The sequence below is a fragment of the Myroides sp. LJL115 genome (genome assembly GCF_054871665.1).
Window position 1 is genome coordinate 1 of the sequence record NZ_JBTXLS010000018.1, and the last position, 52,865, is coordinate 52,865.

Here is a 52,865-nt window from a genome sequence, read left to right on the forward strand (position 1 = left end):
AACCTGTGAATTTTAAAAAACAGGTAAATATAAACAGAAAGAGGTAAACTATAAAAGCGATTGCTTTTAATAGTTTACCTCTTTACTTTAAGCTTCTATTTTAAAAAGGGACTTTTTCAGTGCCCTCCTCAATGAGTGCTCCATTTTTTTATGTTGTTTATATTGGTAGGTATTATTCTTTTTTCTCAGAGTATTTTGTTACCATTAAACTTAATGCCCCATCACCTGCTATATTACAAGCTGTTCCAAAACTATCTTGTAATGCAAAAATGGTTAATGTTAATGCAATTCCAGCGTCATCAAAACCAAGAACTGATGCAATAATACCTAATGATGCCATAACTGTACCTCCAGGAACACCAGGTGCTCCAATTGCGAAAATTCCTAAAAGGATAATAAAGACAATCATAGTTGCTAAAGTTGGTAGGGTACCATATAATACTAAAGAAACTGTCATTACAAAGAAAACTTCTGTTAATACAGATCCACAAAGATGGATGTTAGAGAAGAACGGAATGGTAAAGTTTGTAATTTCTGGTTTTAAAACTTTGCTTTTATGTGCTGATTGTAATGCTACCCCTAATGAAGCGGCTGAGGACATTGTTCCTACTGCAGTAAGATAGGCAGATGGATAATGACGAATTACCTCCCAAGGGTTTTTCTTAGAATATACACCAGCCATTGTATATAAAAATGCTAACCATACAAAATGTGCTGCAATTACAATAAGAATCACCGTTAAGAATACTGGTAATTGAGATTGTATAGAACCCTCATAACTTAATAGTGCAAAGTTTGCCATAATATAAATAGGCAGAATTGGTACAAGTACGCGGTTTACTAAAAGTAGTACGATATCTTTGAATTGATCAAAAATTCTCTCTAGTTCTTTAGACTGTATCCAAAGGATACCTACTCCTATCATTAAAGCTAGGGTCAAAGCAGTCATTACACCAAATACAGGTGGAATGTCTAATTTGAATAACATCTCAGGTAGCTCTTTTAAGGAATGTACATTATTTTCAATTTCTAAATTTGGTAATATAGAATAACCTAGGAAAGAAGAGAAGAATCCTGCTCCAACACTTGATAAGTATGCAATTGCAATAGAAAAGCCAATGATTTTAGTGGAGCCCCTATCTAATTTTGTAATCGAGGATACTACAAAACCTAAAATAATTAGTGGTACTAAAAATAAAATAATTTGCCCTAATACATGTCGTACAGATAAAGTAACTTGAAGAGCAAAGTCTCCTAACAAAGGCCCTATTATTAATCCAATTACTACACCTAGTAAAAGACGGACAATTGTGTTGTTGAATATTTTTAACATTTGAAATAAGTGTTTATTTATTTTAAAGATAATTAAAATTTTCACCAAAATTAAGGTTATTTATTTTTTGCGTCCTTGTGAAAGTAGGTAAATACCACAAATATGGTATAGCTGTGTTTTTGGCTTATTTGTAAGTTAAGTCATTTAATAGAGGATAAATTTTAGTAAGCTGTAGATGCTCAGAAACTTAGTGTTTTTTTGGCTTTAGTCTGTTATTTTCTATTTATTTTTAAAAAAATATATATTTTTTCTTGTAGAGTGTAGAAAATGTACTACTTTTGCACCAACAAATGAGAGGAGGTGTATGAAAACATGTTAATCATTCCAATTAAAGACGGAGAAAATATCGATAGAGCACTTAAGCGCTACAAAAGAAAATTTGACAGAACAGGAACTTTACGTCAGTTAAGATCTCGTCAATACTTCTCGAAACCTTCTGTACTTAAAAGAGACAAAATGCAAAAAGCTGAATACATTCAGCATTTAAGAGATGCTGTAGAATTCTAAGCAATCTTTTAAAAAATAAATTAACCGTTGTAATAAAGTAGTAACTTTGTTACAACGGTTTTTTTATGGAAAAAAATATTTCAAAATTTTTAGATTTTATTGCTAAAGAGAAAGGGTATTCTACTCTTACATTAAAAGCCTATGGGGATGACTTAAGTGCTTTTGATAGTTTTAGTACTACCTTGGGTTTTTCTTTGGTAGAGGTGAATTATGATATTGTTCGAGCGTGGATCGTTTCTTTATCGGAGCAAGGATTTGCTAATCGTTCCATTAATAGGAAAATTAGTACTCTGCGTAGTTTTTATAAATTTATGCAGCAAGTTGGGCAGGTCAGAGTTCATCCTTTGCAATTGCATCGATCTTTAAAGGTGGAAAAGAAATTACATTTGCCTTTTTCGCAAAATGAAATAGATAAAGTTCGTTCAAGCCTAAAGGAGAATTCGGATTTAGAATCTCAAAGGGATTTATTAGTTATCGATTTACTTTATATGTTAGGGTTGCGTAGAGCTGAACTTGTAGCTTTGAGGGTGGAGGATTTTGATTTTTACTCTAAGCAAGTAAAAATTCATGGTAAAGGTGATAAAGTACGCTATTTGCCTGTTTTGCCAGAACTCTGTCAAAGTATTTTCTCTTACTTGGAAGTGGTAAGTGAATTATGGGGAGTTTCCAAGACCAAGGGATGGCTTTTATATAGAGACAGGGCAAATAAAGTGAATGAAATGTTTGTTTATCGGTTAATAAATCGCTATTTTAGTGTTGTTACTACAAAGGAGAAGAAGAGTCCTCATGTGCTAAGGCATTCTTTCGCATCTCATTTAATAGAAGGGGGGGCGGATATTAATTCAGTAAAAGAATTAATGGGACATGAGAGTCTTTCTACTACACAGATTTATACTCAAGTAAATTTGAAGGAATTAAAGAGGGTTTATCAAAGTGCGCATCCTAGAGTAGATAAAGAGGATAATTAACCATTAAATTTATTATTTATGAAAGTAAACATTCAGGCTACAAATTTTAATGTTGACCGTAAATTGGTTGATTTTATAAACGAGCGTTTAGGGAAAGTTGCTAAGTTTTATGACAAAGTTATTGCAATTGAAGTTTTTTTAAAGCTTGAAAATAATAATGAAAAGGAGAATAAAACGGCTGAAATTAAGATGCTGGTTCCAGGAGATGAGCTAGTGGTTAAGAAGACTAGTAAGTCTTTTGAAGAAAGTTCTGATCTAGGTGCAGACGCTATAGAACGTTTGTTGATGAAATATAAAGAGAAAACTAAAGCATATTAATTGAAAAAAATAGTGAAATTGTTTTTTTTAATCAATAAAATATATACATTTGCAGTCCGTTAGAAATAGCGGACTTTTTCTATTGAGTAAAAAAATGCCGGTGTAGCTCAGTTGGCTAGAGCAGCTGATTTGTAATCAGCAGGTCGTGGGTTCGAGTCCCTCCATCGGCTCAAAGTAGAAATGAAGTAAAGATATTGGGGAGATACTCAAGCGGCCAACGAGGACGGACTGTAAATCCGTTGGGTAACCTTCGCAGGTTCGAATCCTGCTCTCCCCACTACTAAATATAAGGAGAATAGAATAAGCCGGTGTAGCTCAGGGGTAGAGTGCTTCCTTGGTAAGGAAGAGGTCACGGGTTCAAATCCCGTCATTGGCTCAGGTTTTTTTATTATATTTGAACACTAATTATATAACTAAGATTAAATTATTAAATCATGGCAAAGGAAACTTTTGATCGTTCAAAGCCGCACTTAAACATCGGTACTATTGGACACGTGGATCACGGAAAAACAACTACTACTGCAGCAATTTCTAAAGTATTGTCAGATGCTGGATATTCAGAAGCTAGATCTTTCGATCAAATTGATAACGCTCCAGAAGAAAAAGAACGTGGAATTACAATTAACACTTCTCACGTAGAATATGCTACAGCTAACCGTCACTACGCTCACGTTGACTGTCCAGGTCACGCGGATTACGTTAAGAACATGGTTACTGGAGCTGCACAAATGGATGGTGCTATTCTTGTTGTTGCTGCAACAGATGGTCCAATGCCACAAACTCGTGAGCACATCTTATTAGGTCGCCAAGTAGGTATTCCTAGAATTGTTGTTTTCATGAACAAAGTTGACTTAGTAGACGATGCTGAGTTATTAGAACTTGTTGAAATGGAAATTAGAGATTTATTATCTTTCTACCAATATGATGGAGATAATGGTCCAGTAGTTCAAGGTTCTGCTTTAGGAGCTTTAAACGGTGAGCAACAATGGGTTGACAAATTATTGGAATTAATGGAAGCTGTTGATAACTGGATCGAAGAGCCAGTACGTGATACAGAAAAACCATTCTTAATGCCAGTAGAAGACGTATTTACAATTACAGGACGTGGAACTGTTGCTACAGGTCGTATCGAAACTGGAATTGCTAATACTGGAGATGCTGTTGAAATTATCGGTATGGGAGCTGATAAATTAACTTCTACAATTACAGGAGTTGAGATGTTCCGTAAGATCCTTGATAGAGGTGAAGCTGGAGATAACGTTGGTCTATTATTAAGAGGTATTGACAAAACTGATATCCGTCGTGGAATGGTTATTGTTAAGCCAGGATCTGTTAAGCCACACGCTAAATTCAAAGCAGAGGTTTATATCCTTAAGAAAGAAGAAGGTGGACGTCACACTCCATTCCATAACAACTACCGTCCTCAGTTCTACGTACGTACAACTGACGTAACTGGAACTATCCAATTACCAGAAGGAGTAGAAATGGTTATGCCTGGAGATAACTTAACTATCACTGTTGAGTTATTAAACCCAATCGCTTTATCAGTAGGTTTACGTTTCGCTATCCGTGAAGGAGGTAGAACAGTAGGTGCTGGTCAGGTAACTGAAATTTTAGACTAATTTATTAGTATAAATAAAAACTTAAAGTCAGCGATTTATCGCTGACTTTAAACAAACGGGTGTAGTTCAAGGGTAGAATAGCGGTCTCCAAAACCGTTGATGGGGGTTCGAATCCCTCCACCCGTGCAAATAAGATATCATATGGCAAAGATTTTTAATTATATATCGGAGTCGTTTACGGAATTAAAAACTAATATGACATGGTCTCCATGGGCTGAAGTGCAACGTAAAACGATTATTGTAGCAGTGTTTGCAATAGTGTTTTCATTAGCAACTTGGGGTGTGGATTCTTTGTTTGGAGAGTTTTTAGGTGTGTTCTATAAATGGGCTAAAGCATAAAGAAATTATATTATGGCTGATACAAGCGTGAAAAAATGGTATGTAGTTCGTGCAGTTAGTGGACAAGAAAACAAAGTGAAGAATTATATCGAATCTGAGATTTCTAGACTAGGGCTTTCTGACTACTTATCGCAGGTTTTAGTACCTACAGAAAAGTTCGTTACTCATGATAAAAACGGAAAAAAGAAAACTACAGAGCGTGTTTATTTTCCTGGTTATGTGATGATCGAAGCAAATCTTACAGGTGAAGTTCCTCACGCAATTAAATCAATTACTGGTGTAATTGGTTTCTTAGGGGAAACAAGAGGTGGTGAGCCTGTGCCTTTGAGAGAAGCTGAAGTAAATCGTATGCTAGGACGAGTAGACGAATTGTCTGTGAAGATAGACACTGGAGTTATTCCTTATGAAGTTGGTGAAAGTGTTAAGGTTGTTGACGGACCATTTAATGGTTTCGATGGAGTAGTAGAAAACATCAACGAAGAAAAGCGCAAGCTTGAAGTAATGGTAAAAATCTTCGGAAGAAAGACACCTTTAGAATTGAATTTTACTCAAGTAGAAAAATTATAATGTTACATACATACGCATCTTGCTTCCAATTGAGATGTGCTAAATTTTTAAGAAATGGCAAAAGAAATTAGTAAAGTAGTTAAACTACAAGTTAAGGGAGGTGCTGCGAATCCTTCGCCACCGGTTGGACCTGCTTTGGGGGCTGCTGGAGTTAACATCATGGAGTTCTGTAAGCAATTTAACGCTAGAACACAAGATAAAGCCGGCAAAATTTTACCAGTACAAATTACTGTGTATAAAGACAAATCTTTTGAATTTGTTGTTAAAACGCCACCTGCTGCTGTTCAATTATTAGAGGCTGCGAAAGTGAAATCTGGATCTGGAGAGCCTAACAGAAAAAAAGTTGCTAGCGTAACTTGGGATCAAGTACGTGCAATTGCAGAAGATAAAATGCCTGATTTAAATGCATTTACTGTTGAAGCAGCTATGACTATGGTAGCTGGTACTGCAAGAAGTATGGGTATATCAGTAACAGGAACAGCTCCTTTTTAATTGTAAAAGACAGAAGAAATGGCAAAATTGACAAAAAAGCAAAAAGAAGCAGCTGCTAAGATTGAGAAAAACAGATTGTATTCTTTAACTGATGCTTCTGCATTAATTAAAGATGTTGCAACTGCAAAATTTGATGAATCTGTAGATATCGCTGTGCGTTTAGGAGTAGATCCTCGTAAAGCTAACCAAATGGTTCGTGGTGTTGTAACTTTACCTCACGGTACTGGAAAAGACGTTAGAGTTTTAGCATTAGTTACTCCAGATAAGGAGGCTGAAGCTAAAGAAGCTGGAGCTGACTATGTTGGATTAGATGAGTACTTACAGAAGATTAAAGACGGTTGGACAGATGTTGATGTTATCATCACTATGCCTGCTGTTATGGGTAAATTGGGTCCTTTAGGAAGAATTTTAGGACCAAGAGGTTTAATGCCTAACCCTAAAACTGGTACAGTTACTATGGACGTAGCGAAAGCTGTTCAAGAAGTAAAAGCTGGTAAAATCGATTTTAAAGTTGATAAAACTGGAATTGTTCACGCGGGAATCGGAAAAGTATCTTTTGATGCTGAGAAAATCGCTGAGAACGCGTCTGAATTAATTCAAACATTATTAAAATTAAAACCAACTGCAGCTAAAGGTACTTATATCAAGTCTATTCATATATCTAGTACAATGAGCCCAGCTATTGCTTTAGATCCTAAAGCGGTATAATTGGTAAATAAAAATTATAAGTATGACTAGAGAACAAAAAGCAGTTGCGATAGAGGACTTAAAAGCTAAGTTAGCTGATAATAATGTTATCTACATCGCTGATATTTCGGGATTAAATGCAGAAGTAACTTCTAACTTAAGAAAAGCTTGTTATAAAGCAGGTGTATCTTTAGAAGTAGTTAAAAATACATTGCTTGTAAAAGCTATGGAAGCTTCTGATAGAAACTACGAGGAGTTACCATCTACTTTAAAAGGAAACAGTGCTATTATGTTTGCTGAGACAGCTAATGCTCCAGCAAAAATTATCAAGGAATTCAGCAAGAAAGCTGAGAAGCCATCTGTTAAAGGTGCTTTCATCATGGATGAAGTTTACACAGGTGAGAACTTACTTGATACATTAGTAAGCATCAAATCTAAAGAAGAGGTTATTGGAGAAATCATTGGATTACTTCAGTCTCCAGCTCAAAGAGTTATTTCGGCTCTTAAAAACCAATTTAAAGACGAAGAGTAGTAGATACTTCTCCTTGGATTTAAATGTTCAGAATGAACGCACATTAATAAAACATATTTTTTTTACAAATCATTAAAAGATAGAAAAATGGCAGATTTGAAACAATTCGCAGAACAATTAGTTAACTTAACAGTAAAAGAAGTTAACGAATTAGCAACTATATTAAAAGACGAATACGGAATCGAACCAGCTGCTGCTGCTGTAGTAGTTGCAGGTGGAGCTGACGGTGCAGGAGCTGAAGAGCAAACTGAATTCACTGTAGTATTAAAAGAAGCAGGAGCTTCTAAATTAGCTGTAGTTAAAGCTGTTAAAGAATTAACAGGTTTAGGATTAAAAGAAGCTAAGGATATCGTAGATTCAGTACCTGCTAACATCAAAGAAGGAATTTCTAAAGATGAGGCAGAAGGTCTTAAGAAAGCATTAGAAGAAGCTGGAGCTGTAGTAGAGCTTAAATAAGCATTCTTTCTAAAATATACTCGGTTTAGGTCTTGGGAGCACATCCAAAGGCCTAAACCATTTTGCGTATAATTCTGTTTGTACGTAAAATTCTATTCAAATTCTAATCAAAATTTTTTGTCCATTGATGATTACAAATCAGACTGAAAGATTAAATTTTGCTTCTACGAAGAACATTCCTGCGTATCCAGATTTTCTAGATATTCAGGTTAAGTCTTTTAAGGATTTCTTTCAATTAGAAACGAAGTCCGATGAGAGAGGCAAGGAAGGTTTGTACAATACCTTCATGGAGAACTTCCCGATTACTGATACAAGAAACCAGTTCGTGTTGGAGTTCCTTGATTACTTTGTTGACCCTCCGCGTTATTCTATTGAAGAATGTATCGATAGAGGACTAACTTATAGCGTTCCGCTTAAGGCTCGCTTGAAGCTTTACTGTACTGATCCTGAACACGAAGATTTTGAAACAATCGTTCAAGATGTTTATTTAGGAACAATACCGTACATGACTCCAAGTGGTACTTTCGTAATCAATGGTGCTGAGAGAGTTGTGGTTTCACAATTACACCGTTCACCTGGTGTTTTCTTTGGTCAGTCATTTCACGCAAATGGTACAAAGTTATATTCAGCAAGAGTTATCCCATTTAAGGGTTCTTGGATTGAGTTTGCTACCGATATTAATAGCGTTATGTACGCTTATATCGATAGAAAGAAAAAGTTACCTGTTACAACCTTATTCCGTGCAATTGGATTTGAGAGAGACAAGGATATCCTAGAGATTTTCGATCTTGCAGAAGAGGTAAAAGTATCAAAAACAGGTTTAAAAAAATATATAGGACGAAGACTTGCTGCGCGTGTTTTAAACACTTGGCACGAGGACTTCGTTGATGAGGATACTGGAGAGGTTGTTTCAATTGAAAGAAATGAGATTATCTTAGACCGTGATACAGTCCTAGATAAAGATAATGTCGAAGAAATCATTGATGCTAACGTTAAAACTATCCTTTTACATAAAGACGATAATAATCAGGCAGATTATGCCATCATACATAATACCTTGCAAAAGGACCCTACTAACTCCGAAAAGGAAGCAGTAGAGCACATTTACCGTCAATTGCGTAATGCAGAACCGCCTGATGAGGAAACTGCACGTGGTATTATCGATAAATTATTCTTCTCTGATCAACGTTACAATCTAGGTGAAGTTGGTCGTTACAGAATGAATAAGAAACTTAATCTTGATACCCCTATTGACAAACAAGTTTTAACAAAAGAAGATATTATTACTATTGTTAAGTACTTAATTGAATTAATTAACTCTAAAGCAGAGATTGATGATATTGACCACTTATCTAACCGTCGTGTTAGAACTGTTGGTGAACAACTTTCAGCTCAATTTGGAGTAGGTTTAGCTCGTATGGCTAGAACAATTCGTGAGCGTATGAACGTACGTGATAATGAAGTGTTCACGCCAATTGACTTAATTAACGCTAAGACATTGTCTTCTGTTATTAATTCTTTTTTCGGGACTAACCAGTTATCTCAATTTATGGATCAAACCAATCCATTAGCAGAGATTACGCACAAACGTCGTTTATCAGCTTTAGGACCTGGTGGTTTATCAAGGGAAAGAGCAGGTTTCGAGGTACGTGACGTTCACTATACTCATTACGGACGTTTATGTCCTATTGAGACACCAGAGGGTCCGAACATTGGATTAATTTCTTCTTTAGCTGTATATGCTAAAGTTAACAATATGGGGTTCATCGAAACTCCATACCGCAAGGTTAACGAAGGAGTAGTAGATATCACTGGAGAACCTGTGTATTTAAGTGCAGAGGAAGAGGAGGGAATGTTAATTGCGCAAGCGAACGTTCCACAAGATGACAATGGAAAAATTACTGAAGAGCGTGTTGTTGTTAAAGAAGAGGGGGATTTCCCGGTTGTAGAACCAAAAGATCTTCACTTTACAGACGTAGCACCAAATCAGATTGCTTCTATTTCGGCTTCTTTAATTCCTTTCTTAGAGCATGATGATGCCAACCGTGCTTTGATGGGATCAAACATGATGCGTCAAGCTGTACCTTTATTACGTCCAGAGTCACCAATTGTTGGAACTGGATTAGAAAGACAAGTTGCTTCTGATTCTAGAGTGTTAATAAACGCTGAAGGAAATGGAACGGTGGAATACGTAGATGCACAGAAGATTATTATTAAGTATGATCGTACGGATGAAGAACGTTTAATTAGCTTCGATACGGACGAAAAGACATATAATCTAATTAAGTTTAGAAAAACCAACCAAAGTACAAGTATCAACCTTAAGCCTATCGTAAGAAGAGGTGATAGAGTTGAAAAAGGACAAGTACTTTGTGATGGATATGCTACACAAGACGGAGAATTAGCTCTTGGACGTAACTTACAAGTGGCATTTATGCCATGGAAAGGTTACAACTTCGAGGATGCTATTGTAATTTCTGAAAAAGTAGTAAGAGAGGATATTTTTACATCTATTCACATTGATGATTATACTTTAGAAGTTAGAGATACTAAATTAGGGAATGAAGAGTTAACAAACGATATTCCTAACGTTAGTGAAGAAGCTACTAAAGATCTAGATGAGAACGGTATGATCCGTATCGGTGCTGAAGTAAAACCTGGTGATATTTTAATTGGTAAGATTACTCCAAAAGGAGAGTCAGATCCAACACCAGAAGAAAAATTACTTCGTGCTATTTTCGGTGATAAAGCTGGAGATGTTAAGGATGCTTCACTAAAAGCGTCTCCTTCATTAAGAGGAGTTGTTTTAGATAAAAAACTATTTGCTCGTGCAGTAAAAGATAAACGTAAGCGTTCAAAAGATAAAGACGAATTGGCTTTATTAGAGACGAAATTTGAAGTTAAATTCAATGAGTTAAAAGAGCGTCTTGTGGATAAACTTTTCTTTATTGTTAATGGTAAAACATCTCAAGGTGTTCTTAACGATTTAGGAGAAGAAGTATTACCAAAAGGTAAGAAATTTACTCAAAAAATGCTTCATGCTGTTGAGGATTTCGCACACTTAACAAAAGGTCAATGGACTACTGATGAAGAGGCAAACCGTATGATTACTGATTTAATCCATAATTACAAGATTAAATTAAATGATCTACAGGGAGTTCTTAGAAGAGAGAAGTTCATGATTACTGTTGGAGATGAATTACCTTCTGGAATTCTTAAATTAGCAAAAGTTTATATTGCTAAAAAGAGAAAACTACGCGTTGGAGATAAGATGGCTGGTCGTCACGGAAATAAAGGTATTGTTGCTAGAATCGTAAGAGACGAAGATATGCCTTTCTTAGAAGATGGTACACCAGTTGATATTGTGTTAAACCCGTTAGGGGTACCTTCACGTATGAACATTGGGCAGATTTACGAAACTGTTCTTGGATGGGCTGGATTAAACTTAGGTAAGAAATTTGCTACACCTATTTTTGACGGAGCTAATTTAGATCAGATCAACGCACTTACAGATGAAGCTGGTATTCCTAGATTTGGACATACTTACCTTTATGATGGAGGTACGGGAGAAAGATTCCACCAAAGAGCAACAGTGGGTGTAATTTACATGTTGAAATTAGGACACATGGTAGATGATAAAATGCACGCACGTTCAATCGGTCCTTATTCACTTATTACGCAACAGCCTTTAGGAGGTAAAGCGCAATTCGGAGGACAGCGTTTTGGAGAGATGGAGGTATGGGCTTTAGAGGCTTATGGTGCATCTAGTACTTTACGTGAGATTTTGACGGTGAAGTCGGATGACGTTATTGGTAGAGCGAAAACTTACGAAGCAATCGTTAAAGGAGAAACTATGCCAGAACCAGGATTACCTGAATCATTCAATGTATTAATGCATGAATTGAAAGGGCTTGGATTAGACATCAGATTAGAAGAATAAACTAAGATTATAGAGTAAGTGACTTTTTTGTCACTTACTCTTTATATCAACACTTTAACAAGTAAGTTTACCATGAATAAAAATAAAGAGAAAAATACCGTTAAAAGGTTTAATAAAATCTCAATTGGTTTAGCTTCACCAGAATCTATTCTTGCAGAATCTAGAGGTGAGGTTTTAAAGCCAGAAACTATTAACTATCGTACTCATAAACCAGAAAGAGATGGTCTTTTCTGTGAGCGTATTTTCGGTCCTGTAAAAGATTATGAGTGTGCTTGTGGTAAGTATAAAAGAATCCGTTACAAGGGTATCGTTTGTGATCGTTGTGGAGTAGAAGTAACTGAGAAAAAAGTACGTAGAGATAGAGTAGGACATATTAACTTAGTTGTGCCTATCGCTCATATTTGGTATTTCCGTTCGCTTCCAAACAAGATTGGATATATTTTAGGGCTTCCTTCTAAGAAGCTAGATATGATTATTTACTATGAACGTTATGTTGTAATCCAACCAGGTATTGCAAAAAATGTTGATGGAGAAGAATTAAAACGTCTAGATTTCTTAACTGAAGAGGAGTACTTGAATATCTGTGATACTCTTCCGATGGAGAACCAATACTTAGATGATACTGATCCAAATAAATTCATCGCTAAAATGGGTGCTGAGTGTATTATGGATTTATTAGCTACTACAGATTTAGATCAATTGTCGTATACTTTACGTCACGCAGCTAATAATGAAACATCTAAACAAAGAAAAACAGAAGCGTTAAAACGTCTACAAGTAGTAGAGTCTTTCCGTGAATCTAATTTAAACCGTGAGAACAAACCAGAGTGGATGATCTTAAAAGTGATCCCAGTTATTCCACCTGAGTTACGTCCTTTAGTTCCATTAGATGGTGGTAGATTTGCTACTTCGGATTTAAATGATTTATACCGTCGTGTGATCATTAGAAACAACCGTTTAAAACGCTTGATGGAAATTAAGGCTCCTGAAGTTATTTTACGTAACGAAAAACGTATGCTTCAAGAGGCTGTTGACTCTTTATTTGATAACACTAGAAAATCTTCTGCAGTTAAAACTGAGTCAAACCGTCCTTTAAAATCCCTTTCTGATTCTCTTAAAGGTAAACAAGGTCGTTTCCGTCAAAACTTATTAGGAAAACGTGTGGACTATTCTGCTCGTTCAGTTATTGTCGTAGGACCTGAGCTGAAATTATACGAGTGTGGTATTCCTAAAGATATGGCTGCTGAGCTTTACAAACCTTTCGTTATTCGTAAGTTGATCGAAAGAGGAATTGTTAAGACAGTTAAATCTGCCAAAAAGATTATAGATAAGAAAGAACCAGTAGTATGGGACATCTTAGAAAACGTAATTAAAGGTCACCCAGTTTTATTAAACCGTGCTCCTACATTACACCGTTTAGGTATTCAGGCTTTCCAACCTAAGTTAATTGAGGGGAAAGCAATTCAGTTACACCCATTAGTGTGTACTGCCTTTAACGCGGATTTCGATGGTGACCAGATGGCTGTTCACTTACCTTTAGGTCCAGAAGCGATTTTAGAATCTCAATTGTTGATGCTTGCATCTCACAATATTCTTAACCCAGCTAATGGTGCTCCAATTACGGTACCATCTCAAGATATGGTACTTGGTCTTTATTATATGACTAAGTTACGTAAGAGCACTCCAGAGGAAATAGTAAAAGGAGAAGGATTAATTTTCTACTCTGTGGAAGAAGTTCACATTGCTATTAACGAAGGTAAGTTAGATCTTAATGCTGGTGTTAAAGTACGTGCAAGAGATTTTAATGCAAATGGTGAATTAGAATATCAAATCATTGAAACAACTGCAGGAAGAATTTTATTTAATGAAGTTGTTCCAGAAGTTGCAGGATTTATAAATGAAGTATTGACTAAAAAATCTTTAAGAGATATTATTGGTCGTATTTTAAACATCACTGACGTTCCAACTACTGCTAAGTTCCTAGATGATATCAAGGACATGGGGTATGGATATGCGTTCCGTGGGGGATTGTCTTTCTCTTTAGGAGATATTATCATCCCTGGACGTAAACAAGAGTTAATAGATGAGGCTAATACACAAGTAGATCATATTTCTATGAACTATAATATGGGTCTTATTACAAATAACGAACGTTACAACCAAGTTATTGATGTTTGGACTTCTACAAATGCTATGTTAACGGAATTAGCGATGAAGAATATTCGTGAAGACAAGCAAGGTTTCAACTCAGTTTATATGATGTTGGATTCTGGAGCTAGGGGATCGAAAGAACAGATTCGTCAGTTAACAGGTATGCGTGGTTTAATGGCTAAACCTAAAAAGTCAACTATAGGTGGTGGTGAAATTATTGAAAACCCGATTCTTTCTAACTTTAAAGAGGGTCTATCGATTTTAGAGTATTTCATTTCTACTCACGGTGCTCGTAAAGGTCTTGCCGATACGGCGTTAAAAACAGCTGATGCTGGATATTTAACACGTCGTTTACATGACGTAGCTCAAGATGTTATTGTTAATACAGTAGATTGTGGTACGTTACGTGGAATTGAAGTAAAAGCACTTAAGAAAAACGAGGAAGTAATCGAAAGTTTAGGGGAGCGCGTTTTAGGGCGTGTTGCGTTAAACGATATTATCAATCCTTTAAATTCTGAGGTGATTGTTAGTGCAGGAGAAGAAGTAATTGAAGCTCATTCAAAAGCTATTAATGCCGCGCCGATTGAGTCTATCGAGGTTCGTTCACCATTAACATGTGAAGCTAAAACTGGTATTTGTGCTAAATGTTACGGACGTAACTTAGCAACAGCTGGGATGGTTCAAAGAGGAGAAGCTGTTGGAGTTATTGCTGCACAGTCGATCGGAGAGCCTGGTACACAGTTAACATTAAGAACGTTCCACGTGGGAGGAACAGCAGGAAACATTTCTGAAACTTCAAGTATTAACGCTAAGTTTAAGGGTCGTCTAGAGATGGAAGACCTGAAGACAGTTAAAGGTGAAGACAACGAAGGAAATGCTATTGATATTGTAATTTCTCGTTCAACAGAGGCTAAGTTATATGATGTAAACACTGGAATTTTATTAACAACTAATAACATTCCTTATGGTTCAACGATTTATGTAGCTGATGGAGATGTAGTAGAAGAAGATACAACAATCTGTAAATGGGATCCATATAACGGAGTAATTGTTTCTGAGTTTACTGGTAAAATTGCTTACGAAGATATCGAGCAAGGTCAAACTTTCATGGTTGAGATCGATGAGCAAACAGGTTTCCAAGAAAAAGTTATTACAGAAAGTAGAAACAAGAAGTTAATTCCAACTTTATTAATCTACGGAAAAGATGGTGAACTTATTCGTTCATACAACTTACCAGTAGGTTCTCACTTAATGGTTAATGATGGAGAAAAAATTAAAGCTGGTAAAGTTTTAGTTAAGATTCCTCGTCATACATCTAAAGCGGGAGATATTACAGGAGGTTTACCAAGGATTACTGAGTTATTAGAAGCTCGTAATCCTTCGAATCCAGCTGTAGTATCTGAAATTGATGGAGTTGTTTCTTTTGGAAAAATCAAAAGAGGTAACCGTGAGATTATCGTAGAGTCTAAAACTGGTGATATTAGAAAATATTTGGTTAAATTATCTAACCAGATTCTAGTTCAAGAGAATGACTTCGTTAAAGCAGGTTTACCTTTATCAGACGGTGCAATTACACCAGAAGATATCTTGAGAATCCAAGGACCTTCAGCGGTTCAACAATACTTAGTAAACGAAATTCAAGAAGTTTACCGTTTACAAGGTGTAAAAATTAGTGATAAGCACTTTGAGGTTGTAATTCGTCAAATGATGCGTAAAGTAAGAATCCAAGATCCTGGAGATACTTTATTCTTAGAAGACCAATTAGTTCATGCTAGTGACTTTATTTACGAAAATGATCGTCTATTTGCAATGAAAGTTGTAGAGGATGCTGGAGAATCAGAGCACTTAAAAGAAGGACAAATCGTTTCTATGCGTGAGCTAAGAGATGAGAATTCTTTATTAAGACGTGAAGATAAAAATCTAGTTGTGGCTAGAGACGTAATGCCAGCTACTGGTACCCCTGTTTTACAAGGTATTACCCGTGCTTCGTTACAGACTAAGTCATTTATCTCTGCTGCTTCATTCCAGGAAACTACTAAAGTGTTAAACGAGGCTGCAGTAGCAGGTAAGGTAGATACACTTTCAGGATTGAAAGAAAACGTAATTGTTGGACACAGAATTCCTGCAGGTACTGGTATGAGAAGCTACGAGAATATCGTGGTTAGTTCATTAGAAGAAGATGGAATAATTTAATATTTTAAACTTTAACTATGTCAGAGCAAGAAAAAGGATTCAACATTGAAATCGACGAAAGTGTCTCAGAGGGGGTTTTTTCAAATTTGGCTATTATTAATCATTCTAGCACTGAATTTGTTGTAGACTTTGTCAGTATTATGCCTGGTATGCCAAAGCCAAGAGTTAAGTCTCGTATAATTATGACACCTCAACATGCCAAACGTCTATTAGTAGCTTTGCAAGAGAATATAGATAATTTTGAACAGGACAATGGTAAAATTCTTGATCAAAATAAAGCTCCTAACTTAGCTAGCCTTAATTTTGGCAATAAAGGGGAGGCATAGTAAATAGTTTTTAAGATAATACAAGGGCTCTACAGTTGTAGGGCCCTTTTTTATTTAATAGCATTGGGTGGTGGAGTTGTTTTAGTTTGCTAGGTGATATTTGTTGTTTTTAATAATTTAAGTTTTTTTCGTGTTCCACTTGAATATCTTCTTTTTAATGAGTTATATCATAAGTTGTTATGGATTTTAGTTGTTTTATCAAGGGGATTTGTTAAGTTGTAGTTGTTCTATCTATGTAGTTTCTCTATTATTTCTACTAGATGCTCAATTAAGTATAAATAAATTTTTCATTGTAAAGTAGATGTGCTATTTTTGCTAATCCACAGTAGTGTGGAGTATTGAACAAAGTCTGTATTTTTAAGGGACCTAGTCACTTAATTAAAGTAAAGTCATATGAAAGAAATTACAAAAGAAGTTTATCTTAAATGGTATGAAGAAATGCTATTTTGGAGAAAGTTTGAAGACAAGCTTGCCGCTTTATATATCCAACAAAAAGTAAGAGGGTTCTTACATTTATACAATGGGCAAGAAGCTGTTTTGGCAGGAGCTTTACACGCAATGGATTTGTCGAAAGACAAAATGATTACAGCATACAGAAACCACGTGCAACCTATTGGTTTAGGTGTTGATCCACGTAGAGTTATGGCTGAGTTATTAGGGAAGGCAACTGGTACATCTCAAGGTTTGGGAGGATCAATGCATATTTTCTCTAAAGAGCATAATTTCTATGGAGGACACGGTATTGTAGGTGGACAAATACCTTTAGGAGCAGGTTTAGCATTTGCAGACAAATACTTTGACCGTAAAGCAGTAACTATGTGCTATTTTGGAGATGGTGCTGCACGTCAAGGATCTTTACACGAAACTTTTAATATGGCCATGAACTGGAAATTACCAGTTGTATTTATTGTAGAAAACAACGGATACGCTATGGGTACTTCAGTTGAGCGTACTGCTAACCACTCTGATTTATGGAAATTAGGTTTAGGTTATGAGATGCCAAGCCAACCAGTAGATGGAATGAATCCTGTTAAGGTTGCTGAGGCTATGTATGAAGCTATTGAAAGAGCTCGTCGTGGAGATGGACCAACTTTCTTAGAAATGAAAACTTACCGTTATAGAGGACACTCTATGTCGGATGCACAACATTATCGTACTAAAGAGGAAGTTGAAGAGTATAAGAAAATTGACCCGATTACTCAAGTATTAGACGTAATCAAGGCAAATAATTATGCTAGTGAACAAGAAATTCAAGCTATAGATCAACGTGTGAAAGAGTTGGTTTTAGAGTGTGAAAAGTTCGCTGAGGAATCGGATTACCCAGATACCAACGTTATGTATGACGTAGTATATGATCAAGATGATTATCCTTTTTTATCACATAGATTATAATTAATATTATGGCAGATATAATTACAATGCCTCGCTTAAGCGATACCATGACAGAAGGTGTTGTTGCAGCTTGGTTAAAAAAAGTAGGAGATAAAATTTCAGAAGGGGATATTCTAGCTGAAATTGAAACAGATAAAGCAACAATGGAATTTGAGTCTTTTTACTCAGGGACTTTGTTGTACGTAGGTTTAAAAGAGGGAGAAACTGCAGATGTAGATACACTATTGGCAATTATTGGTCAAGAAGGTGAAGATATTTCTGCTATTATTCAAAATGGCGGAGTTGCTCCACAAGAGCAAGCTGCTCCTAATGTCGAAGCAGCGCCAGCTGCTGAAGTAGTAACTACAAAAGAGGCAGTTATGCCAGAAGGTGTGAAAGTGATCACAATGCCTCGTTTGAGTGATACTATGACAGATGGAACAGTTGCTTCATGGCTTAAGCATGTAGGTGATGTTGTTGAGGAAGGAGATATCCTTGCAGAGATTGAGACCGACAAAGCTACTATGGAGTTCGAAGCGTTCGAATCAGGACACTTACTATACATTGGTGTTAAAGAGGGTGAAACTGCTCCAGTGGATACAATATTGGCTATTTTAGGTCCTAACGGAACAGATGTTAGTGCTATTGTTGCAAACGGTGGAGTTGTAGCTCCTAAGGAAGAGACTACTGTAAAGGCTACTGCTGAAGCAACGACTCAAGAGCCTGTGGCTGTTGTTGGATCTGCGACAGAACAAACAGGACGTGTTTTTATTTCTCCATTAGCTCGTAAAATTGCCTTAGATAAAGGAATTACTTTATCTCAAGTTAAAGGTTCGGGTGAGAATGGTAGAATTATCAAGCGTGACGTTGAAAACTTCGTAGCTCCAGTTGCTCCAGTAGCAACAAAAGCTGCAGTTACTACGCCTGTAACGTCTACTTCAACTAGTGATGTTAAACCTTTTGCTATTGCAGGAGAAGTTAATATTGAGGAAATTAAAAACTCTCAAATGCGTAAGACTATTGCTCGTCGTTTAGCGGAGAGTAAATTTACTGCGCCTCATTACTATTTAACTATTGAAATTGCAATGGATAATGCAATGGAAAGTAGAAAGATTATCAATGCATTACCTGACACTAGAGTATCTTTCAATGATATGGTAGTAAAGGCTTGTGCAATGGCTCTTAAGAAACACCCACAAGTAAACAGCCAGTGGAGAGATGATGCAACAGTAATTAACCACCATGTAAATATTGGTGTAGCTGTAGCTGTAGAGGATGGTTTAGTGGTACCTGTATTACCATTTACCGATCAAATGTCTCTTACAAGTATTGGTACTAACGTAAAAGATTTAGCTGGTAAAGCAAAGTCTAAGAAGTTAACTCCAGCTCAAATGGACGGAAGTACTTTCACTGTATCTAACTTAGGTATGTTTGGAATTCAATCTTTTACTTCTATTATTAATCAACCAAACTCTGCGATTTTATCTGTAGGAGCTATTGTAGAAAAACCAGTAGTTAGAGATGGTCAAATAGTAGTAGGTAATACAATGACAGTAACTTTAGCTTGTGATCATAGAACAGTAGATGGAGCTACAGGAGCTCAATTCTTACAAACTTTAAAGAGTTTCATTGAAAATCCAGTGACAATGTTAGCTTAATTTTAATTAGCTTTATAATATTAAAAAGCCCGTTTACAAAACGGGCTTTTTTTATGGGATCTCTACCAAGACTTATGTTGTTATAATTTGGTAGATTTTTGTATTTTTGAACTAAATTTATGGACTATGAGAATTATTATTGTATTAGTGTTTTTTATGAGTTTGCTTAGTTGTGGTACTAAGAAGGGCATGTACCTTTCGACTAGTATTTCTAGTGAGGAATTGATAAGTAAAGATTTATACTATCTTACTAGTGACGAGTTATTAGGGCGTGAAGCAGGTACTCAGGGGGCTGATCAAGCTAGTAATTACCTTATTAAGGAGTTAGAGGCCAATCACATTAAACCGCTATTTAAAAGTTATAAAGATACGTTGAGCAATTATGCCAATTCTTGGAATGTAGTTGGTGTTCAACCAGGTAAGGATAATAGCCTAAAAAATGAAATTATCGTTTTAGGTGCACATTTTGATCATATAGGGATTGTTAAACCTATAGAGAATGATTCTATTGCCAATGGAGCTAATGACAATGCTAGTGGTAGTGTTATTTTGTTAGACCTAGTAAGACGTTTAAGCGGTATGGATAATAAAAGAACTATTGTTTATGCTTTTTTTAATGCAGAAGAAAAGGGGCTTTTAGGAAGTGAGCACTTGGCCTTGAAGATGAAAGAAAACGGCTTAAACGTTGTCCTAATGCTAAACTTTGAGATGTTAGGTGTACCTATGGACCGTGAATACATTACCTATGGTACGGGTTTAGAATTAAGTAATTTATCTGAGTTAATCAATGATATTGCTCAAGAGCAATTAGTGGGAGAATTACCTCTTGCAAAAGAATATAATTTATTTAAGCGCTCTGATAATTATCCGTTTTATAAACATTTTGATGTGCCAAGTCATACTTTTTGTTCTTTTGACTTTGAGAATTACCCGTACTATCATCATGTCTTAGACCATGCGGAATTAATGGATGTTGCTTTTATGGCTAGCCTTAGTGAAAAGATGGCTAAAGTTATAAACAAGCTTGTGAATATGCCACAAGGAAATATTAGAAAATTTTAGAATGAAAAAAATTATAGTTACTGGTACAAGTAGAGGGATTGGTTTAGAGGTTGCTAAGCAATTAGCTAAAGCAGGAAATCAAGTTTTAGCTCTTTCTCGAAAAGTAAATCAAGAATTAAAGGCTACAAGTGGAGTTAGTTGTCTAAGTGTAGATATTTGTAAAGAAGAAGATTTAAGTAAAGTAGCTGAGTTTATTACCCAAAAATGGGATGGTGCAGTAGATATTTTGATTAATAATGCTGGACAAATTGTCAACAAACCATTTGAAGAGTTAACGAGTGAAGACTTTCAAAGAGTGTACCAAGTGAATGTATTTGGAGTCGCTCGCTTGATCCAAATTTGTATTCCATTTTTAAAACCACAAAGTCATGTTGTTACTATCAGTAGCATGGGTGGTGTTCAAGGAGTAATGAAATTTGGTGGTCTAGCTGCATATAGTTCAAGTAAAGGGGCTGTTACTATTTTAAGTGAGCTTCTTGCTGAAGAGTATAAAGAAAAGGGAATTTCCTTTAATGTTATTGCTTTAGGTGCTGTTCAAACTGAAATGTTAGAGGAGGCTTTTCCTGGATATCAGGCGCCTTTGTTACCTGAAGAAATGGCAGAGTTTATAGTAGAATTTTCCTTAAATGGAAATAAGTACTTTAACGGAAAAGTTTTACAAGCTTCTAGTTCAACCCCATAATAAAATAATTTGATTACTGTTTTAAAACCATATTTACCACCTGCTGCTTTGGAGCCTTGTTTTGAACTTATAAAGCATTATAACGTTCATTTAAAGATTGTAAATGAGAGAGTAACTAGGCATGGAGATTACACAAGGACACAAGATGGACATCATTTAATTACTGTGAATTCTAATTTGAATCCTTACAGATTTTTGATGACATTAATCCATGAGATTGCTCATTTGGTTGCTTACCAAAAATATGGAGGTTATATCAAACCCCATGGGCAACAATGGAAAGGTACCTTTCAATTACTTATGTTGCCTTTTTTGAGGCCAGAGGTATTTCCAAATACCTTACTTCCTTTACTTGCAAATCATTTTAGGAATCCAAGTGCTAGTAGTGATACAGATGAACGTTTGTCCATTGCTATGCGTAGGTATGATACACAGGATAAAGATAGTGATCAGTGTTTTATTTACGAAATTCCAATTGGCAGTCATTTTAAGACCTATAATGGGAAGATTTTTAAGCGTGGTCCATTACGTGTGAAAAGATTCGAATGCTTAGAGGTAAGTAGTGGACGTGTTTATACATTCAAAGCAAATGCCGAAGTACAAATTTTAAGGCATTATGTTGTAAAAAGATAATTTTATTTATGAGTTCAAATTATTATGCCATAGTTATGGCCGGAGGGGTAGGCTCTCGTTTTTGGCCAGTTAGTACACCTGCATTTCCCAAACAGTTTCACGATATGCTTGGGTCTGGACATACGCTTATTCAAAAGACATTTAATCGACTTGCTCTTTTAATACCTAAGGAGAATATTCTTATTCTAACCAATGAAAATTATCAAAATATTGTCAAAGAACAATTGCCTTTTGTAAGTGACGATAATATCATTTTGGAGCCAGCAATGAGAAATACAGCACCTTGTATTTTATATGCTGCTATGAAGATTTATAAGATGAATCCAGATGCAGTTATGGTTGTAGCACCTAGTGATCACTGGATCGAAGATGAAATGCAATTTGTTTCCAATTTACAGCGTACATTTGATATTTGCGAGCGTGATCAAGTTTTAATGACTTTAGGTATCTTACCCACTTTCCCTAATACCGGTTATGGTTATATTGAATTCAATAAGTTAGATTCAAGGCCTATTAAAAAAGTAGTTCAGTTTCGCGAGAAGCCAGATTACGTTACTGCAAGGAAGTTTATTCAAAGTCGTCATTTTTTATGGAACTCAGGAATTTTCGTTTGGGGTGTAAGAGCTATTTTACAAGCTTTTGAACAATACCAACCCGAAATGTATGCCTTATTTCAATCAGGATTACAATCGTATAATACGCAAGAAGAAAAGTCTTTTATTGAGGATAATTACGCAAATGCCCAAGATATCTCTATTGACTATGCGGTGATGGAGAAGGCAAATAACGTGTATGTTCTACCTGCAACTTTTGATTGGAATGATTTGGGTACTTGGGGATCATTACACGATAAACTACCAAAAGACGCTAGTGATAATGCTATTGTAAATGCCCAAGCTTTTTGTGAGAATGCTACCAATAATATCATTCGTACTGACAAAAGTAAATTGGTAGTCATTGATGGATTAAATGACTATATCATTGTAGATAGAGAAGATGTTTTGCTTATTTATCCTAAGAAAAAGGAGCAAGAAATAAAGAATGTTTCTCAAGCAATTGAAGCTAAGCTAGATAAAAATAAAGAATAAAAAAAGTCTCCAACTTGGAGACTTTTTTTATTTTACCATATCTCTCATGGCCTGACGTACCATTCTAAAGAGTTCTGAGGAGTATACAAAATCGACTACATCTTCATTGTCTGTTTGTATAATTTGTTTATTATTTCCTTGCCATGCTAATAGCCCATTTTTTAAAAATACAATATGTTCTCCAATCTCTAATACAGAGTTCATATCATGTGTATTAATAATGGTTGTTATGCCATATTCATGTGTTATTTTTTGAATTAAATTATCAATTACTATTGCAGTCTTTGGATCCAAACCTGAGTTAGGTTCATCACAAAATAGATATTTTGGATTGTTTACAATAGCTCTTGCAATAGCAACCCTTTTTTGCATTCCTCCTGATATTTCAGAAGGCATTTTTTTATTTGCATTAATAAGGTTTACTCTATCTATTACTTCATTAACCCTATGGTCGATTTCTTCTTGGGTTTTATTGGTAAACATCTTTAAAGGGAAAGCAATGTTCTCCTCCACTGTTAAGGAGTCAAATAATGCACTTCCTTGGAATACCATTCCAATCTCTGTTCTTAGCTCTCTTTTTTGTTGTACACTTAGTTCTCGGTAATTTCTACCATCAAAACTAATGCTACCAGAATCAGCCTGATGAATTCCAAGTAAAGTTTTTAAGAAAACAGTTTTTCCTGAACCACTCTGTCCAATGATAAGATTGGTTTTACCTGTTTCAAACACGGTTGTGATACCCTTTAAAACTTCTGTTCCATTAAAGGATTTACGTATGTCTTTTACTTCAATCATATCTAATTAGTTAATAAAAGAGAGGTTAATATATAGTTTGTTAGAATGATAGCTACACTTGTCCATACAAATGAGGTTGTACTAGCTTTTCCAACTTCTAAAGCTCCACCCTTCATGTAATATCCAAAGTAAGCAGGTATTGTAGCAAGTAATAAGCCAAATACTGCTGTTTTTAGAAAGGCATAGGTAATATGAAAGGGAATAAAAGTATCCTGTAGTCCCATTATGAATTGTTCCGAGGTAACAAAGTTCCCCATTACACCTCCAAACCAACCTCCTAGTATACCTAAGAACATGCTTATTCCAATAACAAAAGGATATAATAAAACTGCTATTACTTTAGGGAATACTAAGTAGTTTAATGAATTTATTCCCATAACTTCTAGAGCATCAATTTGCTCGGTAACTCTCATTGTTCCTATACTCGAAGTAATAAAAGAACCCATTTTACCTGCCATAATAATTGAAATAAAAGTAGGGGCAAATTCCAATATAACACTTTGTCTTGTAGCAAAACCAATTAAATATTTTGGAATAAGTGGATTTGTAAGGTTAAGTGCTGTTTGAATTGCAACAACTCCTCCTACGAAAAAAGATAAAAAGCACACTATCCCTAAAGAACCGATGATAAGATCATCTATTTCTTTGAATATTAATTGCTTCATAACCTTCCATTTGGTCATCTTGCTGAAAATTTCTTTTAGCATTAGGAAGTATTGACCTATATTTTTTAAAGCTGATTTAATCATAAAATGAAAATAATGGCTAAAATACCAATTAGTAACGAGTTTTAAGAATTATAGACTAAAAAAACATTTTTTTTATCTTTTGTTTTATTTTGCTCCAACGATATTTTCGTATAAATTCCCCTTGGTTTTTATCTACTAAGAAAGCTTGATTTTGATTCTTAGCTTGGAAATATCCTTTGAGATAATCTATAAATAAAAGTGGTTTTTTCTTTTTACTTGCTAATTTTAAACCAGCAATAGTTGTTATTATCAAACCATAGCGAAGTCTATAAAAGCTATTACCTTGTTTATATCTAGCCGTTTTATCATAGTTGGCACCTGTGGGCTTCAAGTGTTTAACTTTAAGGTTTTCTAAAGTAATTACTTCCCAGTTAAAGTATCTTGCTAGTAATTCATCCACTGTATCCCAACCCATTGCAGCTTTAAGACCTCCTATTTGTGTAAAGCATTGCCTTCTATATGCTTTAAAGGCACCTCTAATATGATCTTTATCGGTTAAGTTTTCCAATATCCATTGATTGTTTTGTTCTATATAAGCAAATCCCCCAACTAATCCTGCTTTTGGATTGTGCTTAAATTCTTGCATTACTTTTTCGAAATAGTCATGAGGTAGTATTAAGTCAGCATCTAACTTTACTATGACATCTACCTGTTGTATATCCACAGTTTGTAAACCAAAGTTAAAGGTATGTATTACTTTACTGCCTGGTAAGTGTTTGGAAGAAGTTGAGCTCTTATGTAAAGCACTAGCCCAGGGATGTTCAAGGCAAAATTCTTTTGCTAACTCTAGTGTATTATCATTAGAATTATCATCTACAATTATTAAGCGTTTTGGTAAGAGGCTTTGCGCTGCTATACTATCCAAAGTTTTTTTAATAAAATTTTGTTCATTATAAGCAGGCATTATAATAATGTAGTTCATGGATTATGTATTTTGTAGATTTATACAAAGTTATCAATTTTTGTAGTTCGGATGCTTTAGTAAACTATATTTGTAGTATTACCAATACTTGATCCTTCAATGAAAAACAATAGTGCCACAAAACAAGCCATTCTATTCACAGGTATTAATTACCTTGGAGTTGTTTTTGGTATACTTTCTACGGTATTAATTTATCCATTGGATAAAGAGATGCTTGGTATTATTCGATTTGTGGATGCTTGTGCACAGGTAATGTTCCCCATTATTGTTTTGGGGAGTAGTCATGCCCTGATTAATTTTTACCCTACTTTAAATCCCTATTTACAAAAGAAACTTTTTAGTTTTAGTTTGTTGGCTTTAGGGAAAATGAGTTTGCTCTTAGGGATTGTGGTATTTAGTATTTATTGGTTTAATACTCAAGAGGATCTTAAGTATATGTTCTTGGGATTTCCCTTGGCCATAGCCATGGCTTATATTGATTTGTTTCGAAGGCAAGCTACTAATTTACACCGCATAGCATTTGTGACTTTTTTTGAGAAAATTATTCCCAAACTCACTCTGCCATTTGCTTTTATTTTAGTTCTTTTCTTATCTTGGAATATAATTGATGCTATTTGGGTTTACATCCTAAGTTACTTTTGTATCCTTGCCATAGTTGGCATTTATGTTTTTAAGCATTTTAATTTTACTTGGCATAATCAATACAGCGATCTTTTTACGCATTTGTCAAAACCAGATTATTATTGGTATAGCTTTTTCGCCTTTGCAGGAAGCCTAGGACAATTCTTTGCCTTTAGAGTAGATTCTTTAATGATTCCCGCTTTTTTAGGTTATGAGCAAAATGGAACCTTTAATATCGGTGTTACTCTTGCTTCGGCTTTAGCTATTCCAGCTACAGGTGTATTTGCAGTATACGCACCAGTGGTCTCTGACTTATTAAAGAATGCTAGATTACGAGAACTTAATATAAAACACAAAGAGGTAGCTCGGGTTTTGTTTTTTATAGGCATGTTGCTTTTTAGTTTAGTCTTGGTAGGGATAGAACCTTTCTTTAAGCTTTTGCCTACTTATGATAATTTAAAAGACTCTTTACCTATTATCTATCTATTGGGGATAAATGTGGTCATTAATATGTGTACGGGATTTAATACGGAGATTATTTCTTATTCTAAATACTATCGCTTTAATTTACTATCCATTATTGTATTGATGGTTTTAAATATTAGCTTGAATTTTTATTTTTTAAGTTATACAGATCTTGGTATTGTTGGAGTAGCAATCGCTTCACTAATTTCTATGGGTTTATTCAATGTGGTGAAGACCTATTTTATCTATAATAAACTCAAGCTTTGGCCTTTTGATAGAGACTATCTTTACTTGTTTATTTCTATGATGGCCATTGTAGGTGTTGTTTACTTCCTACCTTTAGGTACTAATTACTGGATCGTGTTTCTAGGTAAAGTAGCTTTAGTATTTTTAGCTAATTTGCTACTTGTTTTTTACACTAATTGGTTAAAAAGTATAAAGAGTTATTTATGCAGTTTTTTGGGTAGATTCGTGCATAGGTAGAGGAGTAATCTCCGTGATATTATTCTTTTTTGTGGAACTTTTACTTAGTAAAAGAATAGTTATCAAAATACAGCTACTTCCTAAATAATCCATTAAAGTGAAGGCTGTATCTAAAAAGAATACTGCTATAAAAGTAGCTGCAAGAGGTTCTGCGCATGCCAGTAAACTAGCTTTTTGTGGACCTATTATCCTTACTGCATTTAAAAACATATAGAAAGGAATTAACGTGCCAAAAATTACAATAAACACCACAGCAGTAAAAACCGGTTTACTCCATTGTATATCTACTGTATAAGGGGTAAAATATATCCCCATAGATACAGAAGCAATAAGCATAGACCAGCTGATAACACTTAAGGGATCATATTTATGTAATAAATTAACTGGCATTAAAGTATAGCATGCCAAAGCCAATGCAGAAGCTATACCCCAATATAAAGCCTGTGGGCTTATAATCAAAGTATTGATATCTGCATGAGTAACTAATAAAAAGGTACCAGCCACAGCTAAAGTAATCGCCAGAATTTCTTGTGATGAAGGAGCTTTTTTATTCCTTAATGCTAAGTATATGGCTATAAACACAGGTCCCACATATTGTAAGACCGTTGCTGTTGCTGCATTGGAGTGTAAGATGGTCACAAAGTAGGTATATTGAACACTTAGCATTGCTATAATACTAAATGCAATTAAGCTTGTGACATCTCTTTTATTGGACCATATCTTCCAAATATTGGGGTTTTTAAAGCTAATACTAATTACAAGGAGAATCAATGCACTAATCAACATCCTTGTGGTTACTAACCACTGAGGAGTAAAATCTGCCTTTATAAATAGGAATTGAGCGAATGCTCCTGAAACACCCCACAAAGTTGCTGAAAAAAGTGCAGAGACAAAGCCAAACCACCTTGAGTTACTTATGAACCTTATTTTTTCCATTACAATAGTTTATATGAAAATACGCAATTTATTAGTCTAATTACCCAAAAAACAAAGGCATGTTTTTTATTTAATCTTTTACTTCTTGTTTGTAGAGCTTTATTCGGTACATAATGGTAATAAACAAGAATAGAATCAAGATCCCATATCCATAGGCTAAATGGTTTTGGGTTTCTATAGGATGTACACTAGTTAGTAGAAAGCTTGTAAAAGAGGTAATAAGGTACACCAATCCACCCATCAATCCACCTGCTAATCCTGCGTTTTTTGGAAAAAAGAGCATGGTTGTACTAAAGAAACTTGTGAATAACATACTAGAAGCTGCATGTATAATAAAGGCAAAAGAAATAAGTAGGATTAAGTTTTGTTGCCATATTCCTATTAAAATTAATAAGCTAACTGCTGTGATTTGTAAAACACTAGGCTGTAAAATTCTTTTTTCAAAGTCTATATTCATTCTTCTTTTACCTAGTATACCTCCTAACATCCAAGCTACTCCTAAAAGCAAGGTACAATTTCCAATGGTAATAGCATTATAACCAAAGGTGTTTCCGATAATAAATGGCCCAGAGATATTAAAAGCCATTGCAACAGAATAGGCAAGTCCTAAGATGCAAATACTACTGATAAAGCTTTTGTTTTGGAGCATTGATTTATAGAGTTGTAAGGTAGTTACAAGATCAAAGGATTTTTTTTGTTCTAAACTTTCTCCACTAATTAGTAGTTCTAAAATTAACAATAGACCTGAATAGATTGCTAAGAAGTAAAAATTAGCATGCCAAGAGAAGATTTGTTCTAGAAAACCACCTAAGAATGGCGCTAAAATAGGACCACAAGACCAAATGATAGTGAAGTAGCTCAAATAAGATACACTTTTTTTACCGGGGTATATATCTAAAAATATTGCTCTAATGGCTACTACTAAAACAGAGATAGCAAATCCTTGGAGTACCCTAAGAGCGCAAATCCATATAATATCTGTGGTTTGTGGGATTAGTATATTAGTTATAACAAGTAGAGTTAGACTTATAAGACGTGGTTTATATCTACCGATGTTATCGAGTATAGAGCCAATAAAAAGCTGAGCGATTCCATAACTTAATAGATAACAGCTTAGGGTTATTTGTATGTCTTCTGCTGAGAGGTTTAAACTACTTGCCATAGTAGGAAAAGAAGGAAGGTAAATGTCGGTTACAAAGCCGGAAATAGGAATAGTAAAGAAGGCTAGAAGAGTGGCTAATTTCTTTCTACGCTCACTGGATTGTTGTAACATGTATAAAAGGATATTTTTTTGAATTATTTGCAAAAGTAGTGAATATCCTTGGTTTGTTTAAGGTTTGGACTAGATACAAAATAATATAGGGGTTGTCTCACAATTGAAGACAGCCCCTTTTTTACTTAATAAATATCGTGCTTTACTTAGTATAATTCAATTATTTTATCTGAAATATAAATTATACCTAATAATTTACTCCTGAATGACAGCTAGGTAACCTTTATGAGATAGCCCCTATATTATCATAGTAAGAGGAACTTACATTTGGTATACAAAAGCATTGATATTCATTCCTGCGCCAACGGAAGCAAAAAGTAAAATATCTCCTTGTTGTAAATCATGGTTTTCTAATTGTTTTTTTATAATCATATCATATAAAGTAGGTAAGGTCGCAACGCTACTATTACCTAGCATTTTAATATTCATAGGCATAATGTCGCTTGGCATGCTAAGTCCATATAGGTTGTAAAAACGTTCTACAATAGCCTCATCCATTTTTTCATTAGCTTGATGTATCATTACCTTTTTAACCCTATTAATATCTATACCGCTTTTGTCCATACATTGCTTCATGGCTAATGGCACTTGGGTTAGGGCAAATTCATAGATTTTTCTACCAAACATTTTAATGTATTTCGTAGAAGGATCTAAATCCTTATTATAGGATTTGTCGTAATGGATATAATAGGCTTCTTCTAAGGTGTAACTAGCATTACTTAGTGATAATATGCCACCTGGTTCTTGGGTAGCTTCAAAAATAGTAGCTCCTGCACCATCGGCGTAAATCATTGAGTCTCTATCGTGTGGATCTATCACTCGGGAAAGAGTTTCCGCTCCAATAATCAAGCAGCGTTTAGCCAAGCCAGATTGAATAAAAGCATAGGCTTGTATTACACCTTGCAACCACCCTGGGCAGCCAAAAAGTAAATCAAAGGCTACGCAGTTAGGGTTTTGTATTTTCAAATTATGTTTTACTCTTGAAGCTAAACTTGGTACAATATCCGATTGAATGGTGTTGCCTTTAATATCTCCAAAATTGTGAGCAAAAATAATGTAATCAATTGTTTCAGGGTCAATATTGGCATCAGCAATTGCTCTTTGACTTGCAATTGTTGCAATATCCGAAGAAGTTAAGTTATCTTCTACATATCTTCGTTGTTCAATACCTGTTATTTGTTGCAGTTTGAAGGCTATACGCTGGTTAGAATCTTTTAGCTTTTCTCCGTTTTCATCTCTAAAGTCAAAGTTATCAAAGTCATTATTAGTGATGACTTTGGTTGGGATATAACAACCAGAGCCGGTAAGTTTAATGTTCATTATTGGTGTGTTTGGTTAATTTAGGGTAAACTTAGTTGTTTACATTGGTAAGTATATAAAATTATTTCACAAAATATTCGAAAATATTTTAGTTTTATAGTGTTTTTGTGAATTTAGTAGTGAAATGAATTTTTAGTCTTTTTTTATATATTATGGCTATATGTTTTGGAAGTAAAAATGCATTTATGCAAAAAGGATTATGCTTTATTTTTAGTTTGGTTCTTTTTATAAAGGTTTCTTTACTTTAAAAACGCTTAGGTCGTTTCTATATTGCCTTATAACTATGTACTATCTTTACTTTATTGTGAAGTTTGTAGTTATCCTAAAGATATATATTCAATAGATTTTGGCGATATTTGTAACTTCTATGTAAAAGAAATTTGCTCTTTTACACTCTTAATTTTCATACAGTTTTATATTTTATGTTTGGCAAGCCTACAGAAGATTGGTATTTTAATGCGCTTGTAGATATCTACGATAGATATTTACAACAAAATCAAATTAAACAAAGTTATATAGAGCTTTTAGGTTTATTAGAACGCTTCTCCAAGCAAGTTGTGGCTAAAGAAACAATAGTATTTAGTAATTTATTGAGCCGCTTAAACTTTATTATAAATACTTACCAAACCTCTAATGTAATCCATGAATTAAGATTGATTGAAAAAGATATTAAAGGTATTTCGGACTTAGAGTTAGCAGATTACTTTATTACTTATTGGAGTGATGTAGCGCTTTTTATACAACAAGTCTATAGAGTACCCCTGCCATTTATTGTTCAAAATCGGATAGAAAATAATCCTTTAAGATATAGAAAACCTACCATTACTTTTCAAAGTTCTTTGAATCATCTTAAGGTTGTTTTTGATCACAAAAAAGTAGATGTTTTATATTGTTGTGCAATTGAAGGTAGTTCTAAAGATTATTTAGTTGTTCATTTACCCACGGATTCTTTTGGGATCCCCGTTTTTACAACAGATTATTTTTGGCAAGGTGCTTTGTTATATTTAATAGATGTAGGAGTAGATACAAATGGACATTTGCATGCAAAATTAGTAATATTAGAGCCTGACTACTTGATTGATGTTTCCTCTATTGCAGAGTGTTTCCAGGATTATGGACAAAGTGCATTACACTTTTTGAAGAATAAACTTCAGTTGCCTTCCAATACTATGTATCTACTCTTGGGGAACTTTGCCAATCTTGTCATAGATCAGGTTATAGGACAACCCTCCCTAGAAACCGTAATTGGGTTTGAAGAATTATTCCATAAACATTTTCTGAACTATCCTACAGAACATTTATTTTGTGAGGACATTTCTACCTATGACGGATTTATGAACTACCAGGGGTTATGTCAGATGCATTATACTACTATTGTCAAGGTAGTGACCAAAGACTTTAGTTATTACGGCTTAAATAATAGGGAGGCCATTAATTTAGAGCCTTCATTTTTGAGTAATATTTACGGTATACAGGGAAGATTAGATGTTTTGCATCAAAACGACAGCTCTACAGGAAAGAGTGTTATTGTAGAGTTAAAGTCTGGCTCTGTACCGTATCCCGATAAGATGACTAATGTAAAAGAAAACCACAGTAGTCAGTTATATATGTATTTTTTAATGCTTTCTCAAATTAAGGGAATAAGTTTGTCTGAGTTAACTAAAGGCCAAAGTATAGACGGTTTTATTTTTTATAGTAAAGTAAGTAAAGGGAACTTACGTTCTGATCATATTAGCATAAGTAAAATTCAAAGTATATGTCAAATGCGAAATGACATATTAGTCAATGAGCATATTTTGCAAAGTGGTCAGGTAAATAAAATAATTGGCTTAATTAGAAATATCCATGGGGATCATCTAATAAAAAAAAATATAAACACAAAGTTTAAAGCAATTCTTGAGAAGCAATTCGAAGAGCTTACTACCCCAATATTTAAGAGTAGTCCACTAGTGCAAAGTTACTTTTGGAGTTATTTAGGTTTTATTGCAAAAGAGCAGTATTGGAGTAAATGCGCTGGTAGCAAATCAGATGCCTCTATTTCTTTAGCTGGTATGTGGAATAGGACTTTTGAGCAAAAGGTAGATAGTTTTGGTATTATGTATAATTTGAAGATTATACATAATTTGGTAAACACTGCTAAAAAGGCAATCGTATTTGAGATACAAAGTTCATCTGAGTTATCTAGCTTTAGAGTTGGGGATGTTTGTGTTTTGTATCCTTTTGTTGATAAAGGTCACAATCCTACCAACTATCAAATTTTTAAGTGTACTATCGTATCTATTTCTCTCACCCGTGTTGAGGTAGAGTTACGTTTTCAGCAAAATAATCTTCAATATTTTGATAAATACTCTCAGTGGGCCTTGGAGAGAGATTTTATGGATTCTTCTTTTTCAGGTATGTATCAAAATTTATATCGTTTTGTTATTGCTAATGCACAAAAACAAGCCTTATTATTAACAACTAGAAAGCCCTTAAGAGGTAGAAGTTATGGTTATGTAAATAATTATCTATCTATTGAGCAAAATAGAATCTTAAATAATATGTTGTCTTGTGAAGACTATTTTGTTTTAAATGGTCCTCCAGGTACAGGTAAAACTTCTCATATCATAAAAGAATTTGTAAGAGAAGTACACAAAGGGAGTAAAGCCAGTATTTTGGTCTTAGCCTATACTAATCGAGCGGTAGATGAATTAAGTGAAGCAGTATTAGAAGCTTTACAACCAATGGATTTACCCAAAGGGAAGGAGTTTATTCGTCTAGGAAATACTCTGTCTTGTAAAAAGCAATATCAAGATTATTTATTGTCTAGTATTTTGGAGAAGAGCCAAAGAGATAAACATTTAACAAGGGCTGATTTATCTTCTATCATAAAAGAGCAGAGGGTATTTTTGAGTACTGTTTCTAGTATTACCTCAAAGGAAGATTTATTGAAGTTTAAAGCCTTTGATTGGGTACTAATTGATGAGGCTTCACAAATTTTGGAGCCCCAAATAATAGGACTATTAGCCCATTGCAAAAAATTTATTTTAATTGGAGATCACAAACAATTACCAGCAATTGTATTGCAAGATGCTGAGCAAAGTAAAAGTAATAATACCATGTTAGAGGGTATAGGCCTTTTTAATAGACGAAATTCTTTATTTGAAAGGTTATATCATTTTTGTAAGGATAATAGTTTAGATTATGCCTATGATACTTTAACCTTTCAAGGTAGAATGCATCACGAAATTAGTGACTTCCCAAATCGTTTATTTTATGAAGGAAAACTTCAAGTTGCTTATAGTCTACCAAATTTAAGTGCATCAGTAAAAAAGGATCTCTATAGACAAGTCGCTGACTTGCCTTATACCACTAAAGAAAGGCATTGGTGCTCTGTGGCATTAGCAAGGCATAGAGTTCTTTTTATAGATGTACCAATAAAAGAGCAAGATCTAGAAAAAACAGCCCAAGGTGAAGCCGATATGGTTGTTGAGGTAATCCTGCGTTTAATACGTCTGTATAAGGAAAATAATATAGAGTTAGATCTTAGTAAAAAAATAGGAGTGATAGCTCCTTTTAAAAATCAAATAGCATTAATTTATAGAAAACTACAACAAGCCAATGTTGCTAATGCAAATCAAATAACCATAGATACGGTGGAAAGGTTTCAAGGAGGACAGCGTGATATTATTCTATATACTTTTAGCGCTGTAAATAGCCAACAATTAGAAGCTTTAATTAATTTAAATGATTCTTTGGATGTGGATAGAAAGTTGAATGTTGCTTTAACTAGAGCAAAAGAACAATTAATCTTAATAGGTAATGCTAGCATAGTAGAGCAAGACCCTCTCTATGGTAAGCTATTGGAAGATATGAGAAGTAAAGATAGTTTTTATACCGCTTTATAATTGTTGATAACTCTATATTTTTGTTGATAACTATATTTTTGCTTGTGTATAACTCTATTTAAATAGTTAGTAATCTGTGAATAACATTTTAAAGATTTATTTTATTTTTGATCGCACATTTAGTTAATTCGCTGATTTATAACTATTTTGGTTATGTGTTTTGTTGATTTTATTGCGATTTAAAAAAAGAAATCCTATATAAGCCACAATAAGAAGTTATCCACAATAGTGTTGATAACTATAAAAAAACTCGCCTTCCACAAAGTAGAAGGCGAGTCTGTTTTATATAGTAATGATACTACTAGTTCTCAGCATCCATATACACTTCAATCGGTGCACATGAGCAGATTAAGTTTCTATCACCATAAGCGTCATCAATACGTCTTACTGATGGCCAGAATTTATTTCCTGCTACAAATGGTAATGGGAAAGCAGCTTTTTGTCTAGAGTATGGTAAATCCCAGTTATCAGCTGTTAATAATGCCAATGTATGCGGTGAATTTTTTAATTCGTTATTTGGATTTTCTAAAGTTGCTTGTTCGATTTCTTGTCTAATTGAAATCATAGCATCACAGAATCTATCTAACTCTTCTTTACTTTCACTTTCTGTTGGTTCAATCATTAATGTACCAGCAACAGGGAAAGAAACAGTAGGAGCATGGAATCCGTAGTCGATTAAACGCTTAGCGATATCTGTTACTTCAATTCCTTTTTCTTTGAACTCTCTAACGTCTAAGATCATTTCGTGAGCTGCACGTCCTTGCTCTCCTGTGTATAGGATAGAGTAGTGCTCTTCTAAACGAGCTTTTAAGTAGTTAGCATTTAAGATAGCTGTTTGTGTAACTTTCTTAAGCCCTTCTAATCCTAACATTGTGATATAACCGTAAGAAATCAAACAAACTAATGCTGATCCGTAAGGTGCAGCTGAAATAGCAGTGATTCCATTTTTACCACCAACTTTTACTAATGGATTTGTAGGTAAGAACTCTACTAAGTGTTCTGCAACACAAATTGGTCCAACTCCTGGTCCTCCACCTCCATGAGGAATAGCGAAAGTTTTATGTAAGTTTAAGTGACAAACGTCTGCTCCAATGTTAGCAGGGTTAGTGATTGCAACTTGTGCATTCATATTAGCCCCATCCATGTACACTTGTCCACCATTGTCATGGATGATTTGTGTAACTTCTTTAATAGCTGACTCATATACTCCGTGAGTAGATGGGTAAGTTACCATTAAACAAGATAGATTGTCTTTGTGTTGTTCTGCTTTAGCTTTTAAGTCTGCTACATCAATGTTTCCTTCTGGAGTAGTTTTTGTAACAATAACTTTCATACCTGCCATTGCTGCTGAAGCTGGGTTAGTCCCGTGAGCTGAAGCTGGAATCAAAGCAATATTTCTTTGGAAGTCTCCTCTTGAGTGGTGGTAAGCACGAATAGCTAATAAACCAGCATATTCCCCTTGTGCTCCAGAGTTAGGTTGAAGTGTTGTACCAGCAAAACCAGTAATTACACTTAATTTATCCTCTAAATCATGTAGCATTTGTAAATATCCTTGTGCTTGATCAGCAGGTACAAATGGGTGAATATTGTTCCAAGAAGGGCTGCTTAAAGGTAACATTTCTGCCGCTGCATTTAATTTCATTGTACAAGAACCTAATGAAATCATAGAGTGGTTTAATGCTAAGTCTTTACGCTCTAATCTTTTGATATAACGCATTAACTCTGTTTCTGAGTGGTAAGAGTTAAATACATCATGTTGTAAGAATTTAGATGTACGTTTTAATTTAGCAGGTATTTTACTTGTTGCTTCGTCTAATTGTTCAACAATAAAAGCTTCTTTATTTAATGCTTTAGCAAATACAGCGATAATAGCGTTGATGTCTTTTAACTCAACTGTCTCATTTAAAGAAATAGAAAGTGTATTGTCATCAATGTAGTTAAAGTTGATTTTGTTCTCAAGAGCTAATGGCTCGATAGCTTTTCTATCTGCTTTAACTAAAATAGTATCGAAGAAAGAAGGGTTTAATTGCTCAACACCTAATTTTTCTAAGCTATTAGCTAAAGTAACTGCCTTAGCGTGTACTGAGTTTGCAATAAATTCTAGACCTTTTGGTCCGTGGTATACTGCATAGAAACTAGCCATTACAGCTAATAATACTTGAGCAGTACAAATGTTTGAAGTTGCTTTTTCACGTTTAATATGTTGCTCACGTGTTTGTAAAGCCATACGTAATGCAGGGTTACCATCAGCATCTTTACTCATACCGATAATACGTCCTGGCATGCTACGTTTGTATTCCTCTTTAGTTGCAAAGTAAGCAGCATGAGGTCCACCGTATCCAAGTGGAATACCAAAACGTTGTGTAGTACCTACAACAACATCAGCACCCATTTCTCCTGGAGGAGTTAAGCTTACTAAAGAAAGAATATCAGCTGCTACAGCAACTTTAATGTCTTTAGATTTAGCCGTATGGATAAAATCAGCATAATCTGAAACTACACCATGTTTTCCAGGGTATTGTAAGATTGCACCAAAGAAATCTTCACCAAAAGTAAAGTCTTCATGGTCACCTATTACTAATTCAATCTCGAAAGGAGTTGCTCTAGTTTGTAGAACAGATAAAGTTTGTGGTAGTATTTCGTTAGAAACAAAAAACTTATTAACGTTATTCTTCTTTTGATCTCTTGTACGAACGTCAAATAAAAGAATCATTGCCTCAGCTGCAGAAGTAGATTCGTCTAATAAAGAAGCGTTAGCAATTTCCATACCTGTTAATTCAATTACAGTAGTTTGGAAATTTAATAGAGCTTCTAAACGACCTTGTGCAATTTCAGCTTGGTAAGGTGTGTAAGCAGTATACCATCCTGGGTTTTCAAATACGTTGCGTTGAATAGCAGCAGGGACAATCGCTTCATTGTATCCTAAACCAATGAAAGTACGGAAAATCTTATTTTTGTTACCTAATTCCTGAATGAATGATAAATAATCATATTCAGTCATTGCTTTGGCAAGATTTAAATCTTCAGCTAAGCGAATACTCTTAGGAAAGGTTTCGTCAATTAACTGATCTATGTTATTAACCTTTACAGTCTTAAACATTTCTGCCAAGTCCGTATCACGAGGACCAATGTGTCTTAAAGCAAATGCATTTGTTTTCATTTTGGGCAATATAATATAAGTTGTGTTTAAAGTACACAAAAATAGCCATTAATATGACAAAACTAACAATATTACTATTATTTTTGAAAAGTAATTATTAGTTGTTGTCAAAGCGAAATTATTCTTATGAATATGTTAAAAAACAAAATAGTTAGACTATATTTAAATGGAAGTATTCACGTTTCCTTAGCGGTGTTTGCTTTAATTCAAATGACTTTTCATTTTTGTAAACTTCCTTTTGACCCTATTGTATCTTTAATGGGGTTCGCAGGAACCGTGTTTTCTTATAACTTTATTAAGTATAGTGCCTTAGTTTATAACAGAGTAGGGAATTTATCTTTTAATTTAAAGTTCATCTGCTTGTTAAGTATAATTTGTTTTTTGGTTTCAGCAAGTTGCTTTATGATGCTGAATAATAATGCCAAATTAGCAAGTATATTAGTATTCTTAGTGACTTTGTTATATGCTATACCCATACATAGATCTGTATCTAATTTAAGAAATCTTGCAGGGCTTAAAGTGTATATTGTTTGTTTTTCATGGGCAATGATAACTTTGATTATTCCTGTACTTAATGCAAATCATTCTATTGACTTAGATATTGTTATAAAATTTATCCAGCGTTTTATACTTGTTTTAATTCTTATCGGTATATTTGAAATTGTGGATATGTCACATGATTCAAAGCAACTTAAAACTCTCCCACAAACCTTAGGTATCCCACAGACAAAGATTATATTGTCTGCTTTACTTTTACCTTTTTTCGTTTTAGAGTTTTTTAAGGCTAATTTCCAATCTATCCAAGCTTATAATAATATAGTAATACTTCTTGTAACCTTATTCTTTATTTGGAGAGCAAGTCCCAAACGAAGCCAAGTCTACACTTTGTTTTGGGTGGAGAGTATTCCGATTATTTGGTATTTGATAGTAGTGTTAGAATCTGTTGTTGGCATATGAGATAATAGAATGTGAAAAAATAAAATAATAATTATGATTGAAATTTTATCTGCTGTAAAAGCTGATGGGAACATGGTTTTTGTAATGAATAAGGATTTTAAATCTCATCCTAGTATAAATCCAGCCTTAGAGGGCTTTGTACAGGATTTTATTCAAAGTGAAAAGAAGAAGGATTATGCTAAAATAGGAAGTAGTTACTATTTCTTTATCAAAGAAGATTGTGATTTAGAACAAATGCGTTTAGATGGGTTTTTTATTCGTCAAACCCTAGATAAAGACGTAGAGCAAATCAGTATTATTGGACAGGGGGAAGCAACTATCGCTTTAGCAGAAGGTTTAGCCTTATCCAATTATCAGTTCTTAAAGTACTTTAAGGATGCAAAAAGCAAAGAATATGCACTAGATAAAATATATTTAGTAGGTAACTTTAATGACAAACAAATAAAGGATCTAAATAATACTATTTCAGGGGTTTTTTGGGCGCGTGATATGGTAAATGAACCAGTAAGTTTTTTAACTGCAACTCAATTAGCTCACCAAATTAAGGCTTTAGAAAAATCAAAAGGTTTAAAAATTAATGTGCTAGATAAGGAGGCTTTAGAAGAATTGAAAATGGGGGGCTTATTAGCTGTGAATAAAGGATCTGTTGAACAACCTACTTTTACTATTATGGAATATAAGCCAGAGAATCCAATCAATAAGGAGCCAGTTGTTTTGGTAGGTAAGGGAGTTGTATACGATACAGGAGGCCTTAGTTTAAAGCCTACACAAGGCTCAATGGATAGCATGAAAAGTGATATGGGAGGTGCTGCTTGTGTGGCTGGTGCAATTTATGTTGCAGCTTTAAATCAACTAGGTGTACATGTAATTGGTTTAATTCCAGCAACTGATAATCGTCCAGGTGGAGATGCTTATGCCCCTGGGGATGTTATTAAAATGTATGATGGTACGACTGTTGAGGTTTTAAATACAGATGCAGAGGGTAGAATGATTTTAGCCGATGCTATTGCTTATGCTAATCAATACCAGCCTAGAGTAATTATAGATGCAGCGACTCTAACAGGTGCAGCTCTAGTTGTAGCAGGAGACCTAGCTTCTTGTATTATGGGGAATGATAAACAAATTATAGGTGAGTTAGTTAATTCTGGGTTTAAGGTTCATGAGCGTTTATGTGAACTTCCTTTTTGGGATGACTACAAAGACTTATTGAAGAGTAATGTAGCAGATATGAAAAATATAGGGGGAAGATACGCAGGAAGTATAACTGCAGGTAAATTCTTAGAACACTTTGCTGAATTTCCTTATGTACATATTGATATAGCAGGGCCAGCTTGGATGGACTCTCCTAGAGATTACAAGGGAGTAGGAGGAACTGGAAGTGGAGTGAGAACACTAGTGAACTTTTTGGCTAATTACCAGGGTTAAGAAAATCAATAAAACAAAAAGGGGTTGTCTCACAATTGAAGACAGCCCCTTTTTTACTTAATAAATATCGTGCTTTACTTAGTATAATTTAATTATTTAATCTGAAATATAAATCATACCTAATAATTTACTCCTGAATGACAGTTAGGTAACCTTTATGAGATAGCCCCTTTTTCTATTTTCATTATTTTGTAGCTGAGCTAACAAAGTAGGTATTTTGTGTTTATTGGGGTTGGTTAGTCTTGCTATTCCATAATATAACCAAAGTTACAGCTACAAGAACTAGTACTAGGCCTAATGCACTATAAAGGCTGAAGTATTCGTGGAAGAATATACTTCCAACTACAACAGCAACTAAAGGTTCCATCGAACCAAGTATGGAAGTAATAGTACTTCCAGCATATTTAACAGCTAGTACTAAACATATATCTGAGATAAAAGTTGCGAAGAAGCCTAATAATAAAAGATTAATCCAATCACTAGCTAGATAAATAGGTTGAATTCCTGTAGTTAGTAAAGCGTAGAAAAAGAAAATTAGTCCTCCAGTGGAAAGTACATAGAATGTCAGCATTTCAAAGGGTAGAGTAGCTATCCTTGATTTATTCAATCCAACAATGTAAAGGCCATAAGTGAAAATGGTAATAGCTGATAATCCTAGTCCTTTAAGTAAAGCCGGTGAGCTTTGTCCATTAATACACATAAGGGCTACACCAATAAGGGAAAGAATACTTGCTAGTAGCAGTACAGGGGATTTCTTTTCTTTGAAAAACAAGATCATAACTGCACTCACAAATAAAGGATATAAGAAATGCAGAGTAGTAGAAAGTCCACTTGCTATATATTCATAAGAGTCTACTAGATATTTTGCCGTAGCAGCATAAAGTAATGCTAAAAATAAAATAGTTAGTAAATCTTTTGGTTGGATTTTCAAGCTTATCTTTTTATAGGCACAAACTGCACCCATGGTTATACTAGAGAAGAAAAAGCGATAAAATAAAATGGTAGGAACACCTATAGTTACCATATCCTTTGGACGCAATTCTTCTACCATTAAAGGAAGGCAGAAAAGAGGTACTAAACCAAACGTGCCAGAGGAAATTAAAGCGTAAATAATTCCTTTAAGATTTTTCATTATTGTTTAAAGTATTTTTTTGCAAATATAAACCAAGATTTTCGTTTGTTACTAGTACATATAAGACTAGTGAGAAAACTGTTATGTTAAAAGAATAATTTTGTTTGTTTTATTTAACGGTTTCTTCTGTTTAAATTTATTTTAAGTTATTATTTTACTTTACTTTAATTAAAATTATTACCGAAATAGTTTTATTACCTGTTAATAGTTGTGTTTTGTTTAAATAGTATGGAGTTGTATTTTTTAATAATGTTAAAAAATACATTGGTCTTTTCTACATTTATATGTACTTTTCCCTTTTTAAAACTATAAATTAACCATTATGAAATTTAAGATTTGTTGGACTAACATGGCTACTAAAGGAATAATAGGAGTCGCACTATTGTTTAGCACATGGTCTAATGCACAGGGATCTGACCCAATTATTGAGGCAATTGTAAAAGAAGCTAGTGAGAATTCTCACCTAGAACAATATGCCTTTGAGTTAATAGATGTAATTGGACCAAGACTTGTAGGTACTCCTCAAATGATGCAAGCCCATAATTGGGTAGTAGATCAATATCAGGATTTAGGATTACAAGCGCGCAATGAGCAGTATGGAACATGGAAAGGCTGGGAAAGAGGTACATCAAATGTTACCATGCTTTCACCAAGGATAAAATCTTTAGAAGCTACCCAATTGGCTTGGAGTCCATCAACTGCTAAAAATGGTGTTAGTGGGGAAGTAGTAATTTTAAAGGATGTAGACAACCCAGAGCAATTTGCTCAATGGTTAAAGACCATCAAAGGAAAGTTTATAATGATTTCTCTATCTCATGAATCAGGTCGCCCTGATCACCAATGGAAAGAATATGCAACTAAGGAGTCTTATCAAAAGATGCAAGAAACCAAAAAACAAACTATTGAAGATTGGAATAAGCGCATAGAAAAGACTGGTTATACTAGTAGAGAATTACCTCTTGTTTTAGAGCAAGCTGGAGCAGCAGGAATTGTAATGTCTTATTGGACTGGAACAATGGGAGCCAATAGAATTTTCTCTTCTATAAGTGAGAAAATACCAACAATTGATATTTCAAATGAAGATTATGGTTTATTGTATCGTTTAGCTCAAAATGGTAAAGCACCTACAATCAATGTTAACGTACAAAGTAAAGATTTAGGAGAAGTTCCTACCTTTAATTCTATCGCTGAATTTAAAGGAAGTAAGTATCCAGATCAGTATGTAGTTTTATCTGCTCACTTAGATAGCTGGGATGGAGGAACAGGGGCAACCGATAATGGTACAGGAGTTATCACTATGATGGAGGTAGTTAGGATATTGAAAAAAGTATTGCCTAATCCTAAACGAACTATTTTAGTTGGAAATTGGGGGAGTGAAGAACAAGGTCTGAATGGTTCTCGAGCTTTTGTAGAGGATAATAAAGATATTCTTCCTAATATTCAAGTACTCTTAAACCAAGATGCAGGAACAGGTAGAATTGATTATTTACCAGGAGAAGGATTTTTACATTCTTACGCCTTTATTTCCGATTGGTTATCAGGGGTGCCACAAGAGCATAAACAAGCTTTACAAACTAATTTCCCTGCAGCTCCTTCTGAAGGAGGATCCGATCATGCAGCATTTGTTAGCGAAGATGTTCCAGCTTTCTTTTTAAACTCGACAGAATGGGGATACTCTGATTACACATGGCACACTAATAGAGATACCTATGATAAGATTGTGTTTGATGATGTAAAAAGTAATGCCATTTTAATTGCAATTATGGCCTATAAAGCAAGTGAGCAAGAAGAGCAAACCTCCAGAGAGAAAATTGAGCTTCCTACCGATGCACAAGGTAATAAAAAGGCTTGGCCTACCAGTAAAGGGCCTAAAAGAGCCTTTAAATAGTATAAAACCTATCCAATATTAGGATAATTTTTTTCACATAAAATTATCTTAAATAACAATATAGTATACGGCTATAATACAGTTGTTAGTAGTGTATAGTTTGTTTTTATGTGTTTTTTATGATTAAAATTTAATTAATTATTTATTTTATTGTGAAGTTGTTTTTTTATTTATTTGTAAGTGAAAGAGTATTTGTTTAATTTCCGCCTCGCAAACTAAACCTTAAACTATTAAAATATGAAAATTAACGTAGAGTTAAGTACACAAATTCGTAAAAGCGTACTAGCTGTAGCACTTTTATGTGGATCGGTTGTCCTAGCACAAAATACCAATCCAGTTATAGATGCTATTATTAAAGAAGGAACAGAAAATTCCCATTTAAAAGAATATTCTTTTGAACTTTTAGATGTTATTGGGCCTCGTTTAGTAGGTACTCCAGAGATGATGCAAGCACATAACTGGGTAATTGATAAATATAATGACCTAGGGATCGATGCTCGTAATGAAGAGTATGGTACTTGGAAAGGTTGGGAAAGAGGAACCTCAGAAATAACTATGTTAACTCCTAGAGTGCATTCTATTGAAGGAATGCAGCTTGCATGGAGTCCTGCGAGTAAGAAAAATGGTGTTGAAGCAGAAGTAGTAATTCTAGAAGACTTTCAAAATAAAGCAGAATTCGAAGCTTGGTTAAAAACAATCAAGGGGAAAATCGTCATGATATCTATGCACCAAAAAACTGGAAGACCAGATCATCAGTGGAAAGAATATGCTACACCAGAGTCTTATCAAAAGATGGTAGATCAAAAGAAAGAAGATACTAAGAACTGGTCTAATCGTATTAAGAATACAGGGTATACTGCAAAGACTCTTCCTCGTGCATTAGAAGAGGCAGGAGCTGTTGGAATTGTAACTTCTAACTGGAGTGGAGTAGTTGGAGCTAATAAAGTTTTTGCTGCTCATACAGATAAAATTCCGGCAGTAGATATCGCTTTAGAAGACTACGGTTTACTATACCGTTTAGTTGAGAATGGTAAAAAGCCTACTATTAAGATCAATACAAAGAGTAAAGATCTTGGTACAGTAGCTACGTATAATACAATTGCTGAATTCCCAGGGAATGAGAAGAAGGATGAATATGTAGTTTTATCTGCTCACTTAGATAGCTGGGATGGTGGAACCGGAGCAACCGATAATGGTACAGGAGTTATTACCATGATGGAGGCAATGCGTATTTTAAAGAAAGTATTACCAAATCCAAAGAGAACAATATTAGTTGGTAACTGGGGTAGTGAGGAACAAGGGCTAAATGGCTCTAGAGCTTTTGTAGCTGATCACCCAGAATTACACGATAAGATTCAAGTAGTTTTTAACCAAGATAATGGTACAGGTCGTATAGCTAACATATCAGGTCGTGGTTTTTTACATTCTTATGAGTTTTTAGGAGATTGGTTATCTAATGTTCCTAGCGAGTATAAAAAGGATTTACAAACAGATTTTCCAGGAAGCGCTATAGGTGGTAGCTCGGATCATATCTCTTTTGTAAGTAAAGATATTCCTGCTTTTATGTTAAGTTCATTAGGTTGGGGGTATGGAAACTATACATGGCATACTAATCGCGATACTGCAGATAAGCTAGTGTATGATGACCTTCAAAATAATGCTATTCTAATTGCAATCTTAGTTTATATGGCTAGTGAGCAAGAAGATAAAGTAAACAATGAAAGAGCAGTTTTACCTTTATTAAAAGATGGAACTCGTTTACAGTGGCCAGAGAGTAAAGGGCCAAAGCGTACTTTCGACTATTAATTTATTAAGGCTTTTATAAAAAGTATATATAAATGTGTTGTAAAAAAAACAGCTTGTAGACTTATACAAGCTGTTTTTTTTTATTAAAGTAAATTAGCTCTTTTTAGTAAAGGATCTACCTTAGGTTCTTTCCCACGGAAATCAATATATAAGTCCATTGGATGTTTTGTTCCTCCTTGAGATAAGATGTTTTCTTTGAATTTAGTAGCCACTTCTTTATTAAAGATACCTTTTTCTTGGAAGTATGCAAATGCATCTGCATCTAAAACCTCTGCCCACTTATAACTGTAGTAGCCTGAAGAATATCCTCCTTGGAAAATATGAGAAAAGGAAGTACTCATTGCATTTTGCTCTACATCTGGAAATAATGCAGTAGATTGGAATTGTTGTACTTCAAAATCTTTAATACTTTCAATTTTACTTGGATCTTGGCTATGGTATCCCATATCTAGAAGACCAAAGCTTATTTGGCGTATAGTTGCCATTCCTTGTTGAAAAGAAGCACTTTGTTTGATTTTTTCGATTAATTCCATTGGAATTACTTCTTTGGTTTGATAGTGCTTAGCAAACAGTTCTAAAGCTTCTTTTTCATAACACCAGTTTTCAAAAATCTGACTAGGAAGCTCTACAAAATCCCAATAAACATTTGTTCCAGACAAGCTTGGATAAGTTGTGTTGGCTAACATACCGTGTAGGGCATGACCAAATTCATGGAATAGAGTTGTCACTTCATTGAAAGTTAAAAGCGAAGGTTTTGTTTGAGTAGGTTTAGTAAAATTACATACTATAGAGATATGTGGTCGATTATTTTGGTTGTTTAAAATATATTGACTCTTAAAACTAGTCATCCAAGCCCCATTTCTTTTACCTTTTCTAGGAAAAAAGTCTGTGTATAGAAGACTGATATAGTTATTATCTGAGTCGAAAACTTGGTAAACATCTACTTGCTCATGATAAGTGTCGATGTCTTTTGCCAATTCAAATTTTAACCCAAAAAGTTTATTTGCTACAGCGAAAGCCCCTTGTAATACATTCTCTAAAGAGAAGTAAGGCTTTAAAATTTCATCATCTAAATTAAAGCGCTTTTGCTTTAGTTTTTCTGAGTAATAAGCTGTGTCCCATTTTTGTAGGGTGTCAATTTGATCTAATTCTTTAGCAAATTGAGTTAATTCTTCTACTTCCTTTAATGCTGCTGGCTTAGCTTTTACTAATAGGTCATTTAAAAAGTTCAATACTTTTGTCGGATTTTGAGCCATTCTTTGCTCTAAAACGAAATCTGCATGCGTAGGATAACCAAGTAGGTTAGCTCTTTGATGACGTAAGTTGACTAACTTAATAACATTTTCTTGATTGTCATGTGCATTATTTTGAAATCCTTTCGCTCCTTGGGCTATGGCTAATTCTTTTCGTAGTTCACGGTTGTCCGCATAGGTCATAAAAGGGATATAGCTAGGATAGTCAAGAGTAAAGACCCATCCTTGTTTACCTAAGTCTGAGGCGGTTATTTTTGCCTGTTCAATCTCTGTAGCTGGTAAACCACTTAAGTCTTTTTCATCAGTGATATGCAGATGATAGTTATTTGTTTCAGCAAGTACATTTTGACCAAAGTCTAAAGAAGTAGTTGCTAAATCTGTATCGATTTTTCTTAAGGTCTCTTTTTCTTGATCATTTAGCAGTGCACCATTACGAACAAAGTCTTGATAATTCTTATTCAATAAAGTTTCCTGCTCCTGTGTAAGAGTTAAACTATCCTTTTGCTCATAAACCGTTTTTATCCTTTTAAATAGATCTTCATTTAATGTAATATCATTGCTGAATTGTGTTAATAGCGGAGCTATTTCCTGGGCAATTTCTTGCATTTGGTCATTAGTTTCAGCAGAGTTGAGGTTAAAGAATAAATTAGAAAGTACCTCTAGATGCATCCCTGTGAAAGCAAGAGCTTGTATGGTATTCTCAAAAGTTGGCTGTTCTTTATTCTCTATAATTTGATTGACTTCTAATTTTGCTTGTGTAATAGCATTGGTAAAAGCTTCTTTGTAATCTTGTGTTTTTATCTCACTAAAAGGAATGCTTTCCAATTTAGTTTGAAAAGGTTTATTTAAAATTGACATGTTTTTAAAAAAATTAAATAGGTAATAGTATAAAAGTAAGGATTTTTATAGAAGTAAGCTGTTAAAGGATTGGGAATATTTCTTGTTTTATAGCCAAAGGAGAATTGCTCAGAAGGTGTTTTTTTGTTTTGTGCAAAAGCTATAATTTTGGTGTACATAAAAACATTAAATTATGTCTATTATAAGTCAAGAGGACCAAAGTCTTTTAAGAGAGCAAATTCTATTAGCTAATAACCAAGGTAGCTTAACCAAGGTACAGTTAGATATCTTATTTAAGCACAATTTATTTAACATGTTTGTGCCAAAGCAGTATAACGGCTTAGAGTTAGATTTTATAAAGGCTTTAGAGATCCAAGAATCCCTAGCTTATATTGATGGTAGTTTAGGATGGACTACTACTTTATGTAGTGGTGCTAATATGTTTGCGGGTTACTTGCAACCAGCGGTATGTGAGGATATTTTTTCAAATCCTAAGGTTTGTTTCGGGGGAAGTGGCAAAGTAGGAGGTATAGCCCAGAAAATAGGAGAAAAATATATTGTAAATGGTCAATGGAATATTGTAACAGGCTTGGAGCACTCCACTATCTTTACTGCTAACTGCCAAATTATTCAAGATGGTATAGTTTTGAAGAATCCTGATGGGAGTGATTTATACCGCTCTTTTTATTTTTTTAAAGATGAAATAACCATTCATAGAAATTGGGATATGATTGGATTAAAGGCTACAGGTAGCCATGGTTTTAGTGTTAAAGATGTTCAAGTAGGGGAAAACCGAGTGTTTAGTATTGTAAAACAGGCTAGTTTTAATACAAATGCTATTTATCGTTTTCCGTTTTTTAGTTTTGCACGTTTTACTTTAGCTGTGAATCATTTGGGTATGCAACAAAATTTTTTAGAACAAGCAAAGAAATACTTTTTAGAACTGCCTTCTAATCCTTATTTAGAATTGCATTTGTCTGTTGTGGATACGATAGAGTCTAGTGTGAAACAACATAGAGAAGCATTTTATTCTCTTGCTCGTGTAATTTGGGATAAGGTGCAAGATGATATTAGTTTTACTAAAGAAGATCAAGTTAAAATTAATACTTTATGTAAAGATCTTGTCTATGAAGGTAGGAATAGTTTAAGCCAAGTTCTCCCTTATTTAGGACTAGAATTATGTAGACGTGACTCCCGTCTTCAACTTATCTATAGTGACTTAATTACCGCTTGTCAGCATAGCTTATTTATAAGAGATCAATGTTAGGTATAAATAAAATAAGCTCGACTAATAGCCGAGCTTATTTTATTTAAAAATCAGTAATCTTCTTTTGTAAGTGAGAGGATTTACTGCAAGAAAATAATTATTGTTTTAGGTCTTGAGCTGCTTTTAATACTGCTTGTTTTAGAACTTCTTTATATGCTATCATTTTGTCTAATAATTCTTGGTTTTGACTAGCAAGAATTTGTAAAGCCAAAAGACCTGCATTTTTAGCTCCATTTAAAGCTACAGTTGCTACAGGAACTCCTCCAGGCATTTGTAAGATAGATAAAACACTATCCCAACCATCTATAGAGTTGCTTGATTTTACAGGTACTCCAATAACTGGTAGTGGGCTCATAGAAGCTACCATTCCTGGAAGATGAGCTGCTCCACCTGCTCCAGCAATAATAACATTGATCTGGTTTTTATGTGCATTGGTAGAAAAGTCAACTAGTTTTTCTGGAGTTCTGTGTGCAGATACAATATCAACTTCTACATCAACACCAAATTCTTTGATAATATCAATGGCATCTTTCATGACTGGCATGTCAGAAATACTACCCATTACAACGGCTATTTTCATAGTTTATTTACTTATAACTTGGATTGTTTGTTTTACTTTTTGTGCAATTTCTCTTGCGCTTTGCATATCTTGGTTAACGATAGTAACATGCCCCATTTTTCTAAATGGACGTGTATCTCTTTTTCCATATATATGTGGAGTTACACCTGGAATACTTAATATTTCTTCCATTCCTTTATAGTGAACTTGGCCAGTATAGCCTTCTGCTCCAGCTAGATTAACCATAATACCAGCTAACTTGCTTTCTGAGCTACCTAAAGGTAAATCCAAAATTGCACGTATGTGTTGTTCGAACTGAGAAGTAAAGCTAGCCTCTATGCTGTAATGTCCAGAGTTGTGTGGTCTTGGTGCTACTTCATTAACTAAGATATCATCTTGGTTAGTTTGAAACATTTCTACAGCTAATAATCCAACATGATCAAAACATTGAGAAGCTTTTAAAGCTACTTGAATGGCTTTTTCTGCAACTTCTTTATCTATTCTAGCAGGACATATAACATACTCGACTTGATTTGCTTCAGGGTGGAATTCCATTTCTACTACAGGGTAAGTAGTCACTTGTCCACTAGCACTTCTAGCTACAATTACAGCTAATTCATTCTTAAAAGGAATCATATTCTCTGCAATGCATTCTCCATCAGCAAGAGTGTTTAAGTCCTCTATACTGCGTACCACTTTTACGCCATTGCCATCATATCCAAATTGGGCAGCTTTCCAAACAAAAGGAAGGGCTATTTGCTTGTCTAAAATACTCTTTTTTAGTGCTTCAAGATTTTCAAAGCGCGTAAAAAGAGCTGTTGGAATCTGATTCTCAATATAGAATGCTTTCTGTTTTGCTTTGTTTTGAATTAAACGAAGTGTTTTTGCTGAAGGATATACTTTAACTCCTTCTGCCTCTAGTTTTTCTAAAGCATCTAAGTTTACATTTTCAATTTCAATAGTAAGTACATCTACTTGTTTTCCAAAGTCATATACCGTTTTGAAATCCATTAAATCTCCTTGCTCAAACTTAGTTGCACCAAACTGTGCAGGTGCATCTTTGCTAGGATCTAAGATATAAGTTGCTATATCAAATTTGCGGGTTTCACTAAGTAGCATTTTACCTAATTGACCCCCACCTAATATTCCTAAACGGAAATCAGAGGAAAAGTAATTCATTGTGTCGTTGTATAGTTATGTTGCAAAGATACTTCAAAAAAGTAAAAAAATATAGCAATGTTACAATACCTTCTAAAGCTTAATATAATTTTTAGTTTGATTTTTAATTTGTTAATTTTAAAAGGAATGTTTAGGAAGTCTTAGATTTGTTGGAACTTATTCCACAAAGGTAGGTTGGTGATAGATAACATTACTAATAAAAAGTTAAATAATCTTTTTAATCTATTGAAAAATAAACTATATTTGAAATAATAGCGGTTGCGTATCTCTTAGCATTAGCAGGGTGGATTCCTGCAACTGATACTTTATCTATCCTGACTTTTTTACTGATTTTCCCTTCTTAGAGATAGATAAGAATACAGGATGTAAATAGATAGATTAGCTTTTGAGGAGTTGAGGTGTTTTTATGGGTTGTCTTTGTAATCTAAGTGCATAGAAACCCTATCCTACTTAGTGTGGGAAATCAAATCCTTTAGGTGAAAAGTAATAAAAAAACTCTTTCTTTTTGTATATTTGCACTTTATCAAATTACAAAACAATGGAAATACAAGTTTTAGACAAGAAATTTGTACCCTTTATTTCAGAGGAACAGATTCAAACAAGGTTAAAGGAATTAGCTAGTGAAATAGAAGAGGATTTACAAGGAGAAGTGCCTGTATTCATTGGAGTGTTAAACGGATCTTTTATGGTGCTTTCAGATTTAGTAAAGCATTATAAAGGAGCATGTGAGATAAGTTTCGTGAAAATGGCTTCCTATATAGGAACACAGAGTACGAATCAAGTGAATCAATTATTAGGATTAGATATCGATGTAACAGATCGCGTAGTAATAATTATTGAAGATATAGTTGATACTGGAAATACAATAGTGGCTTTAAAAAAGCTGTTTGATCAACAAAGAACTAAAGAAGTGAAAATTGCTACGTTATGCTTAAAACCTGAAGCTTATGATAAAGACATAGTTTTAGATTATGTAGCATTTGAAATTGAGAATAAGTTCATCGTAGGATATGGAATGGATTATGATAAACACGGACGTAATTTAGCGGAGATTTATCAGATAAAAGAATAATTTAACAATACACTAAAAGGTAAACAATACAAAATGATTGCAATAGTTTTATTTGGAAAACCAGGTGCTGGTAAAGGTACACAAGCAGAATTTCTTAAAGAAAGATATAACCTGACTCATATATCAACAGGAGATGTTTTTCGTTACAATTTGAAAAATGCTACAGAATTAGGTAATAAAGCAAAAGCTTTTATTGATAAAGGAGAATTAGTTCCAGATTCAATTACAATTGATATGCTAGCAGATGAAGTTGCTAAGAATATGGATAAAGCTGGTTTTTTATTTGATGGTTTCCCAAGAACTATTACGCAAGCTGAAGCTTTAGAAGAATTACTAAAACAAAAAAACATTCGTTTTGTTGGTACTGTTGGTATCGATGCAGATGATGAGGTTTTAGTAGAAAGAATTCTAGAAAGAGGAAAAACAAGTGGTCGTAGCGATGATCAAGATGCGGAGAAAATCAGAAACCGTTATCAAGAATATAATGAGAAGACAGCTCCTTTAATTGATTTTTATACTAAAGAAAATAAGTATAATGCAATTAATGGTATTGGAGAAATCCATGAAGTAACAGAAAGATTAAATAATGTTATCGATAACATTATAAAGTAAGTTTTATACTAAAGGTTATTCAAAGTCCTGTTTATATAGCAAGACAAGTGGAAAAAAAACATCGATTATGACTGAAGGGAATTTTGTAGATTACGTAAAGATATATGTAGCCTCTGGTAAAGGTGGTCGAGGATCCACGCATTTACACCGTGAAAAATTTATTGAAAAAGGTGGACCTGATGGAGGTGATGGTGGACGTGGAGGACATGTTTACATTGTCGGAAATGAAGGCCTATGGACACTTTATCATTTAAAGTTTGCTAGACACATCAAAGCTGAACACGGTGGAGATGGAGGGAGTTCTCGTAGTACTGGTGCAGACGGTGCAGATCGTTATATTGAGGTTCCATTAGGAACAGTAGTGAAAGATAAAGAAACTGGTGAAGTACTTTTCGAAATTACTAAAAATGGCGAAAAGAGAATCGTAGCAGAAGGTGGTAAAGGAGGATTAGGAAACTGGCACTTTAGAAGTTCAACTAACCAAACTCCACGTTATGCTCAACCAGGTATTCCTGCCCAAGAGTTAGATATTGTTTTAGAATTGAAAGTTCTTGCAGATGTAGGTTTAGTTGGATTTCCAAATGCTGGAAAATCGACTCTATTATCTGTTTTAACTTCAGCAAAGCCTAAAATTGCTGATTATCCGTTTACCACTTTAAAACCAAACTTAGGAATCGTAGCCTATAGAGACTTCCAATCTTTTGTGATGGCGGATATTCCAGGTATTATTGAAGGGGCAGCCGAAGGTAAAGGTCTTGGACATTATTTCTTAAGACATATTGAAAGAAACTCAACTTTATTATTTATGGTTCCAGCCGATGCAGAAGATATCGTAAAGGAATATGAGATTTTATTAGATGAGTTAAGAAGATATAATCCGGAGATGTTAGACAAAGATCGTTTAATTGCTATTACTAAGTGTGATATGTTAGATGAAGAATTAATGGAGGAATTGACTCCACAATTAAATGAAGGGTTTAAAGACACTCCTTATCTTTTTATTTCTGCAGTAGCAAATAAAGGATTAGTAGAGCTGAAAGATAAACTTTGGCAAATGCTAACAAAATAATATTAGCTAGAAGCTATTAAAAGGGGCTGTCTCAAATGAGATAGCCCCTTTTTTGTGCTTTTAAGTAAAAAACACCATTATAATTATTTGAATTACAATCTAATATACTTAAATTAGTATAAGTAATTCAAGTAAATATGGCAAAGCAAGCACCACGTTATAGACTTTACGATCAGAATCAAATGAGTTTGATTCCTCATTCTTTGGAAGATTTCATTCCTGCCTTGCATCCAGTACGCATTGTAAATAAGGTTATCGATGAATTGGACTTAA

At 34.3% G+C, this 52,865-nt stretch carries 41 protein-coding genes and 4 tRNA genes; 33 read left to right on the forward strand and 12 right to left on the reverse strand.

Going from position 1 to position 52,865, the window contains the following annotated elements:
- Window positions 1-172: 172 nt before the first annotated feature.
- Entirely contained in the window at window positions 173-1,333 is a 1,161-nt protein-coding gene (locus ACYSNX_RS06210; protein ID WP_461753815.1) for a dicarboxylate/amino acid:cation symporter, read from the reverse strand.
- A 312-nt stretch (window positions 1,334-1,645) separates the two neighbouring features.
- Between ACYSNX_RS06210 and rpsU the strand changes: the two genes are divergently transcribed.
- The 23 genes from rpsU (at window position 1,646) to ACYSNX_RS06325 (ending at window position 22,925) form a co-directional block, all read left to right on the forward strand.
- Window positions 1,646-1,840, forward strand: a complete 195-nt coding sequence (gene rpsU, locus ACYSNX_RS06215) for a 30S ribosomal protein S21 (RefSeq protein WP_461753816.1) — start codon at window positions 1,646-1,648, stop codon at window positions 1,838-1,840.
- A 65-nt stretch (window positions 1,841-1,905) separates the two neighbouring features.
- Window positions 1,906-2,808, forward strand: a complete 903-nt coding sequence (locus tag ACYSNX_RS06220) for a tyrosine-type recombinase/integrase (RefSeq protein WP_461753817.1) — start codon at window positions 1,906-1,908, stop codon at window positions 2,806-2,808.
- Window positions 2,809-2,826: 18 nt separating this feature from the next.
- Window positions 2,827-3,126 (forward strand): ribosome hibernation-promoting factor, HPF/YfiA family, encoded by a 300-nt coding sequence (gene hpf / locus ACYSNX_RS06225; protein ID WP_461753818.1) that lies wholly within the window; start codon window positions 2,827-2,829, stop codon window positions 3,124-3,126.
- A gap of 96 nt (window positions 3,127-3,222) precedes the next feature.
- A tRNA-Thr gene (locus tag ACYSNX_RS06230) sits at window positions 3,223-3,296 on the forward strand.
- 26 nt (window positions 3,297-3,322) lie between these two features.
- Window positions 3,323-3,403: transfer RNA gene (locus ACYSNX_RS06235), tRNA-Tyr, on the forward strand.
- Between the two features lie 27 nt (window positions 3,404-3,430).
- Window positions 3,431-3,502 (forward strand) — tRNA-Thr (locus tag ACYSNX_RS06240).
- 58 nt (window positions 3,503-3,560) lie between these two features.
- Window positions 3,561-4,748, forward strand: a complete 1,188-nt coding sequence (tuf, locus tag ACYSNX_RS06245; protein ID WP_461753819.1) for an elongation factor Tu — start codon at window positions 3,561-3,563, stop codon at window positions 4,746-4,748.
- A 55-nt stretch (window positions 4,749-4,803) separates the two neighbouring features.
- A tRNA-Trp gene (locus tag ACYSNX_RS06250) sits at window positions 4,804-4,874 on the forward strand.
- Between the two features lie 15 nt (window positions 4,875-4,889).
- Window positions 4,890-5,087, forward strand: coding sequence for a preprotein translocase subunit SecE (gene secE, locus ACYSNX_RS06255; RefSeq protein WP_461753820.1), 198 nt, complete (start codon window positions 4,890-4,892; stop codon window positions 5,085-5,087).
- Window positions 5,088-5,099: 12 nt separating this feature from the next.
- Window positions 5,100-5,654 carry a transcription termination/antitermination protein NusG gene (nusG, locus tag ACYSNX_RS06260; RefSeq protein WP_461753821.1) on the forward strand — a complete coding sequence of 185 codons (555 nt, stop codon included), beginning with the start codon at window positions 5,100-5,102 and terminating at the stop codon, window positions 5,652-5,654.
- 54 nt (window positions 5,655-5,708) lie between these two features.
- The gene (rplK, locus tag ACYSNX_RS06265; RefSeq protein WP_461753822.1) at window positions 5,709-6,146 is read left to right on the forward strand and encodes a 50S ribosomal protein L11; all 438 of its coding nucleotides are present in this window, start codon (window positions 5,709-5,711) and stop codon (window positions 6,144-6,146) included.
- An 18-nt stretch (window positions 6,147-6,164) separates the two neighbouring features.
- Window positions 6,165-6,854 carry a 50S ribosomal protein L1 gene (gene rplA / locus ACYSNX_RS06270; protein ID WP_461753823.1) on the forward strand — a complete coding sequence of 230 codons (690 nt, stop codon included), beginning with the start codon at window positions 6,165-6,167 and terminating at the stop codon, window positions 6,852-6,854.
- A 22-nt stretch (window positions 6,855-6,876) separates the two neighbouring features.
- The gene (gene rplJ / locus ACYSNX_RS06275) at window positions 6,877-7,365 is read left to right on the forward strand and encodes a 50S ribosomal protein L10 (protein WP_461753824.1); all 489 of its coding nucleotides are present in this window, start codon (window positions 6,877-6,879) and stop codon (window positions 7,363-7,365) included.
- Between the two features lie 87 nt (window positions 7,366-7,452).
- Window positions 7,453-7,821, forward strand: coding sequence for a 50S ribosomal protein L7/L12 (gene rplL / locus ACYSNX_RS06280; protein ID WP_461753825.1), 369 nt, complete (start codon window positions 7,453-7,455; stop codon window positions 7,819-7,821).
- Window positions 7,822-7,948: 127 nt separating this feature from the next.
- Window positions 7,949-11,761: a DNA-directed RNA polymerase subunit beta gene (gene rpoB / locus ACYSNX_RS06285; protein ID WP_461753826.1), complete on the forward strand. Its 3,813-nt coding sequence runs from the start codon at window positions 7,949-7,951 to the stop codon at window positions 11,759-11,761.
- 72 nt (window positions 11,762-11,833) lie between these two features.
- Window positions 11,834-16,105, forward strand: a complete 4,272-nt coding sequence (gene rpoC, locus ACYSNX_RS06290) for a DNA-directed RNA polymerase subunit beta' (protein ID WP_461753827.1) — start codon at window positions 11,834-11,836, stop codon at window positions 16,103-16,105.
- Window positions 16,106-16,122: 17 nt separating this feature from the next.
- Entirely contained in the window at window positions 16,123-16,431 is a 309-nt protein-coding gene (locus ACYSNX_RS06295) for a DUF3467 domain-containing protein (RefSeq protein ID WP_461753828.1), read from the forward strand.
- Between the two features lie 393 nt (window positions 16,432-16,824).
- On the forward strand, window positions 16,825-17,823 hold the full coding sequence (gene pdhA, locus ACYSNX_RS06300; RefSeq protein WP_461753829.1) for a pyruvate dehydrogenase (acetyl-transferring) E1 component subunit alpha: 999 nt from the start codon (window positions 16,825-16,827) through the stop codon (window positions 17,821-17,823).
- Between the two features lie 8 nt (window positions 17,824-17,831).
- Window positions 17,832-19,460 carry a 2-oxo acid dehydrogenase subunit E2 gene (locus tag ACYSNX_RS06305; RefSeq protein WP_461753830.1) on the forward strand — a complete coding sequence of 543 codons (1,629 nt, stop codon included), beginning with the start codon at window positions 17,832-17,834 and terminating at the stop codon, window positions 19,458-19,460.
- Window positions 19,461-19,586: 126 nt separating this feature from the next.
- On the forward strand, window positions 19,587-20,522 hold the full coding sequence (locus ACYSNX_RS06310) for a M28 family metallopeptidase (protein ID WP_461753831.1): 936 nt from the start codon (window positions 19,587-19,589) through the stop codon (window positions 20,520-20,522).
- Window position 20,523: 1 nt separating this feature from the next.
- Complete coding sequence (locus tag ACYSNX_RS06315) at window positions 20,524-21,204, forward strand: SDR family NAD(P)-dependent oxidoreductase (RefSeq protein ID WP_461753832.1); 681 nt, start codon at window positions 20,524-20,526, stop codon at window positions 21,202-21,204.
- 9 nt (window positions 21,205-21,213) lie between these two features.
- On the forward strand, window positions 21,214-21,837 hold the full coding sequence (locus ACYSNX_RS06320; protein ID WP_461753833.1) for a SprT-like domain-containing protein: 624 nt from the start codon (window positions 21,214-21,216) through the stop codon (window positions 21,835-21,837).
- Window positions 21,838-21,845: 8 nt separating this feature from the next.
- Window positions 21,846-22,925: a mannose-1-phosphate guanylyltransferase gene (locus ACYSNX_RS06325; RefSeq protein WP_461753834.1), complete on the forward strand. Its 1,080-nt coding sequence runs from the start codon at window positions 21,846-21,848 to the stop codon at window positions 22,923-22,925.
- Between the two features lie 27 nt (window positions 22,926-22,952).
- Here the strand turns inward: ACYSNX_RS06325 and ACYSNX_RS06330 are convergent, their stop codons facing one another.
- From ACYSNX_RS06330 to ACYSNX_RS06340, 3 genes are read right to left on the reverse strand one after another with little or no spacing between them, the layout of a single operon-like run.
- Window positions 22,953-23,720, reverse strand: coding sequence for an ABC transporter ATP-binding protein (locus ACYSNX_RS06330; RefSeq protein WP_461753835.1), 768 nt, complete (start codon window positions 23,718-23,720; stop codon window positions 22,953-22,955).
- Window positions 23,721-23,722: 2 nt separating this feature from the next.
- A complete protein-coding gene (locus ACYSNX_RS06335; protein ID WP_461753836.1) occupies window positions 23,723-24,469 on the reverse strand; it encodes an MlaE family ABC transporter permease in 747 nt (248 codons plus the stop codon).
- A gap of 55 nt (window positions 24,470-24,524) precedes the next feature.
- Window positions 24,525-25,391 (reverse strand): glycosyltransferase family 2 protein, encoded by an 867-nt coding sequence (locus tag ACYSNX_RS06340; RefSeq protein WP_461753837.1) that lies wholly within the window; start codon window positions 25,389-25,391, stop codon window positions 24,525-24,527.
- Window positions 25,392-25,490: 99 nt separating this feature from the next.
- Between ACYSNX_RS06340 and ACYSNX_RS06345 the strand changes: the two genes are divergently transcribed.
- On the forward strand, window positions 25,491-26,960 hold the full coding sequence (locus ACYSNX_RS06345; RefSeq protein WP_461753838.1) for an MATE family efflux transporter: 1,470 nt from the start codon (window positions 25,491-25,493) through the stop codon (window positions 26,958-26,960).
- On the opposite strand, the gene ACYSNX_RS06350 is transcribed toward ACYSNX_RS06345, so the two are convergent.
- The 3 genes from ACYSNX_RS06350 to ACYSNX_RS06360 form a co-directional block, all read right to left on the reverse strand.
- Complete coding sequence (locus tag ACYSNX_RS06350) at window positions 26,925-27,896, reverse strand: EamA family transporter (RefSeq protein ID WP_461753839.1); 972 nt, start codon at window positions 27,894-27,896, stop codon at window positions 26,925-26,927. The two genes, ACYSNX_RS06345 and ACYSNX_RS06350, sit on opposite strands and share 36 nt — an antisense overlap.
- A 70-nt stretch (window positions 27,897-27,966) precedes the next feature.
- Window positions 27,967-29,169: an MFS transporter gene (locus ACYSNX_RS06355; RefSeq protein WP_461753840.1), complete on the reverse strand. Its 1,203-nt coding sequence runs from the start codon at window positions 29,167-29,169 to the stop codon at window positions 27,967-27,969.
- A gap of 261 nt (window positions 29,170-29,430) precedes the next feature.
- Window positions 29,431-30,489 (reverse strand): 3-oxoacyl-ACP synthase III family protein, encoded by a 1,059-nt coding sequence (locus ACYSNX_RS06360; protein ID WP_461753841.1) that lies wholly within the window; start codon window positions 30,487-30,489, stop codon window positions 29,431-29,433.
- A gap of 422 nt (window positions 30,490-30,911) precedes the next feature.
- Here ACYSNX_RS06360 and ACYSNX_RS06365 point away from each other — a divergent pair, with 422 nt between their 5' ends.
- Window positions 30,912-34,376, forward strand: a complete 3,465-nt coding sequence (locus ACYSNX_RS06365; RefSeq protein WP_461753842.1) for a DEAD/DEAH box helicase — start codon at window positions 30,912-30,914, stop codon at window positions 34,374-34,376.
- A 301-nt stretch (window positions 34,377-34,677) separates the two neighbouring features.
- Here the strand turns inward: ACYSNX_RS06365 and gcvP are convergent, their stop codons facing one another.
- On the reverse strand, window positions 34,678-37,536 hold the full coding sequence (gene gcvP / locus ACYSNX_RS06370) for an aminomethyl-transferring glycine dehydrogenase (protein ID WP_461753843.1): 2,859 nt from the start codon (window positions 37,534-37,536) through the stop codon (window positions 34,678-34,680).
- A gap of 132 nt (window positions 37,537-37,668) precedes the next feature.
- On the opposite strand from gcvP, the gene ACYSNX_RS06375 reads away from it, so the two are divergent.
- Both ACYSNX_RS06375 and ACYSNX_RS06380 read left to right on the forward strand, forming a co-directional pair.
- Window positions 37,669-38,493 (forward strand): UbiA prenyltransferase family protein, encoded by an 825-nt coding sequence (locus tag ACYSNX_RS06375; protein ID WP_461753844.1) that lies wholly within the window; start codon window positions 37,669-37,671, stop codon window positions 38,491-38,493.
- Window positions 38,494-38,526: 33 nt separating this feature from the next.
- Window positions 38,527-39,918 carry a leucyl aminopeptidase family protein gene (locus ACYSNX_RS06380; protein WP_461753845.1) on the forward strand — a complete coding sequence of 464 codons (1,392 nt, stop codon included), beginning with the start codon at window positions 38,527-38,529 and terminating at the stop codon, window positions 39,916-39,918.
- Between the two features lie 223 nt (window positions 39,919-40,141).
- On the opposite strand, the gene ACYSNX_RS06385 is transcribed toward ACYSNX_RS06380, so the two are convergent.
- Window positions 40,142-41,050, reverse strand: a complete 909-nt coding sequence (locus tag ACYSNX_RS06385; RefSeq protein WP_461753846.1) for a DMT family transporter — start codon at window positions 41,048-41,050, stop codon at window positions 40,142-40,144.
- 322 nt (window positions 41,051-41,372) lie between these two features.
- Between ACYSNX_RS06385 and ACYSNX_RS06390 the strand changes: the two genes are divergently transcribed.
- Both ACYSNX_RS06390 and ACYSNX_RS06395 read left to right on the forward strand, forming a co-directional pair.
- Window positions 41,373-42,938 (forward strand): M20/M25/M40 family metallo-hydrolase, encoded by a 1,566-nt coding sequence (locus ACYSNX_RS06390; RefSeq protein WP_461753847.1) that lies wholly within the window; start codon window positions 41,373-41,375, stop codon window positions 42,936-42,938.
- Between the two features lie 237 nt (window positions 42,939-43,175).
- The gene (locus tag ACYSNX_RS06395; protein WP_461753848.1) at window positions 43,176-44,744 is read left to right on the forward strand and encodes a M20/M25/M40 family metallo-hydrolase; all 1,569 of its coding nucleotides are present in this window, start codon (window positions 43,176-43,178) and stop codon (window positions 44,742-44,744) included.
- 83 nt (window positions 44,745-44,827) lie between these two features.
- Here ACYSNX_RS06395 and ACYSNX_RS06400 read toward each other — a convergent pair whose 3' ends face one another.
- Window positions 44,828-46,855, reverse strand: a complete 2,028-nt coding sequence (locus ACYSNX_RS06400; protein ID WP_461753849.1) for a M3 family metallopeptidase — start codon at window positions 46,853-46,855, stop codon at window positions 44,828-44,830.
- A gap of 172 nt (window positions 46,856-47,027) precedes the next feature.
- On the opposite strand from ACYSNX_RS06400, the gene ACYSNX_RS06405 reads away from it, so the two are divergent.
- Window positions 47,028-48,101 carry an acyl-CoA dehydrogenase family protein gene (locus ACYSNX_RS06405; protein ID WP_461753850.1) on the forward strand — a complete coding sequence of 358 codons (1,074 nt, stop codon included), beginning with the start codon at window positions 47,028-47,030 and terminating at the stop codon, window positions 48,099-48,101.
- Between the two features lie 97 nt (window positions 48,102-48,198).
- On the opposite strand, the gene purE is transcribed toward ACYSNX_RS06405, so the two are convergent.
- Complete coding sequence (gene purE / locus ACYSNX_RS06410) at window positions 48,199-48,681, reverse strand: 5-(carboxyamino)imidazole ribonucleotide mutase (protein WP_461753851.1); 483 nt, start codon at window positions 48,679-48,681, stop codon at window positions 48,199-48,201.
- A gap of 3 nt (window positions 48,682-48,684) precedes the next feature.
- Complete coding sequence (locus ACYSNX_RS06415) at window positions 48,685-49,839, reverse strand: 5-(carboxyamino)imidazole ribonucleotide synthase (RefSeq protein WP_461753852.1); 1,155 nt, start codon at window positions 49,837-49,839, stop codon at window positions 48,685-48,687.
- A gap of 538 nt (window positions 49,840-50,377) precedes the next feature.
- On the opposite strand from ACYSNX_RS06415, the gene hpt reads away from it, so the two are divergent.
- The 3 genes from hpt (at window position 50,378) to obgE (ending at window position 52,592) form a co-directional block, all read left to right on the forward strand.
- A complete protein-coding gene (gene hpt / locus ACYSNX_RS06420; protein ID WP_461753853.1) occupies window positions 50,378-50,911 on the forward strand; it encodes a hypoxanthine phosphoribosyltransferase in 534 nt (177 codons plus the stop codon).
- 33 nt (window positions 50,912-50,944) lie between these two features.
- Entirely contained in the window at window positions 50,945-51,523 is a 579-nt protein-coding gene (locus ACYSNX_RS06425; RefSeq protein WP_461753854.1) for an adenylate kinase, read from the forward strand.
- Between the two features lie 67 nt (window positions 51,524-51,590).
- The gene (gene obgE / locus ACYSNX_RS06430) at window positions 51,591-52,592 is read left to right on the forward strand and encodes a GTPase ObgE (protein ID WP_461753855.1); all 1,002 of its coding nucleotides are present in this window, start codon (window positions 51,591-51,593) and stop codon (window positions 52,590-52,592) included.
- Window positions 52,593-52,865 lie beyond the last annotated feature (273 nt).

Excerpts from the sequence above, each read along its gene's own strand:
- ACYSNX_RS06210 (WP_461753815.1), bottom strand. The coding sequence starts at position 1,333 with ATGTTAAAAATATTCAACAACACAATTGTCCGTCTTTTACTAGGTGTA.
- rpsU (WP_461753816.1), top strand. The coding sequence starts at position 1,646 with ATGTTAATCATTCCAATTAAAGACGGAGAAAATATCGATAGAGCACTT.
- ACYSNX_RS06220 (WP_461753817.1), top strand. The coding sequence starts at position 1,906 with ATGGAAAAAAATATTTCAAAATTTTTAGATTTTATTGCTAAAGAGAAA.
- hpf (WP_461753818.1), top strand. The coding sequence starts at position 2,827 with ATGAAAGTAAACATTCAGGCTACAAATTTTAATGTTGACCGTAAATTG.
- tuf (WP_461753819.1), top strand. The coding sequence starts at position 3,561 with ATGGCAAAGGAAACTTTTGATCGTTCAAAGCCGCACTTAAACATCGGT.
- secE (WP_461753820.1), top strand. The coding sequence starts at position 4,890 with ATGGCAAAGATTTTTAATTATATATCGGAGTCGTTTACGGAATTAAAA.
- nusG (WP_461753821.1), top strand. The coding sequence starts at position 5,100 with ATGGCTGATACAAGCGTGAAAAAATGGTATGTAGTTCGTGCAGTTAGT.
- rplK (WP_461753822.1), top strand. The coding sequence starts at position 5,709 with ATGGCAAAAGAAATTAGTAAAGTAGTTAAACTACAAGTTAAGGGAGGT.
- rplA (WP_461753823.1), top strand. The coding sequence starts at position 6,165 with ATGGCAAAATTGACAAAAAAGCAAAAAGAAGCAGCTGCTAAGATTGAG.
- rplJ (WP_461753824.1), top strand. The coding sequence starts at position 6,877 with ATGACTAGAGAACAAAAAGCAGTTGCGATAGAGGACTTAAAAGCTAAG.
- rplL (WP_461753825.1), top strand. The coding sequence starts at position 7,453 with ATGGCAGATTTGAAACAATTCGCAGAACAATTAGTTAACTTAACAGTA.
- rpoB (WP_461753826.1), top strand. The coding sequence starts at position 7,949 with ATGATTACAAATCAGACTGAAAGATTAAATTTTGCTTCTACGAAGAAC.
- rpoC (WP_461753827.1), top strand. The coding sequence starts at position 11,834 with ATGAATAAAAATAAAGAGAAAAATACCGTTAAAAGGTTTAATAAAATC.
- ACYSNX_RS06295 (WP_461753828.1), top strand. The coding sequence starts at position 16,123 with ATGTCAGAGCAAGAAAAAGGATTCAACATTGAAATCGACGAAAGTGTC.
- pdhA (WP_461753829.1), top strand. The coding sequence starts at position 16,825 with ATGAAAGAAATTACAAAAGAAGTTTATCTTAAATGGTATGAAGAAATG.
- ACYSNX_RS06305 (WP_461753830.1), top strand. The coding sequence starts at position 17,832 with ATGGCAGATATAATTACAATGCCTCGCTTAAGCGATACCATGACAGAA.
- ACYSNX_RS06310 (WP_461753831.1), top strand. The coding sequence starts at position 19,587 with ATGAGAATTATTATTGTATTAGTGTTTTTTATGAGTTTGCTTAGTTGT.
- ACYSNX_RS06315 (WP_461753832.1), top strand. The coding sequence starts at position 20,524 with ATGAAAAAAATTATAGTTACTGGTACAAGTAGAGGGATTGGTTTAGAG.
- ACYSNX_RS06325 (WP_461753834.1), top strand. The coding sequence starts at position 21,846 with ATGAGTTCAAATTATTATGCCATAGTTATGGCCGGAGGGGTAGGCTCT.
- ACYSNX_RS06330 (WP_461753835.1), bottom strand. The coding sequence starts at position 23,720 with ATGATTGAAGTAAAAGACATACGTAAATCCTTTAATGGAACAGAAGTT.
- ACYSNX_RS06335 (WP_461753836.1), bottom strand. The coding sequence starts at position 24,469 with ATGATTAAATCAGCTTTAAAAAATATAGGTCAATACTTCCTAATGCTA.
- ACYSNX_RS06340 (WP_461753837.1), bottom strand. The coding sequence starts at position 25,391 with ATGAACTACATTATTATAATGCCTGCTTATAATGAACAAAATTTTATT.
- ACYSNX_RS06345 (WP_461753838.1), top strand. The coding sequence starts at position 25,491 with ATGAAAAACAATAGTGCCACAAAACAAGCCATTCTATTCACAGGTATT.
- ACYSNX_RS06350 (WP_461753839.1), bottom strand. The coding sequence starts at position 27,896 with ATGGAAAAAATAAGGTTCATAAGTAACTCAAGGTGGTTTGGCTTTGTC.
- ACYSNX_RS06355 (WP_461753840.1), bottom strand. The coding sequence starts at position 29,169 with ATGTTACAACAATCCAGTGAGCGTAGAAAGAAATTAGCCACTCTTCTA.
- ACYSNX_RS06360 (WP_461753841.1), bottom strand. The coding sequence starts at position 30,489 with ATGAACATTAAACTTACCGGCTCTGGTTGTTATATCCCAACCAAAGTC.
- ACYSNX_RS06365 (WP_461753842.1), top strand. The coding sequence starts at position 30,912 with ATGTTTGGCAAGCCTACAGAAGATTGGTATTTTAATGCGCTTGTAGAT.
- gcvP (WP_461753843.1), bottom strand. The coding sequence starts at position 37,536 with ATGAAAACAAATGCATTTGCTTTAAGACACATTGGTCCTCGTGATACG.
- ACYSNX_RS06375 (WP_461753844.1), top strand. The coding sequence starts at position 37,669 with ATGTTAAAAAACAAAATAGTTAGACTATATTTAAATGGAAGTATTCAC.
- ACYSNX_RS06380 (WP_461753845.1), top strand. The coding sequence starts at position 38,527 with ATGATTGAAATTTTATCTGCTGTAAAAGCTGATGGGAACATGGTTTTT.
- ACYSNX_RS06385 (WP_461753846.1), bottom strand. The coding sequence starts at position 41,050 with ATGAAAAATCTTAAAGGAATTATTTACGCTTTAATTTCCTCTGGCACG.
- ACYSNX_RS06390 (WP_461753847.1), top strand. The coding sequence starts at position 41,373 with ATGAAATTTAAGATTTGTTGGACTAACATGGCTACTAAAGGAATAATA.
- ACYSNX_RS06395 (WP_461753848.1), top strand. The coding sequence starts at position 43,176 with ATGAAAATTAACGTAGAGTTAAGTACACAAATTCGTAAAAGCGTACTA.
- ACYSNX_RS06400 (WP_461753849.1), bottom strand. The coding sequence starts at position 46,855 with ATGTCAATTTTAAATAAACCTTTTCAAACTAAATTGGAAAGCATTCCT.
- ACYSNX_RS06405 (WP_461753850.1), top strand. The coding sequence starts at position 47,028 with ATGTCTATTATAAGTCAAGAGGACCAAAGTCTTTTAAGAGAGCAAATT.
- purE (WP_461753851.1), bottom strand. The coding sequence starts at position 48,681 with ATGAAAATAGCCGTTGTAATGGGTAGTATTTCTGACATGCCAGTCATG.
- ACYSNX_RS06415 (WP_461753852.1), bottom strand. The coding sequence starts at position 49,839 with ATGAATTACTTTTCCTCTGATTTCCGTTTAGGAATATTAGGTGGGGGT.
- hpt (WP_461753853.1), top strand. The coding sequence starts at position 50,378 with ATGGAAATACAAGTTTTAGACAAGAAATTTGTACCCTTTATTTCAGAG.
- ACYSNX_RS06425 (WP_461753854.1), top strand. The coding sequence starts at position 50,945 with ATGATTGCAATAGTTTTATTTGGAAAACCAGGTGCTGGTAAAGGTACA.
- obgE (WP_461753855.1), top strand. The coding sequence starts at position 51,591 with ATGACTGAAGGGAATTTTGTAGATTACGTAAAGATATATGTAGCCTCT.